This is a genomic window from Candidatus Binatota bacterium, from assembly GCA_012960245.1.
Taxonomy (GTDB): Bacteria; Desulfobacterota; Binatia; order UBA1149; family UBA1149; genus UBA1149.
Window position 1 is genome coordinate 114,624 of the sequence record DUBO01000056.1, and the last position, 57,671, is coordinate 172,294.

The 57,671-nt window shown below is 64.4% G+C and carries 51 protein-coding genes (2 of these 51 cut by a window edge); 19 read left to right on the forward strand and 32 right to left on the reverse strand.

Annotation, left to right across the window (positions count from 1 at the left end):
- Positions 1-2: a 2-nt sliver of a 3-hydroxyacyl-CoA dehydrogenase family protein gene (locus tag EYQ35_11385; GenBank protein HIF64737.1), read on the reverse strand. 877 nt of this gene lie to the left of the window's left edge; a 2-nt sliver of its 879-nt coding sequence is all that appears in the window; the start codon is cut by the window's left edge — 2 of its three bases fall inside, at positions 1-2; the stop codon falls past the left edge of the window.
- A 46-nt stretch (positions 3-48) separates the two neighbouring features.
- Entirely contained in the window at positions 49-1,203 is a 1,155-nt protein-coding gene (locus EYQ35_11390) for a zinc-binding alcohol dehydrogenase family protein (protein ID HIF64738.1), read from the reverse strand.
- A 225-nt stretch (positions 1,204-1,428) separates the two neighbouring features.
- Between EYQ35_11390 and EYQ35_11395 the strand changes: the two genes are divergently transcribed.
- Positions 1,429-5,064 carry a pyridine nucleotide-disulfide oxidoreductase gene (locus EYQ35_11395; GenBank protein HIF64739.1) on the forward strand — a complete coding sequence of 1,212 codons (3,636 nt, stop codon included), beginning with the start codon at positions 1,429-1,431 and terminating at the stop codon, positions 5,062-5,064.
- 122 nt (positions 5,065-5,186) lie between these two features.
- Here EYQ35_11395 and EYQ35_11400 read toward each other — a convergent pair whose 3' ends face one another.
- The 5 genes from EYQ35_11400 to EYQ35_11420 all read right to left on the reverse strand — a co-directional run bounded on the left by EYQ35_11400 (position 5,187) and on the right by EYQ35_11420 (position 12,350).
- Positions 5,187-7,274 carry a hypothetical protein gene (locus tag EYQ35_11400; GenBank protein HIF64740.1) on the reverse strand — a complete coding sequence of 696 codons (2,088 nt, stop codon included), beginning with the start codon at positions 7,272-7,274 and terminating at the stop codon, positions 5,187-5,189.
- Positions 7,275-7,586: 312 nt separating this feature from the next.
- Complete coding sequence (locus EYQ35_11405) at positions 7,587-9,677, reverse strand: CsbD family protein (GenBank protein HIF64741.1); 2,091 nt, start codon at positions 9,675-9,677, stop codon at positions 7,587-7,589.
- 247 nt (positions 9,678-9,924) lie between these two features.
- Positions 9,925-10,611 carry an MBL fold metallo-hydrolase gene (locus EYQ35_11410; GenBank protein HIF64742.1) on the reverse strand — a complete coding sequence of 229 codons (687 nt, stop codon included), beginning with the start codon at positions 10,609-10,611 and terminating at the stop codon, positions 9,925-9,927.
- A 6-nt stretch (positions 10,612-10,617) separates the two neighbouring features.
- Complete coding sequence (locus EYQ35_11415) at positions 10,618-11,241, reverse strand: cob(I)yrinic acid a,c-diamide adenosyltransferase (protein HIF64743.1); 624 nt, start codon at positions 11,239-11,241, stop codon at positions 10,618-10,620.
- A 29-nt stretch (positions 11,242-11,270) separates the two neighbouring features.
- Positions 11,271-12,350 carry a response regulator gene (locus EYQ35_11420; GenBank protein ID HIF64744.1) on the reverse strand — a complete coding sequence of 360 codons (1,080 nt, stop codon included), beginning with the start codon at positions 12,348-12,350 and terminating at the stop codon, positions 11,271-11,273.
- Positions 12,351-12,489: 139 nt separating this feature from the next.
- On the opposite strand from EYQ35_11420, the gene EYQ35_11425 reads away from it, so the two are divergent.
- Positions 12,490-12,933 (forward strand): hypothetical protein, encoded by a 444-nt coding sequence (locus EYQ35_11425; protein ID HIF64745.1) that lies wholly within the window; start codon positions 12,490-12,492, stop codon positions 12,931-12,933.
- A gap of 16 nt (positions 12,934-12,949) precedes the next feature.
- Here EYQ35_11425 and fsa read toward each other — a convergent pair whose 3' ends face one another.
- From fsa to EYQ35_11505, 16 genes are all read right to left on the reverse strand, one after another.
- Complete coding sequence (gene fsa / locus EYQ35_11430; GenBank protein HIF64746.1) at positions 12,950-13,594, reverse strand: fructose-6-phosphate aldolase; 645 nt, start codon at positions 13,592-13,594, stop codon at positions 12,950-12,952.
- 10 nt (positions 13,595-13,604) lie between these two features.
- On the reverse strand, positions 13,605-14,132 hold the full coding sequence (folK, locus tag EYQ35_11435) for a 2-amino-4-hydroxy-6-hydroxymethyldihydropteridine diphosphokinase (GenBank protein HIF64747.1): 528 nt from the start codon (positions 14,130-14,132) through the stop codon (positions 13,605-13,607).
- A 207-nt stretch (positions 14,133-14,339) separates the two neighbouring features.
- Positions 14,340-15,146 carry a 4-hydroxy-tetrahydrodipicolinate reductase gene (locus EYQ35_11440; GenBank protein ID HIF64748.1) on the reverse strand — a complete coding sequence of 269 codons (807 nt, stop codon included), beginning with the start codon at positions 15,144-15,146 and terminating at the stop codon, positions 14,340-14,342.
- 21 nt (positions 15,147-15,167) lie between these two features.
- Positions 15,168-16,046 carry a 4-hydroxy-tetrahydrodipicolinate synthase gene (locus tag EYQ35_11445; protein HIF64749.1) on the reverse strand — a complete coding sequence of 293 codons (879 nt, stop codon included), beginning with the start codon at positions 16,044-16,046 and terminating at the stop codon, positions 15,168-15,170.
- A 24-nt stretch (positions 16,047-16,070) separates the two neighbouring features.
- Positions 16,071-16,913, reverse strand: coding sequence for a diaminopimelate epimerase (locus tag EYQ35_11450; protein HIF64750.1), 843 nt, complete (start codon positions 16,911-16,913; stop codon positions 16,071-16,073).
- Positions 16,914-16,926: 13 nt separating this feature from the next.
- A complete protein-coding gene (gene lysA, locus EYQ35_11455; GenBank protein ID HIF64751.1) occupies positions 16,927-18,186 on the reverse strand; it encodes a diaminopimelate decarboxylase in 1,260 nt (419 codons plus the stop codon).
- Between the two features lie 77 nt (positions 18,187-18,263).
- Positions 18,264-19,220 (reverse strand): ACP S-malonyltransferase, encoded by a 957-nt coding sequence (locus tag EYQ35_11460; GenBank protein ID HIF64752.1) that lies wholly within the window; start codon positions 19,218-19,220, stop codon positions 18,264-18,266.
- Positions 19,205-19,648, reverse strand: coding sequence for a hypothetical protein (locus tag EYQ35_11465; GenBank protein HIF64753.1), 444 nt, complete (start codon positions 19,646-19,648; stop codon positions 19,205-19,207). The genes EYQ35_11460 and EYQ35_11465 overlap by 16 nt, the downstream gene beginning before the upstream one ends.
- A complete protein-coding gene (gene argH, locus EYQ35_11470; protein HIF64754.1) occupies positions 19,645-21,108 on the reverse strand; it encodes an argininosuccinate lyase in 1,464 nt (487 codons plus the stop codon). The genes EYQ35_11465 and argH overlap by 4 nt, the downstream gene beginning before the upstream one ends.
- 36 nt (positions 21,109-21,144) lie before the next feature.
- Positions 21,145-22,359 (reverse strand): argininosuccinate synthase, encoded by a 1,215-nt coding sequence (locus tag EYQ35_11475; GenBank protein HIF64755.1) that lies wholly within the window; start codon positions 22,357-22,359, stop codon positions 21,145-21,147.
- A complete protein-coding gene (gene argF, locus EYQ35_11480) occupies positions 22,356-23,285 on the reverse strand; it encodes an ornithine carbamoyltransferase (GenBank protein ID HIF64756.1) in 930 nt (309 codons plus the stop codon). The genes EYQ35_11475 and argF overlap by 4 nt, the downstream gene beginning before the upstream one ends.
- 9 nt (positions 23,286-23,294) lie before the next feature.
- Positions 23,295-24,503, reverse strand: a complete 1,209-nt coding sequence (locus EYQ35_11485; GenBank protein HIF64757.1) for an acetylornithine transaminase — start codon at positions 24,501-24,503, stop codon at positions 23,295-23,297.
- Complete coding sequence (argB, locus tag EYQ35_11490; GenBank protein HIF64758.1) at positions 24,490-25,380, reverse strand: acetylglutamate kinase; 891 nt, start codon at positions 25,378-25,380, stop codon at positions 24,490-24,492. Before argB ends, EYQ35_11485 begins: the two co-directional genes overlap by 14 nt.
- A gap of 59 nt (positions 25,381-25,439) precedes the next feature.
- Positions 25,440-26,777 (reverse strand): ATP-dependent protease ATPase subunit HslU, encoded by a 1,338-nt coding sequence (gene hslU / locus EYQ35_11495; GenBank protein ID HIF64759.1) that lies wholly within the window; start codon positions 26,775-26,777, stop codon positions 25,440-25,442.
- Positions 26,778-26,788: 11 nt separating this feature from the next.
- Complete coding sequence (hslV, locus tag EYQ35_11500) at positions 26,789-27,316, reverse strand: ATP-dependent protease subunit HslV (GenBank protein HIF64760.1); 528 nt, start codon at positions 27,314-27,316, stop codon at positions 26,789-26,791.
- Between the two features lie 94 nt (positions 27,317-27,410).
- Positions 27,411-28,541, reverse strand: coding sequence for a tyrosine recombinase XerC (locus EYQ35_11505; GenBank protein ID HIF64761.1), 1,131 nt, complete (start codon positions 28,539-28,541; stop codon positions 27,411-27,413).
- Between EYQ35_11505 and EYQ35_11510 the strand changes: the two genes are divergently transcribed.
- From EYQ35_11510 to EYQ35_11520, 3 genes are all read left to right on the forward strand, one after another.
- Positions 28,527-29,243, forward strand: a complete 717-nt coding sequence (locus EYQ35_11510) for an alpha/beta hydrolase (GenBank protein ID HIF64762.1) — start codon at positions 28,527-28,529, stop codon at positions 29,241-29,243. The two genes, EYQ35_11505 and EYQ35_11510, sit on opposite strands and share 15 nt — an antisense overlap.
- Positions 29,236-29,535 (forward strand): hypothetical protein, encoded by a 300-nt coding sequence (locus EYQ35_11515; GenBank protein ID HIF64763.1) that lies wholly within the window; start codon positions 29,236-29,238, stop codon positions 29,533-29,535. Before EYQ35_11510 ends, EYQ35_11515 begins: the two co-directional genes overlap by 8 nt.
- A gap of 61 nt (positions 29,536-29,596) precedes the next feature.
- Positions 29,597-30,049, forward strand: a complete 453-nt coding sequence (locus EYQ35_11520) for a hypothetical protein (GenBank protein HIF64764.1) — start codon at positions 29,597-29,599, stop codon at positions 30,047-30,049.
- 15 nt (positions 30,050-30,064) lie between these two features.
- Here the strand turns inward: EYQ35_11520 and EYQ35_11525 are convergent, their stop codons facing one another.
- Positions 30,065-30,919 carry an enoyl-CoA hydratase/isomerase family protein gene (locus EYQ35_11525; protein HIF64765.1) on the reverse strand — a complete coding sequence of 285 codons (855 nt, stop codon included), beginning with the start codon at positions 30,917-30,919 and terminating at the stop codon, positions 30,065-30,067.
- 2 nt (positions 30,920-30,921) lie between these two features.
- On the opposite strand from EYQ35_11525, the gene EYQ35_11530 reads away from it, so the two are divergent.
- From EYQ35_11530 to EYQ35_11540, 3 genes are read left to right on the forward strand one after another with little or no spacing between them, the layout of a single operon-like run.
- Positions 30,922-33,039 (forward strand): hypothetical protein, encoded by a 2,118-nt coding sequence (locus EYQ35_11530; GenBank protein HIF64766.1) that lies wholly within the window; start codon positions 30,922-30,924, stop codon positions 33,037-33,039.
- A 3-nt stretch (positions 33,040-33,042) separates the two neighbouring features.
- A complete protein-coding gene (locus EYQ35_11535) occupies positions 33,043-33,360 on the forward strand; it encodes a hypothetical protein (protein HIF64767.1) in 318 nt (105 codons plus the stop codon).
- Complete coding sequence (locus EYQ35_11540) at positions 33,360-33,704, forward strand: hypothetical protein (protein HIF64768.1); 345 nt, start codon at positions 33,360-33,362, stop codon at positions 33,702-33,704. Before EYQ35_11535 ends, EYQ35_11540 begins: the two co-directional genes overlap by 1 nt.
- Positions 33,705-33,724: 20 nt before the next feature.
- On the opposite strand, the gene tatC is transcribed toward EYQ35_11540, so the two are convergent.
- On the reverse strand, positions 33,725-34,492 hold the full coding sequence (tatC, locus tag EYQ35_11545; protein ID HIF64769.1) for a twin-arginine translocase subunit TatC: 768 nt from the start codon (positions 34,490-34,492) through the stop codon (positions 33,725-33,727).
- Positions 34,492-34,836, reverse strand: a complete 345-nt coding sequence (gene tatA / locus EYQ35_11550) for a twin-arginine translocase TatA/TatE family subunit (protein ID HIF64770.1) — start codon at positions 34,834-34,836, stop codon at positions 34,492-34,494. Before tatA ends, tatC begins: the two co-directional genes overlap by 1 nt.
- 112 nt (positions 34,837-34,948) lie before the next feature.
- On the opposite strand from tatA, the gene EYQ35_11555 reads away from it, so the two are divergent.
- Positions 34,949-35,968 (forward strand): histone deacetylase, encoded by a 1,020-nt coding sequence (locus EYQ35_11555; protein HIF64771.1) that lies wholly within the window; start codon positions 34,949-34,951, stop codon positions 35,966-35,968.
- A 12-nt stretch (positions 35,969-35,980) separates the two neighbouring features.
- Here EYQ35_11555 and EYQ35_11560 read toward each other — a convergent pair whose 3' ends face one another.
- A complete protein-coding gene (locus EYQ35_11560) occupies positions 35,981-38,407 on the reverse strand; it encodes a PBP1A family penicillin-binding protein (GenBank protein HIF64772.1) in 2,427 nt (808 codons plus the stop codon).
- On the opposite strand from EYQ35_11560, the gene EYQ35_11565 reads away from it, so the two are divergent.
- From EYQ35_11565 to EYQ35_11575, 3 genes are all read left to right on the forward strand, one after another.
- Positions 38,330-39,226, forward strand: a complete 897-nt coding sequence (locus EYQ35_11565; protein ID HIF64773.1) for a bifunctional hydroxymethylpyrimidine kinase/phosphomethylpyrimidine kinase — start codon at positions 38,330-38,332, stop codon at positions 39,224-39,226. The two genes, EYQ35_11560 and EYQ35_11565, sit on opposite strands and share 78 nt — an antisense overlap.
- On the forward strand, positions 39,223-41,688 hold the full coding sequence (ptsP, locus tag EYQ35_11570) for a phosphoenolpyruvate--protein phosphotransferase (protein HIF64774.1): 2,466 nt from the start codon (positions 39,223-39,225) through the stop codon (positions 41,686-41,688). The genes EYQ35_11565 and ptsP overlap by 4 nt, the downstream gene beginning before the upstream one ends.
- 152 nt (positions 41,689-41,840) lie before the next feature.
- Complete coding sequence (locus EYQ35_11575) at positions 41,841-42,119, forward strand: HU family DNA-binding protein (GenBank protein HIF64775.1); 279 nt, start codon at positions 41,841-41,843, stop codon at positions 42,117-42,119.
- Between the two features lie 43 nt (positions 42,120-42,162).
- On the opposite strand, the gene EYQ35_11580 is transcribed toward EYQ35_11575, so the two are convergent.
- From EYQ35_11580 to EYQ35_11600, 5 genes are all read right to left on the reverse strand, one after another.
- On the reverse strand, positions 42,163-45,255 hold the full coding sequence (locus EYQ35_11580) for an efflux RND transporter permease subunit (GenBank protein ID HIF64776.1): 3,093 nt from the start codon (positions 45,253-45,255) through the stop codon (positions 42,163-42,165).
- Positions 45,256-45,259: 4 nt separating this feature from the next.
- The gene (locus EYQ35_11585; GenBank protein ID HIF64777.1) at positions 45,260-46,378 is read right to left on the reverse strand and encodes an efflux RND transporter periplasmic adaptor subunit; all 1,119 of its coding nucleotides are present in this window, start codon (positions 46,376-46,378) and stop codon (positions 45,260-45,262) included.
- Positions 46,379-46,509: 131 nt separating this feature from the next.
- Positions 46,510-47,328, reverse strand: coding sequence for an alpha/beta fold hydrolase (locus EYQ35_11590; protein HIF64778.1), 819 nt, complete (start codon positions 47,326-47,328; stop codon positions 46,510-46,512).
- The gene (locus EYQ35_11595) at positions 47,301-47,960 is read right to left on the reverse strand and encodes a peroxiredoxin (GenBank protein ID HIF64779.1); all 660 of its coding nucleotides are present in this window, start codon (positions 47,958-47,960) and stop codon (positions 47,301-47,303) included. Before EYQ35_11595 ends, EYQ35_11590 begins: the two co-directional genes overlap by 28 nt.
- 138 nt (positions 47,961-48,098) lie before the next feature.
- Positions 48,099-49,577 (reverse strand): ATP-binding protein, encoded by a 1,479-nt coding sequence (locus EYQ35_11600; protein ID HIF64780.1) that lies wholly within the window; start codon positions 49,575-49,577, stop codon positions 48,099-48,101.
- Positions 49,578-49,685: 108 nt separating this feature from the next.
- Between EYQ35_11600 and EYQ35_11605 the strand changes: the two genes are divergently transcribed.
- The 7 genes from EYQ35_11605 to glnE all read left to right on the forward strand — a co-directional run.
- Positions 49,686-50,273, forward strand: coding sequence for an aminodeoxychorismate/anthranilate synthase component II (locus EYQ35_11605; protein ID HIF64781.1), 588 nt, complete (start codon positions 49,686-49,688; stop codon positions 50,271-50,273).
- Positions 50,270-50,827, forward strand: a complete 558-nt coding sequence (locus tag EYQ35_11610) for a hypothetical protein (protein ID HIF64782.1) — start codon at positions 50,270-50,272, stop codon at positions 50,825-50,827. Before EYQ35_11605 ends, EYQ35_11610 begins: the two co-directional genes overlap by 4 nt.
- Positions 50,828-50,867: 40 nt before the next feature.
- The gene (gene dprA / locus EYQ35_11615; protein HIF64783.1) at positions 50,868-51,974 is read left to right on the forward strand and encodes a DNA-protecting protein DprA; all 1,107 of its coding nucleotides are present in this window, start codon (positions 50,868-50,870) and stop codon (positions 51,972-51,974) included.
- A 61-nt stretch (positions 51,975-52,035) separates the two neighbouring features.
- Complete coding sequence (gene topA / locus EYQ35_11620) at positions 52,036-54,768, forward strand: type I DNA topoisomerase (GenBank protein HIF64784.1); 2,733 nt, start codon at positions 52,036-52,038, stop codon at positions 54,766-54,768.
- 5 nt (positions 54,769-54,773) lie between these two features.
- Positions 54,774-56,132 (forward strand): methylenetetrahydrofolate--tRNA-(uracil(54)-C(5))-methyltransferase (FADH(2)-oxidizing) TrmFO, encoded by a 1,359-nt coding sequence (locus EYQ35_11625; GenBank protein ID HIF64785.1) that lies wholly within the window; start codon positions 54,774-54,776, stop codon positions 56,130-56,132.
- Entirely contained in the window at positions 56,129-56,398 is a 270-nt protein-coding gene (locus tag EYQ35_11630; GenBank protein ID HIF64786.1) for an HU family DNA-binding protein, read from the forward strand. Before EYQ35_11625 ends, EYQ35_11630 begins: the two co-directional genes overlap by 4 nt.
- Before the next feature lie 70 nt (positions 56,399-56,468).
- Positions 56,469-57,671, forward strand: the start of a protein-coding gene (glnE, locus tag EYQ35_11635; GenBank protein HIF64787.1) for a bifunctional [glutamate--ammonia ligase]-adenylyl-L-tyrosine phosphorylase/[glutamate--ammonia-ligase] adenylyltransferase. Its footprint extends 1,746 nt past the window's final position; only the first 1,203 of its 2,949 coding nucleotides appear in the window; its start codon is at positions 56,469-56,471; its stop codon lies beyond the right edge, outside the window.

Genomic DNA, 57,671 nt, shown 5'->3' on the forward strand with positions numbered 1-57,671 from the left:
ATCGCCATTTTTTCCTCGCTTGCTCCGTGGGTTTCAGCCCGGGGCGCTTCAGTCGTTGATGCGGTAGACCGGGAACCATCCCGTGTTGCCCGCGTTGTAGTCCTTGAAGAGGTCGGGCACTTCGTCCCAGCCGTAAACGTGCTCGTCGGCAGGCGGCAGCCAGCCGTGCTCTTCGGCAAAGGCCACGGCCGCCACGCCCTGGCTGTAACGCGCGTAGTGCGTGTGCACGTGCTGGTGGCGGGCGATACACTCGCTGGCTCGCACCAGCTCAATCATCATGCCCTCTTTCCAGCCCGCCGTGGTCACCACGCCCTCACGCGCCAGTGCCTTGAGCGTGGCCCTGAACACCGGCGCGCCGACGAAGTCGATGAAGATGTTCACCATGTCGCCGTCGGTAATGTCGCGCACCTTGGCGAGAAAGGTCTTCTCGGCCGCGGTGTAAGCCTTGGTGTAGTCCTCGTCCTTGCGAAAACGTGACTTGTCAAAATACAGGTCCTTGAACTCGCGGCGGTCAACCGGGCGAATGCCCTGGGCCTCTATCATGGCCAGGCGGTCGTCGGTGGAAGCCACCTGGGTGACATCACAGCCGGCGTGTTTTGCCAGCCCGAGCTCGCCCATGGTGACGCCGCCACCCCAGCCCCACACCCGCGGCCTGGGCAGGTCGGTTTCGTTGAGGAGCAAGCGCAGGGTGCCGTAGGCCAGCTCCCAGTTGGACCACGCCGTTATGTAGCGCAGCGAGAACGCGGCCCACTGCTCCAACGAGTACTTCGTGTTGCTGGGCAGGGGGATGAGCTGCGACTGGCCAAAGCGGCTTTGCTTCGCGAGCATGCCCACGCTGCCCTCGGCGTCGTAGGCAAAGATTCTCTCGGGGTAGCCGTGGGCATCGGCCTTTCCGTTGCAGAAGAGAATGGCGGTGTCGCCTTCCTTGACGGTGCTGACCTCGTCCCCAACCTTGCCCACGCGCACCACGCCGGCGTTGCCTATGACCACGCGGTCTTCGCCGCGGGCCAGGCAGATATCTATCGGCCGCCGCTCGATGGCGTGGCCCATGTTGCCTTCCATGCAGCCAATAAGCGGCTCCACCAGGGCTTCCTGCGGGCCGGGCTCGTCGAATTCAAAAGTTTCGCGTACCAGCTCGGTGCTCACCGGGCTGCCGCCTTTTTCGCCTGCGTGTAGTACCCAGGCCTCGGTTTTTACTGCCATGCTTTGCCTGCTCCGCTGAGTCTTGTCGCGCCGCCCCGGGGCCGGTCACCGACGAATCGAGAAAACTAACGGTCTCTAACGGCCGGGGCAAACCGCGCGCCGGGATGCGGTTGGGGCCGCTGTTTGCTGTTGCCCTTAGAAAGAGCGGGTGGTACCGTCCCGCTGCCGCTGGCGTCGCCCGTATAGCCTGAAAGGCATACCCCTTACGGATCGACTTACACTTATATGCTGCAACTCAAGATCGATGGATTCTCTTACCAGGACCTCTTCGACCCGGCCCGCCTGGCCGAACTGAGCGAGCGCTTCTACTCCTGGTTGGCGGCGGCCGACGCCGGGCTAGCGGCCCGTTTTGAGCAGTACCGCTCTGGTGCCGAGATCTCGGCCGTAGACGAGAGCAACCTGTTGGTCGAGATGGCCAGCAGCCAGTCGACCTTCGTTGCGCAGCTTTTCGGCATAGAAGCGGCCGTTGGCGAGCTGGCCGAAGGCGTCAAAGAGCTGGGCCCGCTGTGGCAGTTCAAGAAGCAGTTTCTCGGCAAGCGTGTAAAGAAAATCACCGACGATGATCTGCAGGGCTTCGACGCCGACGCTTTTGACCAGGTCGTGCTCGACCTCGCATCAGGGGCGGGGGCCACCACGGCCCACGCTGAGCTCGTTTTTTCTGCCCTCGTCTGTGACCTGCTGGCCGATCCGGATGACTCGCCGGCCCACGGCACCATCGACGCGCTGGACTCCTGGTCATCCGGGGGCGCCGAGGGTGAAGCGCTGGCCGATAAGTTTCTCGGCGATGCGGCCCTATGGTGTCGCGTTCGCTCCAGCCAGGGCGATCAGCAATCGCTGACCTCGGGCTGGGCCAGCTTCAAGACCCCCGAGAAAATCGACTTCGACCAGCTCGTGGAGCTCGAGCATCCGGACCCCGAGCGGCCGTGGCTCATGGAAGGCCCCGCCGACAGCATGCGTCGTCGCGACGGCTTTGAACTCACCGACCGTCGCTACGATCGCAAGCAGGTCATGTCCGAAGTCGACTACTGCATACTTTGCCACGCCCGCGACAAGGACTCCTGCAGCAAGGGCGTGTTCGGCAAGGACGGCCACTTGGCCAGTAACCCGCTTGGCATAGAGCTCGGCGGTTGCCCGCTGGACGAAAAAATCTCGGAAATGCACGCCTGCCAGGCCGAGGGTGACAGTATCGCGGCCCTGGCGTTGATCATGATCGACAACCCCATGGTGCCGGGCACCGGTCACCGTATATGCAACGATTGCATGAAGGGCTGCATCTACCAGAAGTTTGAGCCGGTCAACATCCCCCAGATCGAAACCCGCGTGCTCACCGACGTGCTCGACCTTCCCTGGGGCTTCGAGGTATACAGCCTCCTGAGCAGGTGGAATCCCATCAACCGTCGCTGCCCGCAGACCAAGCCTTACAACGGGCGCAACGTGCTCGTGGTGGGGCTCGGGCCCGCCGGTTACACTCTTGCCCACTACCTGCTGACAGAGGGTTTCGGCGTGGTCGGTGTCGACGGCCTCAAGCTCGAACCCCTGCCCAAGGGTCTGGGTGGGCCGGCGCCGGAACCGGTAGCCGATTTTTCGGAACTCTACGAGGAGCTCGACGAGCGTCCGCTCATGGGTTTCGGCGGCGTGGCCGAGTATGGCATCACCGTGCGCTGGGACAAGAACTTTCTCCAGGTCATGCGTGCGTGCCTGTCGCGGCAACCGAGGTTCAGGGCTTACGGTGGGGTGCGTTTTGGCGGCACCCTGATGATTGAAGACGCCTGGGAGCTCGGCTTCGACCACGTCGCCATAGCCACCGGCGCGGGCAAGCCGACGGTGCTCAAGATGAAGAACAATCTCATCAGGGGCGTGCGTAAGGCGTCTGACTTCCTGATGGGGTTGCAGCTGACCGGTGCCCAGAAGAAATCATCGATGACCAACCTGCAGGTGCGCCTGCCAGCGGTGGTGGTGGGTGGAGGCCTGACAGCAATAGACACCAGCACCGAGGTCATGGCCTACTACCCGGTGCAGGTAGAGAAGACGCTGGACCGCTACGAGACCCTTGTTGAAGAAAACGGTGAGGAAGCCGTACGCGCGTTATATTTTGGTGATGAAGAGCCGGCCATACTCGATGAGTTTCTCGAGCACGGCCGCGCGATCCGAGCCGAGAGAGGCCGCGCCGAGGCTGCCGGTGAGCTGCCCAATTTCGTACCACTGCTGAGGTCCTGGGGTGGCGTGACGATGGCCTACCGCAAGGGCCTGGTCGATTCGCCGGCCTACAGGCTCAACCACGAAGAGGTGAGCAAGGCGCTGGAAGAAGGCATCTGGTACGCCGAGACGCTCAGCCCCACCGAGGCGCTGCAGGACGAGTACGGCGCGCTTGACGGGCTGTTGTTCGAGCAGCAGGAAGGGGTTGACGGTCGCTGGGCCGGCACGGGAGAGACCGTGAAACTACCCGCCCGCGCCCTGTTTGTCGCCGCCGGCACTTCGCCCAACGTGGTTTACGAGCGCGAGCATCCGGGCAGTTTCGAGATGGATGAACGCGGCAGGTTCTTCAAGCGCTTTCGGATAGAGAAGGATAGCGCCAGCCAGAACGGTTCAGGCCAGGACGGGCCGTCTCCCTACCCCGTGGTCGACGAGCCGTTCGAGGGCAAGCCCGGGGTGTTCACCTCGCATACGTCCGGCGCCGAAGGTGGCCCGCAGCGGCTGGTTTCTTACTTCGGCGACAACCATCCCGACTATGCCGGCAACGTGGTCAAGGCCATGGCCTCGGCCCGCGACGGTTACCCGCAGATAGTCAATCTTTTTGCCGACGAGATAGCCGGACTCGATGCCGCCGACCAACCCGTCCGCGAGAGCGAGTGGGACACTATGGCCGCTCGGCTCGAAGAAGGTCTGATGCCGCGCGTGCACGAAGTCATAAGGCTCACCTCCAATATCATCGAGGTAGTGGTCAAGGCGCCTTTTGCCACCCGGCACTTTGAGCCCGGGCAGTTCTACCGCCTGCAGAACTACGAGACGCTTGCCCCCGAGGTCAACGGCACCACGCTTGCCGCCGAGGGCATGGCACTCACCGGGGCCTGGGTCGATCGAGAGCAGGGACTGCTCTCGACCATAGTGCTCGAGATGGGGGGCAGCTCGCGACTGTGTGCCACCTGGGAGCCGGGCACCCCGCTGGTGCTCATGGGACCCACCGGCGCGCCTACCGAGATACCCACGGGCGAAACCATAATCCTTTTCGGCGGTGGCCTTGGCAACGCTGTGCAGTTTTCAATCGGCCGTGCCATGCGCGAGCGCGGCAACAAGGTCATCTATTTTGCGGCCTACAAGAGCCCCGACGATGTTTACCACGTGGACGACATCGAGGCTGCCGCCGACGTGGTGGTGTGGTCGGTCGACCAGGGCGAGCCTATAAAGCCCCGCCGTGACCAGGATCGCAGCACGGTGGGCAACGTGTTGCAGGCTCTCGAAGCTTACGCCAAGGGCGAGATGGGTGAGCCGCTCATCGATGTTGCCGAGGCCTCCAGGCTTATAGCCATCGGCTCGGATCGCATGATGTCGGCCGTGGCGCAGGCGGTGCGTGGCAGCCACGCGAAGTTCCTGTCGCCCGACCTGCTGGCCCTGGGGTCTATCAACTCCACCATGCAGTGCATGATGAAAGAGATCTGCGCCCAGTGCCTGCAGAAGCACATCGATCCCGAAACCGGTGAAGAGCTGCCGCCGGTGTTCTCCTGCTTCAACCAGGACCAGCGACTTGACCGGGTTGATTTTGCCAACCTCAACGATCGCCTGCGTGCCAACGGCGTGCTCGAGAAGCTCACCAACGCCTGGCTGACCCACCTGTTCATCGCCGGCGACATCGCCCGCGCCTGAGCCCTAAGGGTAGCGGTCCGGAAAACACGAGCAAAGAAAAACCCCCGCAGCGGGTTGGTCCACTGCGGGGGCGTCGTTCGTTCAGCCCCTTTCGGGGGGCTGACGCTCAATAGAGCCGGGCGTTACGGGCAGTTCGATCCCCCCGGCGCTTCGAAGGCGGTCACGCCGTCGTCGCAAATTCCGTGGTAGTCGAAGTTGATCGTTACCCTGCCTGCCCCCGGTAACCCGCCGGCGTTGTTCACGGCCGGGCTGGCGGTAGGCGGCACACAGAATATGGCTCCCATGTCGCCGCCGTAGGGGCTGGGGTCACCCGCTGCCTCGATAGGATCGAGGTAGCAGTCACGACCCTGCACCAACGTGCAGTCGCCGCAGTCGCCTCCGTCACACTCCGAATCGAGCACGTCGCAGTCAGCATCGCTGGAGCAGGGAATAAGACCCTTGCCGCTGGCACGCAGTTGAGCGTCGCAGAAAGTAACCACGTTAGCAGCATTGGTGCAGATCCCTTCCTGGCCACTGGGGTCGTCCGGGTCAACTCCGCACACCCCGTCTGCGGCGCAGCCGTTGGGGAGGCGCCCAGCGCCGCCACCGTTGCTGTCGCAGGTGCCGGCACCCAGGGCCGTGCACTCGGCGTCGGAGTTACAACCAACCGTGCTGTCGCCGCTGCATACTGCACAGGCGCAGCTGCTGGCTGCCAGCGGTGCGTCGCACTGCGTGCCAAACGGCAAGCTGGCCACTCCGTGGTTCAGGTTGAGCGCGATCGACAGGTCGCTGATCTTAGAGCCCGCGTCGGGGGGGCACTCTATGGCACCGGGTCCGAAGTCGGGGTGAGTGGCGTCCACGGTGCAGGCCAGGCCGTCACGGGGCCCGCCGCTGCAGGTACCGCCCTCACAGGTCGGGCATGGCTTTGTCTGGCCTATGCCCTGGTGCAGGCGCGAAGTCAGCCCGATCTTGCAGTCGCCAGTGCACTCGCCGGTGATCCCGTCGCAGTTGCAGTCCAGCGGCCCGGTGATCTCGTTGATCACGCAGACCGGGGTGCCCGAGCTCGACAGCGCCAGCGGTGGGCCGAAGAAGCAGTTGCAGGTGTCGCCGCCGCAATCATCGGCGTCGGCCACGAAGGGCTCGTCGCAGGTGGTGGTCAAGTCGTTATCGCAACGGCAGTAGCCCGGTGACGGGTCCTCGGTGACCACGCAGTTGGCGCAGTCGCCGTCGCAGGCGGTCAGCACCGCGCTCTGGAAGGCGTCAACGATGTCCACGTCGTGGGCGCCACCGTTGAATCCCGAATCCAGCTCGGAGTTGGTGAGCTGGGCGCCGTAGCCGGCGTTGAACAGCACGGGGAAGCTGGCCGGACAGTTGCCGGGCAGTTCGAAGGCCATGGCCACCGTGCCGCCACCGTTCGTTATAGCCACGTCGGCGGTCACGCAGGCCTGCAACTGGGCAACAGTGTCACCGCAGGAATCGATCGCGTCCAATTCGGCCTTGGACAGGGCGCAGGCCTTGGCGATACCGTCGTTGGTCTTGCCCGCCGTACTGGCGATTTTTCCCTTGGGATCGGCGCTGCCGCAGACCCAGGAAATGGGCCCCAGCGACTTGTCGGTGCCCGCCTGGCACTTGCTGCGCTCCTTGCCCACTGTCGCGACCAGCTTGCCCGCGTTCTTGGCAATGGCGCCACGGCACTTGAGCTGGTCCTTTGACAATCCGGTAGGATTGTCAGGCAGGCCGTTGATCTCTTTAGATGCCATCTCAACCGTGGCGTCGGCCAGGCCGATGAGGCAATCCGAGAGTTCGGCGAAGTCGTCGATGCCGTCGCCAGCACCGCCGTCGTCGGTGGCCTGGGCCGGTGAGGGACAACGTCCGTACTGGTCCAATACGTTGGTGAACGGGTTACCAGTGGTCTTGTCAGCGCACTTGTCTTTTGCGCCGCCTATCGAAGAGCGGAGCTTGGCGGCCGCCTTGGTGAGTTTACCCTTGATATCGGCCTGGCCCAGGTCGTTGCAGTCGGTGCCCGCACCCACTTTGCCCTTGTCGCGGCTTTTGTGGCAGCCGCCGACGGCCTTCCACGCGGTAGCCACGTACTTGGTCACATTCTTGCCAATCGTGCCTCGGCACTTGGCCTCGTCCTTGGTAATCTGGGCATCCGCTGTCGGTACCCCCAACGCCAGTACCAGTGCCGCGATTGCCGCTGCAGCTACTCCTGTCCATTTGCTTGACATGGATTTTCTCTCCTCTCTGTTAATTCCCCATTACCGGGAAGGGTTGTTGTAGTGTGAGCGCGGGATTCCTGTTTCCGCCGTGTGAGCAGTCTTCTCGGAGACATGGGCACTGCGCGAAACTAGTCTATTAGGGGGGGGGGTGTCAATGGCGAAACCCCCCCAACAGGGTGGGGAAAGTTGTGGTGAAGGCCTTTTTTTTTGAATTGGCCGCGAGGCGGATCCGATGATCCCTGTTACGCAAAGAAAAACCCCCGCGGTGGAGTAACCACCGCGGGGGCCATGTGTCGAGTCGGGGCGCTGTCGATCCGCCAGTCAGGGGCAGTTAGATCCGCCCGGTGTCTCAAACTCTGTGACTCCATCAGGACAGTACCCGGTGAAGTCGAAACGCACGTCCAGGCGACCCGGACCGGGTGAGCCGCCGGCGTTGTTGACCGCCGAGTTGCTGGTGGGGGGCGTGCACCAGGTTGCAACCAGGCTCGAACTGTTGAGCCCGGGGTCGCCCGAGACAGTGATGGGATCGAGGAAGCAGGATCGCAGGGCAGCACCGCCGCAGTTTCCACAGTCCCCGCCGTCGCACTCCGGGTCAAGGGCGTCGCAATCAGCGTCGCTGGAGCAGGGTATGTAACCGTCGCCGTTGGCGCGCAGCTGGCCGTCGCAGAACTGGCTGGTCGGGCTCGTGTCGCAGACACCGTGCACGCCGTCGCCCGAGTCACTGCACACGCCATCGAGGCAGGCATTGGGAAAGCGCGCCGAGCCGCCGCCGTTGCTGTCGCAGAGCCCTGCGCCTACGGCCGCGCACTCGGCGTCTGAATTACACGCCACCGTGCTGTCCCCGCTGCACACCGCGCAGGCACAGGCAGTGGCCGCGAGCGGTGGGTCGCAGGTGAGGTCGAAGCCCAGGGAAGAATTCTCCGTGGTGGTGTTGAGTACCGTCTTTACGGTGCCCGGGATGCGCGTGCCCGGGTCCGGCTGGCAGTCAAAACTGCTGTTGCCGAAGGTCGGGTGTACGGCGTCTACCGCGCAGGCCAGGCCATCCCGCGGTCCTCCGTTGCAGGTGCCCCCGTCACAGGTGGGACACGGCTGGGTCACGGTGATGCCCGTGTACACGCTGCTCTCGCCCTGTATCGTCGTGTTGGCCAGGGCCGTGCCGGCGTCGGCGCTGCCGGTGAGCTCCTCGGCAATCTGGGTCAGTACGCACACCGGTACTCCGGCACTGGACAGGGCAAGGGGTGGTCCGAAACGACAGATGCACTCGTTGCCCGCGCCACAGTCGTCTGCGTCCTCGGCACTGAAAGGCTCGTCGCAGCTTATGGTGGGGTCGTTGTCGCAGCGGCAGTTACCCATGGACTTGTCTACCGGCAGTATTGACACTGCGCAGTTGTCGCAGTCCGTGTCACAGGCCAGGTTGGCTTCGCCTACCCAGCCGTCGAGGATGTCGACGCCGTGGGCAAGTCCGGTCCAGCCCAGGCTGAGCTCGGTGGAGGTGCGCTGCTGGCCAAAGCCGGCCAAGGTGGTCACCTGTACTCCGCTGGGGCAGACGCCGGGAAGCTCGAAGAGCATGGCTGTCATGCCGTTGCCCACCTTGGCGGCTATGGTGTCCACGAGGCAAGCCTGCAGCTGGGCGGGGGTGTCGCCGCAGGAATCGAGCGCGTCGAGGGTATCCTCGTCGCCCAGGCAAGCCTTGGTTATGCCGTCCTTGAACTTCTGACCGGTGCTGGCGATCTTGCCCTTGCCGTCAAAAGAGCCGCAGGTCCAGTCTATGTTGCCGCCGGCCTTGTCGGCCCCGGCCTGGCACTTGCCTCGTTCCTTGCTGATGGTTGCCATCAACTTGGCCGTGCTTTTTCCGATCGTGCCCTGGCACTTCGCCAAGTCCTTGCTGAGCGAGGCGTGATTCGGGTCACCCATGACCTCGCTGGCCGTGAGGCCGATGAGACTGTCCGAGACCGCGATCAGGCAGTCGGCCAGTTCAGAAAAATCGTCTATGCCGTCCGTGGCGCCGCCGTCGTCGGTGATTTCACCGGGCGAGGGGCAGCGGCCATAGACTGCCAGTACGTTGGATAGCGCGTCTCCAGTTGTCTTGTCAGCGCACTTGTCCTTGGCTCCACCCAGCGAATCGCGAATCTTGGAAGCAGCCTTGCCCAGCTTGCCCTTGATGTCGGCTTGTATGGGGTCGTTGCAGTCAACGCCGGCACCGACCTTGCCCTTGAGCTTGCCCTTGTGACATCCCGCCACGGCTTTCCACGCACCGGCCTGGTACTTGGACGTTGTCTTGAAGATCGTGCTGCGGCATTTGGCCTCGTCTTTGGTCATGGCCGCGTGGGCCTCTGACGCGAGCAGGCCCGAGCCGAACAGGCCCGTCAACGCGAATAGTGTGGCAAGTGAGAGTGCTTTTATGGTTCTCATAACAGTTGATTTCTCCTTAGCTTTTTCGTTGTTGTAAGCCTTGCTTTCGCCGCTTACAGAAGACGTGATTATGTTCTCGACCCAGCGATGTCAAGGGTTAAGGCGGGCCTTTGAACAGGTTTTCTTACCACGATTTAGACCGGGCAGTGGATCTATCGGGGCGGGGTCAAGTGGGAAGAAGACGGCTGGCCCAGCTGTCGCTAACAGCCCCCGGGCCGGGCCCTGAATACCTGGCAGAACCGGCCTCTCAGCCGGCTACGCCCATCATCGAGAGGAACTGCTGCAGGTTTTCAAAGCGCATGAAAACATTGGACTTCTTCTCGGCGCCTATGGTCGAGCTGCTGTCCGTCGCGTAGTTGTGGCCGGGGTAAACGACGGTGTCGTCGGGCAGGGCCGACAGCTTCTGCTTGAGGCTGTAGTAGAGGTCTTCGGGGTTGCTTCCGGGCAGGTCCACCCGCCCGCAGGCACCGATGAAAAGCGTGTCCCCCGATACGACGTTGCCGTCCACGAGGAAGCACTGCGAGCCCGGCGTGTGGCCGGGAGTGTGCAGAAAACGAACAGGAATCTTTCCCACGTCGAGGGTGGTCTCGCCATCAACCGCCACGTAGTCGCTGCTCTCAAGCCCGGTGGTCTGGGCCACGTAAGGCGCCTCGGCTTTGTGGATATAAATCTTCACTGGCCGTTTTTCCAGCAGCGTGTCGAGGCCCTCGATGCTGAGGCCCATCATGTCGCCGCCGATGTGGTCGGGGTGGTAGTGGGTCGCCAGGGCGCCGACCAGTTCCATGTCGTCCTTGTCGAGCTGTTCGAGTATGGCGTCTATGTCCCACGCGGGATCAACCACCACCGCTTTGCGCTCCGCCTGGTCGCCGATCAGGTAGACGTAGTTGGCCATGTCGCCGATCGCGAGTTGCTTGAAGTAGAGGCCCTCTTTCATGCTGCGTTAGTCTTCCTTGCGGCTGTCTTCGAGGCCGTGTTGCCACAGCGTTTCCTCGATGCCGGATTTCCTGGCCGCCCAACGCGACATGACGAAGAGCAGGTCGCTCAGCCGGTTGAGGTAGCGCACCGGGCCAGCGGGCAGGGTGTCGTTGTGGGCCATGCCGATTACTTTGCGCTCGGCCCGTCGGCAGACGGTACGCGCCAGGTGCAGTCGCGCCCCGGTTTCGCCTCCCCCGGGCAGCACGAAGGATTTCAGTTCCTCGAGGTCTTCCTGCAGCTCGTCCATCTGCTGCTCGAGCCAGGCAATGTGCTCGTCGCCGATGCTTTTGGAGCCGGGTCGCGAACTCGAGGGCGGCGTCGCCAGTTCGGAGCCGAGGTCGAACAGCTCCTGCTGCAGCCGCCCGAGCAGCGACTGCAAGCGGGCGTTGTCTGCTTCGGGCATGCCCGAGCCGTTCTTTCCGGTGCTGCCCAGCGACGCGCGAACCAGGCCGAGTACGCTGTTGAGCTCATCTACTTCGCCGTAGGCGTCCACCCGCGGGTGGTTCTTTGAAACCCGGTCGCCACCTACCAGCGAGGTCAGTCCATCATCCCCTGTACGGGTATAAACGCGGTTTATGCGTATCGCCATCGCGGCGACAGGTTTACCCCCGGCGGCGTTTAAGCGCGAACACGGGCGTCGATGAGCTCGACGAGACGGTCGGGGTCTATCGGTTTCTTGAAGATCACGTCCTTCAGACCGACCGCCCGGGACCGCTTGAGGACGTGATCCTTGTCGTAGTAATAGGCGGTCATGAGCACCACCGGCAGGTCGCTGTGGCGGGCGTTGAGCTCCTGCAGCAAGTCGTAGCCGTCCATGTCGGGCATTACCACGTCGCTGAGCACGAGGTCGATTTTTTCTTTGCCGACCTGCTTGAGCGCATCGAGCCCGGAGCTGGCAGTGAGCACGTGGCAGCCCTCGGCTTCGAGCAGGTGGGCCATCGAAACAACCAGCTCTTCGTCGTCGTCCACCACGAGTATATGCCGGCCCGTCAGCCTGCTCTTGCCCGTGTTACCGTTGATGGAGGGAGCCTCCTGCCGCATGCCGAGGTCGGTCATGGTTCGACCGGGCAGGTACTCGGTGGTGCCGTACTGCCCGCTGGCGGCCATCTCGCCCACGCGCTCTACTATCGACTGGATTCTCCTCAGCGCGCGGTTGATGGAGGTAACCCGTTCATGCTCGGCCTTGTAGTCGTCCTCCTGCGCCTTATCGTGCAGGTAGCGGTCGAGCATGGCCGACTGGTTTACGACTATTTCCAGCGGCGTGTTTATTTCGTGGGCGAGGCTCACCGCCAGTTCGGCCAGGGTGTGCAGCTGCTCGTTGTGAATGAGGGCCGAGATGTCCTTGGCAAAACCTATGCTGCCGCGTTCGCGCTGACGTCCGTCGTAAATGATCGAACCCGATATCGCCACGGGTACCTTATGGCCGCTGCTGTCGACAAACTCCGTCTCGAAGTTTCTCACCAGTCCGGCACCACCGTGGTCGTCCGAACGCAAGGCGTCCATGACCGCGTGCGAGTGCTCGGAGTCGGGGTAGAGCATGGCCACGTGCTCGCCCATGACTTCGCTGGCCTCGTAGCCCAGCGTCTGGGCGGCGCCGTCGTTGTAGAAGATTATCGTGCCCTGCTTGTCCACCGCTATGACGATGTCGGGGGCGTTTTCGAGTAGTTGTTCGAAGTAGACTTTTGGCAGCTCTTTCAAGGTTGTCCACCCCCGCTCACGAGCGATGCTATCGCGGGCTTGATCACCTAGAGGTTAAGCCCGCTCCCGGACGGGGTCAAGGACTTTTCATGGAGAAATCCAACGACTATGGCTAGTATCTGGTACGGTGTCGGGGGCAGTGAAAGGGCGAACGGGGGCTTACGTAGTCCTGCTGCTGTTGCTGGCGACGGTGGCGTCCTGCTACTGGACCCGCTACCCGGAACTGGTGGAGACCCACCTGGGCTTGCTCGAAGGGCTGGCGGCCGACGGCCGCGACATGGTGCAGGCCGGCTATGGCAGCAGGTTGCATACCGGCGAGATAGAGCGTTTTGATTACCCGCTCGAACGAGCGCAGCAATTCGCAGAAATAAGTCGCCGCAGGTGGCCCGATCGGGGGTCACTGAAGCTTTTTGACGAGGTACTGGCCGAGTACGCGGTAGTTCTCAAACTGCTCAGGGAGGCTTCGGCCGACCCGTCCGAGAGCGTGAAGCTCTCCATTGCCGTGGCCGTAGGGCGGCTGGAGATGGGGGCGGCGGGGACCCGGATGGAATTGCTTCGCGAAAGCAGCGAAAGCCAGCGTTAGACGGAGGGTTTTTCGCTCAGCCGGTGAGCTTGCGGTGGTCAGCCAGGAAGCGCTCCAGGCCGAGATCGGTCAGCGGGTGTTTCATCATCTGTCGTATGACCGACCCGGGGCAGGTCGCCACGTCGGCGCCCATGCGCGCGGCTTCCACCGCGTGAAAGGTTCCCCTCACGGACGCGACCAGGACCTCGGTGGCGAAATCAAAGTTGGAGAAGATCTCGACGATCGAGGCGACCATACCCATGCCGTCTTCGCCTATGTCGTCCAGTCGCCCCACGAAAGGACTCACGTAGGCCGCGCCGGCCTTCGCTGCCAGCAGGGCCTGGGCGGGCTGAAAGATGAGGGTGACGTTTACCCGCGTGCCTTCTTCGGACAGGCAGCGCGTGGCCATCAGCCCATCAGCGGTCATGGGGCACTTGACGACCACGTGCTCGTGCATGGCTGCCAACTTGCGGCCCTCGGCGATCATGCCGTCGGCGTCGGTCGCGATGACCTCGGCGCTTACCGGTCCGTTGACGAGTTCGCAGATTTCTACCAGCGATTCTTCTACCGGGCGGCCGGTCTTGGCCGCAAGGCTCGGGTTGGTGGTGGCGCCGTCAACTATTCCCCAGGACATGGCCTCGCGAATCTCGCCCATGTCGGCACTGTCGATAAAAATTTTCATGTTCGCTCCGCTAGCGCCGGGCCGTGTTCGGCGGCCGGTAAAGAACTACTTTCTTGTCATCTTCTGCAGCGACCAGAAGCGAAGAGATCGTCTCCTCGGTTACTGGGTGCCTCAGTCCGGGGGCCAGTTCGGCCAGGGGGAGCAGCACAAAACGCCGGGCGGTGAGCTCCCGGTGGGGGATCGTCAGCTTCCGCGTTTTCATCACCACGGCATCGAAGAGGAGTATATCGAGGTCGATCTCGCGCGACACGCTCTGGTTCTTAGTGGCCTTGGTTTTTGCTCCGCGCCTGCGGCCCACGGCGGTTTCGACGGCCAGCAGCTCCTTGAGCAGGTCCTTGGCTTCGAAGCCGGTTATGATCTCGACCACCGCGTTAAGAAACCAGTTGCGGGCACGGCCGTGGGGTTCGGTTTCGTACAGGGAGCTGCGGCCGGTGATCCTGGTGTCGGGCAGCTCGGCGATGGCAGACAGTGCCGCCGAAATGTGGTTTTCTCGGTCGCCGAGGTTGCTGCCGATGGCGATGTAGACGCGATGTTCCATTAACGCACGCGGCTGTAGAGGGGTGAAACTCGCTGCGGTTCTACGGTGGCCTGTGACGGGCGGCCCATGATAACTCCGTGTTTACCAGCAGTTACAGCCAAGGGCAGGGTTTATCTTGAATCGGTACAGCCTGCAAATCGGCTGTTCGGGTGCCGGGCTGGTTATTCAGGGCTTTCCGGGGGGGCCGACCAACGTCCGCTCCTGTTCTCAAGCCGGCTCAAGGCCGCAGACCTGCCGCATTCCGTACAGGCCTGGCTGCCGTCCGGCTACCCATAGCGCTGCCCTGAGCGCGCCGCCAGCCAGGCAGTCACGCGACGCGGCCCTGTGCGTAAGTTCGAGTCTTTCGCCCGTTCCCACAAGCATGACGGTATGATCGCCGACCGCGTCGCCGCCGCGAAGTGCGACCACGCCTATTTCGTTGTCCGGCCTTTCGCCGATCATGCCCTCCCTGGCCGTTGCCAGGGAGACCGGCAGCTCCAGCCCTCGGGCGGCGGCAGCGGTAGCGGCCAGCGACAGCGCAGTTCCGCTGGGGGCGTCCTTCTTGAGGCGGTGGTGCAGCTCCAGGACTTCGCAATCAAAACCGGCCCCGAGCGCTTTGACCGCTTGTTCGACAAGGCTGTCGAGCACCGTGATGCCCACGCTCATGTTCGATGCCATTACGGTGGCCGTGCGTGCGGCGAGCTCTTCAGCGCGCGCGCGCTGTTCCGAGTCGAGCCCGGTCGTGCCCACTACTACCGGCGCGCCGTTGCCGGCCGCGAACTCGAGCTGGGCCAGCGTAGCGGCGGGTGAACTGAAATCGACTATCACTGCGCCCTTGGTCCACGAGGCCTTCAGGTCATCGCCGATGGTGACGCCGCTGGCCGCGACCCCGGCCGCGAGGCCAGCGTCCTGGCCCAGGGCCGGGTGGCCCGGTGCCTCCAGCGCGCCCGTAACCCGCAGTCCGTTCTCTTCGGCCAGCGCTATTATCCGTCGGCCCATACGTCCGCCGGCTCCGCACACCGTTATGTTTACCAGCTTGCCCATTATCCTTTCACCTTATCCCTGCAGCAGGTCGTAGCCGCGCATGACGGCTTCGAGCGCCGAGCTGTTCTCGGCCGTCATGGGGGTAAGTGGCAGTCGCATCTCGGCCGAGCAACGGCCGGCAAGTTGCATGGCTGTCTTGACCGGTATGGGGTTGGTCTCCAGCGACATTGCCTGCATGAGCGGGAGAAGCTCGCGGTGTATGTTGCGCGCGTTCTCCATCTGTCCCGCGGCAGCCGCGTCCACCAGCGCCTTCATGCGCGCGGGCAGCAGGTTGGAAACCACGGCTATGACCCCGCCGGCACCCAGGGCCATCAGCGGCAGGGTGAGCGAGTCGTCACCCGAGAGCACCGTCAGGTCGTCGCCGGCCAGCTGCATTGTTCGCATGGCCTGGTCCATGGACCCGGCGGCGTCCTTGAGCGCCACGATGCCAGGTATCGCGGCCAGCTCGGCCAAGGTCTCGGGCAGCAGGTTGACGCCCGTTCTGCCAGGGATGTTGTAGACCACCAGCGGCAGGTCGGCGGCCTCGGCCACCTCGCGGTAGTGAACCACGTGGCCGGCCTGGGTGGGCTTGTTGTAGTAAGGGGATATCAGCAGCGCGCCGTCGGCACCGGCGCTGCGAGCAAAACGCGTCAGCTTCACCGACTCGGCGGTGGAGTTGGAGCCGGTGCCGGCCAGCACTTTGAGCCGGCCGTCGGCGGCTTCGATGACGGCGCTGATCACGCGCTCGTGTTCGTCGTGGCTCATGGTGGCCGACTCGCCGGTGCTCCCGCAGGGGACGACGCCATCGACGCCCGCCTCGGCCTGCAGGTCGACCAGCCGGGCGAGGGCCTCGGCGTTGATCTCGCCGTCGCTAAAGGGGGTTACCAGTGCTGTCCAGGTTCCTTCAAACACGCTCGTTGTTCCTATTGCTCTGATTCATCCAGGCACGCTCACCGTGCCACGAAAACTCTCTTCGACGGGGCCTGTCATGAACACCCGGCCATCCCCGCGCAGTTCTATGTACAGTTGTCCGCCATTAAGCACCACCGTGGCGGTACTGTCGCATCGACCGGTGCGGTGGGCGGCCACCACCACGGCGCAGGCCCCGGTGCCGCAGGCCTCGGTTTCGCCCGAGCCGCGCTCCCACACCCGCATGGTGAGCTGCCCGCGGTTGTCTACGCGCACAAACTCGGTGTTGACGCCCGAGGGAAAGAACTCGTGCTTGTCGAAGGCCGGGCCTATGCGTTCGAGGTCAAGGCCTTCGGGATCTTCGTCGAAGGTCACGCAGTGGGGGTTGCCCATCGACACGCAGCTGACCGTCCAGCTTCGCCCGTCTACCAGCAGCGGCACATCGAACTGCTCGCCATCAGCGTTGACCGGCACCTGCCTTCCCTCGAGAACGGGCGGCCCCATGTCCACGGTCACCGATTCGACCTTGCCGTCGGTCACGTGCAACTCGAGAGCCTTGTTGCCGCAGTCGGTCTCGACCAGCAGGCTGTTGGACGTTCCCGCCAGCCCGCGTTCGTAGACGAACTTGGCCAGCCCCCTGATGCCGTTGCCGCACATGGCACCGCGACTGCCGTCGGCGTTGTACATTTCCATGCGGAAGTCAGCCTTCTCCGACGGGCAGACCAGGATCAGCCCGTCGGCACCGAGTCCTCCCCTGCGCTGTGACAGGCGGCGGCTGAGCTCGTCGGGGTTTTCGAGCGGAGCCCGGGTGCAGTCGACGAACAGGTAGTCGTTGTGACAACCGTGGATCTTGGCGAGCTCGAGTTGCATGGGCCTCAGTGAGCTATTCTCCCGACAGGTGGCCCGGGATGGCCTCGCCCGCGAACAGCGACTCCACGGTTTCTCTTTCGCGCACCAGGTCCCACTTGTCGCCGTTGACCAGTACCTCGGCCGGCCGAGGCCGGGTGTTGTAGTTTGAAGCCATCACGAAACCGTATGCACCGGCGCTCATGATGGCCAGCAGTCCGCCTGCTTGGACGTTGGCCACCAGCCTTTCCTTCGCAAAAAAGTCGCCGCTCTCGCATATGGGACCGACCACGTCGGCGGTGATCGTGCCGTCGCAGTCCTCGACCGCCTCCACGTCGTGGTGCGCCGAGTACAGCGAGGGCCGGGCAAGGTCGTTCATGCCCGCATCTACTACGACGAAGTTCTTCTCCTGGTTGCCCTTGTGAAACAGCACGGTGGTGAGCAATACACCGGCGTTGGCAGCTATGGAGCGACCCGGTTCCACCACGATGGTGAGCCCGCGGCCCTTGAAGACGCGCAGCAGGGTGGCCGCCCACTCGTCGGGGCTCGGCGGTGACTCGTCCTGGTAGGTCACGCCCAGGCCGCCGCCCATGTCGACGTAGCCTATCGGTATTCCCGCACTGTCCAGGCGGTCGAGCAGGGAGGCTATGCGCGTGGCGGCTTCTTCTATCGGCGAGCTGCTCACCAGTTGCGAGCCCACGTGGCAGTCGACGCCCAGCACCTCTATTCCCTCCAGTTCGGCAGCCCGGTGGTAGTGCTCCACGCATTGGTCTGCGGCTACGCCAAACTTGCTGTCGGCCAAGCCGGTGGCGATGTAGGGATGGGTCTGGGGGTCGACGTCGGGGTTGACGCGCAGGGACACCGGGGCCGTGGTTCTCATTTCAAGGGCGAGCTGGCTTATCAGCTCGAGCTCGGCCAGCGACTCGACGTTGAACATCAGGATGCCGGCATCCAGGGCGGCGCGGATCTCCCAGGCCTGCTTGCCTACTCCGGAGAACACCACGCGGGATGCCTCGCCGCCGGCGGCCAGCACGCGGGCCAGCTCGCCACCCGAAACGACGTCAAAACCGGCACCCTCGTTGGCCAGCGATCGCAGTACCGCGAGGTTGGAGTTGGCCTTTACCGAGTAGCAGACGAGGTGGGGGTGGTCGCCGAAGCCTTTGCGCCAGGCGCCCAGCTGGGTTCGGAGCGCGGCCAGGCTGTACACGTAACAGGGCGTGCCTACCGCCCGGGCCAGCTCGGACAGGGCTACGTCTTCGGCGTAGAGGCTGCCGTTCCTGCGGTTGAAAAAATCCATCTCAAGGCACTGGCCGGGGGGGGCGACCGCGCGAACTATAGTCGCGGCTATTCGGGAAGGCCAGTCAGTCGCTGCTTTCAGTCGGAGAGCAGCTCGCGTGCGATTTTCAGCGTGCTCACCGACAGCACCTTTACGCCTATGCTGCGAAAGAAGCCGCGCAACGGGCGGCCAGGGCCGATTTCTATCACGCGCTCGGCGCCAGCGGCGAGTAGCGGCATGTTTTCGTTCCAGAGTACGGTCGAGCAGACCTGCATGGCCAGGCCGTCTACGATCCTGGCCGCGACCGCCTCGTAGAAGCCCCCGCTGTGATTGCTCGTCACGCTGCTCGCGTGTGCGGGTTGCCAGCGGTCAGCCGAATCTTCGAGCAGTGGGCGCAGGCTGTCGGCCACCGGGGCCATCAGCCGGGAATGAAACGGCGCCGATACCCTCAGTTCAACCAGCCTGGCGCCCGACAGGGCAGGGTGCGCGGCTATCCTTTCGCCAGCCTCGGCCACCGCGCTGGTCTCTCCGGCGATGACCGCCTGCTGCGTTGAGTTTACGTTGGCGATGTCAACGCCGAGCTCGGTCACGAGCTCGAGCAGTGCCTGTTGGTCGAGCCCGCGCGCGGTGACGGCCAGCATGGCGCCGGTAACAGTTGTCCCGCCGTCCGCGGCAAGGCAGTCCTGCATCAGCCGGCCTCGTTGCCGGCACAGGCGCAGGGCCTCGGCGGTGGGCAGTACACCGGCGGCCACGAGCGCCGCGTACTCGCCCAGGCTGTGGCCTCCCCAGCAGCTGTCGGCCAGGTCGAAGTGCGCGCGCAGTGACTCCAGCATCGCCAACTCGACGGTGAGTATGGCTGGCTGCTGAAACTCGGTCTGCTGCAGCCGCGGGTCTTCTTCAAAACAAAGAGCCCGCATGTCGAGGTCGAGCGTGTCAGACGCGAGTTCGAAGACCCGTCGGGCCTGCTCAAACTCGTCGTGGAAGTCTCGGCCCATGCCGGTTTTCTGGCAACCCTGGCCCGGGAAAACCACGCTCGTGGTCATCTGTTGAGACACTTGAGCGGCGATCCCCTCTGCCCGTCTTCGAGAAACGGCGTCACTCTGAAATCGGGGATACCCGGCGGGGCGGTCGTGTCGGTGTGCGACCAGCTGCTACGCGGGCGGATCCGCTTGGCGTCGGTGACCGCCAGCGTGGCTATGACTTCCCATTCGCCGTTGGCCGACAGCCGCTCGATCTCAAAACCGGCGAGGTCGTCGAGCCTCTTTCCGTCCACGCTTGTTCCTGGTCGTTTCCAGCTCAGGGTAACGCTGCCGTCGCCGTTGCGGGTGGCCAGGGCCTGGCCGGTCATCAGCGGGGCTGTGTTTTCCGGGGGCCGCGGCGGGGTGCGCACCCCGCAGGCGCCAAGCAGCAGCACGGCCGACAAAAGCAGGGCCGACAAAAGTTCAGCCCGGCTCAGCATCGCTGGCAGCGAGTTGTTTTTCAACGGTCCAGCGCGCGCAGCCGCTTGGCCACGTTGCTGCCGGCGGTACCCGGCCCGGCCTTACGGCGCGCCACGGACTTGTCCGGGTCGAACACGTCGGTGATGTCGTCGGCTATGACACTGGAGTAGGCCTTGAGCTCATCGCTGGACAGCGAGGCCAGGTCTACGCCGCGCTCGAGACAGTCGGCCACTACTCGTCCGGTGACCTCGTGGGCCTCGCGGAAGGGGAGCCCGCGGGCCACCAGGTACTCCGCAAGGTCGGTGGCCAGCAGCATGCCGTCGGAGGCCGCCTCCCGCATGGCGTTGGTGTCAAAGGCGAGTGACCGCAGCAGCGCGGTCATGATGCGCAGCGACCGCTCGGCGGTATCGGCGCTGTCGAACAGCGCTTCCTTGTCTTCCTGCAAGTCGCTGTTGTAGGCCAGCGGTAATCCCTTGACCACGGTCAACAAGGCCACGAGGTTGCCGTAGATACGTCCCGATTTGCCCCTGACCAGTTCGGCTATGTCGGGGTTCTTTTTCTGCGGCATCATTGAGCTGCCGGTCGAAAAAGAATCGTGCAGGCCCACGAAGCCGAACTCGCTCGAAGCCCAAAGCGTGATCTCGGTGGCCAGGCGCCCCAGGTGGCTGAACATTATGGCGGTGGCCGAGAGAAACTCGATGATGAAATCCCTGTCCGATACCGCGTCGATGCTGTTGGTCGCAACCCGTCCGAATCCCAGCTCGGCGGCGACCAGTTTCGGGTTGAGCGGCAGCGTGCTGCCCGCGAGCGCGCCGGCTCCAAGCGGCAGCACGTCGACCCGCGCCAGGCAGTCGGCCAGTCGTGCAGAGTCGCGCTCAAGCATGTCGTGGTAAGCCAGCAGGTGGTGTCCGAGCAGCACCGGTTGCGCCCTTTGCAGGTGGGTGTAGCCGGGCATGATGGCGCCCTCGTTGTCCTTGGCCACCTGCCGCAGGCCAGCCTGCAGTCCGGCGATGGCGTCGCTGAGCCCGGCGATGGCGTCCTTGACGAACAGCCTGACGTCGGTAATGACCTGGTCGTTGCGGCTGCGCCCGGCGTGCAGGCGCGCGCCCACGGAGCCGATCTTTTCGACCAGCCGCCGCTCTATGGCCATGTGGATGTCTTCGTCGGCCACCGAGGGGACGAAGCTGCCCTCGTCGAGTTCGCCGCCGATCTGCTTGAGCGCTCGAACGATCCGTGTCGAATCGGCGATGCTGATTATTTTCTGCGCGGCCAGCATGCGCGCGTGGGCCGTGCTGACGCGTATGTCGTAGGGGTACAGCCGGATGTCGAAACCAATAGAGGCGGTAAACGCCTGCGCGTCCGGGTCGGTGGACTCACCGAAGCGGCCACCCCAGCTCTTGCTGCCCGCCGGAGCGGTTTTTTGCCGGGCTGGTTTCTTAGCGGCAGCTTTCTTCCGAGCTGGTTTCTTCTGCGCTTTGGGTGTTGTTGTTTTTCGAGTCGTCATGCTTGTTACGTTGTCATGTATTGAGCGCTGCTCTCTTCAGCCTGGCTTCGATTGTGCCAGCTTCTGCCTGATCTTCAGCCTCAGTGCGTTCAGTCGGATGAAGCCGCCCGCGTCGGCCTGCGAGTAGACGTCGTCCTCTTCAAAGGTAGCCAGTGAGGGGTCATAAAGAGAATAGTCCGAGCGCCGTCCCACGACCTGGGCCGATCCCTTGTACAGCTTCATTCTCACCGTGCCGTTCATCTGGGCCTGGGACTGGTCGATGGCGGCCTGCAGCATCTCGCGCTCGGGCGCGAACCAGTAGCCGTAGTACACCATCTCGGCGTAGCGCGGGATGAGCGAATCTCTCAGGTGCATGACCTCGCGGTCCATCACCAGGGATTCCAGCGCCCGGTGCGCCGTCGTGAGCAGGGTTCCACCCGGGGTCTCGTACACCCCTCGTGATTTCATGCCCACGTAACGGTTCTCGACGATGTCGGCCCGGCCCACCCCGTTGCGTCCCGCCACCGTGTTGGCTTCGCTCAGCAGTTCAAAGGGGGACAGGCGCTTGCCGTCGATGGCCACCGGGTTTCCCTGCTCGTAGTCGATCTCCACGTACTCGGCCTTGTCGGGGGCCTGCTCGGGAGACACCGTGGTCAGGAACATGGCGTCGTCGGGCTCCGACCACGGATCCTCGAGGTCGTGGCCCTCGTAGCTCACGTGCAGGACGTTGCGATCCATGCTGTAGCTTTTTTCTTTTGTACCCGGCACCTCGATGCCGTGCTTGTCGGCAAAGGCAAAAAGCTTTGTTCTCGAGTTGAGGTCCCAGGTTCGCCAGGGCGCCACCACCGCGAGCTGGGGCGCGAGCGCGGCGAAGGTGAGCTCAAACCTGACCTGGTCGTTGCCCTTGCCCGTGGCACCGTGCGACACGGCGTCAGAGCCGGTCTCTTCGGCTATCTCGACCTGTCGCCTGGCTATGATCGGCCGCGCTATGGAGGTGCCCAGCAGGTAGGTCCCCTCGTAAACCGCACCGGCCCTGAGCATGGGGAATACAAAATCGCCCACGAACTCCTCGCGCAGGTCTTCCACGTAGACCTCGCAGGCACCGGTGGCCATGGCTTTCTCGCGCAGGCCGGTGAGCTCCTTGCCCTGGCCCACGTCGGCGGCGTAGGCTACCACCTCGCAGTCGTAGGTCTCCACGAGCCACTTGAGGATGACCGATGTGTCGAGCCCGCCGCTGTAGGCCAGTACGATTTTTTTGATGGACTCGTTCAGGACCCTGCCTCCGTTGCTTCGAGCAGCCACACGAGCAGAGCCTTCTGCGCGTGCATGCGGTTCTCGGCCTGCCTCATAACCACCGACGCGGGGCCGTCGATCACCTCGTCGGTGATTTCTTCGCCCCTGTGAGCCGGCAGGTCGTGCATAACAATAACCCCGTCGGCCGCTTTGTCGACCACCGACTGGTTGAGCTGGTAGGGCGCGAAGGCCTGCAGCCGCATCGCGGTTTCTTCTTCCTGTCCCATGCTCGTCCAGACGTCGGTGTAAAGAACGTCGGCCCCATCGGCTGCCTGGTCTATGTCGTGGGTGATGGTGATGCTGCCCGTAGCAGCCGCACACGCGCGCTCGAGCACGCCGGCGTTGGGCTCGTATCCCGCTGGACAGGCCAGCGTGAAATCAAAACCCAGCTTCGACGCGGCCACCAACCAGGAGTTGACCACGTTGTTGCCGTCGCCGAGAAAGGTCACCCGCATCTCGTCCAGGCTGCCCCTGCTCTCCTGTATGGTGAGCAGGTCAGCGATTACCTGGCAGGGGTGGGCGAGGTCGCTCAGCGCGTTGATGACCGGCACCGAGGCTTCGGCGGCCAGTTCTTCTACCGTCTGCTGCGCGAAGGTGCGTGCGGCGATGACGTCTACCCACTGCGACAGCGCGCGGGCGACGTCGGTCACGCTCTCGCGCTTGCCGAGGCCTATGTCGTCGGGTGCCAGGTAAACAGTGTGGCCACCCAGCTGGAACATGCCGGTTTCAAAAGTCACCCGCGTACGGAGGCTGGGTTTCTCGAACACCAGCACCAGCGTTCGCCCGGCCAGCAGCGGGTGGGCCTGCCCCTGGGCGAGTTGCTGCTTGAGCCGCGCGGCCAGCGCAAGCAGGCTCCGCAGTTCTTCGGCCGAAAGGCCGTCAAGTGTGACAAGGTCTCGTTTCATTTCTTCAGTTTACCTTTCCAGTCCCGAGTTCTTTAACGCCGTGGCCAGCAGGTCAAGGCCCTCGTCTGCTTCCTCGCGCGTCAGGGTAAGTGGCGGCAGCAGTCGAAGCACAGTGCCGGCCGCCGCATTCACGAGCAGGCCCTGTTCCAGCGCCGCCAGCACCAGGGGCCCGGTCGGCTTTGAAAACTCCACGCCCAGCATCAGGCCGCGTCCGCGGATCTCGACGACGTCGGGGTGGCCCTCAAATAAGCGACGTAGCCCGGCGGCCAGGTATTCGCCTGTTTCCCGACAGTTTTTCAGTATGCCTTCCTTGTCAAAGCTGTCGAGTACGGCCAGGGCTGCCGCGCTGGCTACCGGGTTGCCGCCGAAGGTAGAGCCGTGGCTGCCGGGCACCAGGGCGGCTGCCACCTGCTCTGTGGCCAGCACCGCGCCCACCGGCAGACCGCCGGCCAGCCCCTTGGCGGTGGCCAGGATGTCGGGTTTTACGTCTTCCCCCTCGCAGGCAAACAGGGTTCCCGTTCGGCCGATGCCGGTCTGAACCTCGTCGAGCAGCAGCAGTACGCCCTCGCGGTCGCAGATACTGCGCAGCTCGGCCAGGTAGCCGGGCGGGGGAAGCACCACGCCGCTTTCGCCGAGTATGGGTTCCACGAGCACGGCAGCGGTGTCGGGCTTCACGGCGGCGGCCACGGCCGCGGGGTCACCGTACTTCACGTGCACAAAGCCTGGCGGCATGGGTCCGAAGCCTTCGTGCAGGGCGGGTTGTCCGGTTGCCGCCAGCGCCCCCATCGTCCTGCCGTGAAAAGAACCGAATGCGGTCACGATTTCGTGTCGGTCGGGCTTGGCCCTGCGCGCCATTTTTATGGCTGCTTCGATGGCCTCGGTACCGCTGTTGCACAGGAAAACCCGGTCGGCGAAACTGAGTTCGCAAAGTCGCCGTGCGAGTTCGGCTCCAGGTGCGTGGCTGTACAGGTTCGAAGTGTGCAGCAGCTTGCCGGCCTGCTCGGTGATGGCCTCAAGCAGGGCGGGGTGGCCGTGCCCGAGGCAGCTGACGCCCAGGCCGCTGAAGAAATCCAGGTAGCGCCGCCCGCCTTCGTCCCACAGGTAGCGGCCTTCGCCGTGCGTAAAGGCAACGGGAAACCTCGCGTAGTTGCCCACCGTGAAGTTCTCGGTGAGCTCGACACTGGGCTGGGTTTTCTCGGCCACTTCAGGACGCTCCATCTTCTGTGTCGAGCACCAGCTCGGTGCCGACGCCGGTGTTGGTGAAGATCTCGAGCAGCACCGCGTGGCTGACCCTGCCGTCGATGATGTGGACCTGGCTCACGCCACCAGCCAGGGCGTCGAGCCCGCACTCTACCTTGGGGATCATGCCGCCTTCTATTGTGCCGCCGTCTATCCAGGTCCGCGCCTGGGGGGTCGAGACCCTGGGGGACAGCTCACCGTCGCTACCGCGTATGCCCTCTACGTCGGTGAGCAGCATGAGCTTGGCCGCGCCCAGCGCACGGGCGATGTGCGAGGCCGCGAGGTCGGCGTTGATGTTGTAACTGAGTCCGTCGCTGCCCGCGCCGATGGGGGCGATGACCGGGATGTAGTCGGTGGAGATAAATTTCTCGAGTACCCCGGGGTTCACCCGCGTCACATCGCCCACCTGTCCCAGGTCTACTGCTTCGTCGGAGCCCTCCACGACGACCTTCATCGGCACGGCTTCAAGCAGGCCACCGTCTTTGCCGCTCAGCCCTATGGCCTGACCGCCGTGGCCTTGTATCATCGACACGATCCCCATGTTGACGGTGCCGCCCAGCACCATCTCGACCACGTCCATGACCGCCTTGTCGGTCACCCGCATGCCCCTGACGAAGCGCGTCTCGACGCCGCTGCGCTTGAGTGCTTCGCCTATCTGCGGGCCGCCGCCGTGCACTACCACCGGGTTCAGGCCCAGCGATTTAAGCAGCACCACGTCCTCGGCAAAGCCGTCCCTGAGCTCATCGGAGAGCATGGCGGCGCCACCATACTTGATGACGATCGTGCGTCCTGCGAAGCGCTTTATGTAGGGCAGCGCTTCGAGCAGTACTTCTGCCTTGGCTATGAGCTCGTTCATCGGTGTTTTATGCAGCTTTCATCCGTACAGCCGGGCTGCGTTCGCCCGGCCGGCCGGAGTCAGAGAATATAGCGCGAAAGGTCCTGGTCTTCTACGATGGCCGACAGCTTTTCATTCACATAATCGGCGTCTATGAGCAGCCGGCTGCCCGAGCGCTCGGGGGCCTCGAAGGATATTTCGTCCAGCAGCCGCTCGAGCAGGGTGTGCAGCCGCCGTGCGCCCACGTTTTCAGAGCGCTCGTTGACCTCGGCCGCCATGCCGGCCAACGCGTCTATGGCCGACGCTTCAAATACCAGCTCCACGTTCTCGGTTTCGAGCAGGGCGGAGTATTGGCGTGTCAGCGCATTGCGCGGCTCGGTGAGTATGCGTACGAAATCGCCGCGGTCCAGCGCCTTGAGTTCCACCCTGACGGGAAACCGTCCCTGGAACTCGGGTATGAGGTCGGCTGGCTTGGCGACGTTGAAGGCGCCCGAGGCGATGAACAACACGTGGTCGGACTTGACCATGCCGTGGCGGGTCTTGATCGTGGAGCCTTCGACTATGGGCAGCAGGTCCCGCTGCACGCCTTCCCTCGACACGTCGGCCCCCATTGAGCCGTCACGACCGCAGATCTTGTCGATCTCGTCGATGAAGACTATGCCGCTTTCTTCAACCCGCCTGATGGCCTCGGTGGCGACCTCGCCCCGGTCAAGCATGGCCTCGGCCTCCTGGGCGGTGAGCTGTTCGAGCGCCTCGGGCACCTTGACCTTGTGCTGCCGCGGCTCGCGCATCCCCTGCAGAAAACTTCCGAGGCTGTCCTTGAGGCTCGACGTCGCGTCGTCCATTCCCTGCGGGCCGAGTATCTCGAGCATGGGCATCTGCTGGGTCGGCTCCACGTCGACTTCCCTGTCATCGAGTGCGCCCTCACGCAGCATGCGGCGCAGCTTTTCACGGGTGTCGGCGTTCTCGGGCAGGCTCTCCGGCCCGCCGGCGGCCACCATCGCAGGGTCCTTGCCCGGCAGCAGGGCGTCGAGCACCCGCTCCTCGGCCCGCTCGGCGGCCCTGGACTGGACCTTTTCCTTCTCTTCTTCCTCGACCATGCTTATGGCCAGCTCGGTGAGGTCGCGGATGATCGATTCCACGTCACGGCCTACGTAGCCCACCTCGGTAAAGCGCGTGGCCTCCACCTTGACGAAGGGCGCGTCGGCCAACTTGGCCAGCCTGCGCGAGATCTCGGTCTTTCCCACGCCGGTGGGGCCGATCATGATGATGTTCTTGGGCACGATTTCTTCGCGCAGCTCGCTGTCGACCTGCAGCCGCCGCCAGCGGTTGCGCAGGGCGATGGCCACCGCCCGCTTGGCATCCGACTGGCCAACTATGTAACGGTCGAGCTCCGACACGATTTCCCGCGGCGTCATCGGGTAGTCGTTCACGGGAGTTCCTCGATGGCTATGTTATCGTTGGTGTACACGCAGATACGGCCGGCGATTTTCATGGCCTCGCGCGCCGTGTCGGCCGCCGACAGCTCGGAGTGGGCCAGCAGCGCTCTTGCGGCGGCCAGCGCGTAGCTGCCACCCGAGCCGATGGCGATTACCCCGTCGTCGGGTTCTATGACGTCGCCAGCTCCCGAAATCAGTAACGAGGCCTCGCTGTCGGCGACGATGAGCATGGCCTCCAGCCTCCGCAATACGCGGTCGCTGCGCCAGTCCTTGGCCAGCTCCACGGCCGCGCGAACGATCTGGCCGTTGTGCTGATCGAGCTTGGCCTCGAACTTTTCAAACAGGGTAAATGCGTCTGCCGTGGCCCCGGCGAAGCCGCCCAGCACCTTGCCGCCATACAGCCGGCGGACCTTGCGGGCCGAGTGTTTCATGATCGTGTCGCCGGTGGACACCTGCCCGTCTCCGGCCATGGCTACCCGGTCGTCGCGGCGGACGGCGATAATGGTCGTTGCGTGCATCGCCGCAGAGGTTGCCCTGTTCGCGGCTAAGAATCCAAGCAGGCCCCCGTTTTCAGGGGCAGGGGCAGGGGCCAGGCGGGTGGGCAGGCTGCGTTCAGGCCCGCGGGTGGGCGCGGTCGTAGACCTCCGAGAGGTGCTTCATGTCCAAGTGGGTGTACTTCTGTGTGGTCGAGAGTGAAGCGTGCCCGAGCATCTCCTGTATGGACCTGAGGTCGGCCCCGCTTTCGAGCAGGTGGGTGGCAAAGGAGTGGCGCAGCGAGTGGGGTCCCACGCGCGCGCTCAGCCCCGACTCGAGCAGGCGCCGGTCGAGCACGCGCCCGGCGCTGCGCGAGCTCAGTCGCGACCCCGACCAGTTGACGAACACCGCGTCGACGTCGCTCCGCTTTCGCGTCCAGCCGTGGCGGTAGTGGGCCAGCGCGTCGAGCGCGCGGCTGCCCACCGGCACGATGCGTTCCTTGTTGCCCTTGCCCATCACCCTGACCACCCCGAGTTCCTGGTTGACGTCGGTCCAGTCCATGCCCACGCATTCGGAGGCACGCAGGCCACAGGAGTAAATGACTTCGAGCAGGGCGCGGTCCCTGAGCGAGCCGTCGTCGCTGCCCGCGGTCGACTCCAACAGGGTGTCGACGTCCTCTACCGACAGGCAGGGTGGCAACACGGCGGGCACGCGTGGGGACTTCATGCCCTCGCCCGGGTCGGCGAGCAGGCCGTCCCTCGAAAGAAAACGGAACAGGGTTCTGAGCGACGACAGGTTGCGGGCCAGGGTGCTGCGACGGCAGTCGGGCAGGCGCGAGGCGAGCCAGGACTTCACGGCCCCCGAGCCGGTGGCCACCAGCTCGTTGCAATCCGGCGACCGGCCCTGCATGAAGCCGCGCTCGTAGAGAAATATCACGTAGCGGCCTATGTCGCCCATGTAGGCGCGCACGGTGTTGGCCGAATGCCCGCGCTCGACGTGAAGGTAGCGGGCAAAGCCGAGCAACTCGCCCAACAAGGGCGCGTCGCTGGCTAGACCGGCCGCTTCGCGCGCCTGCTCCAGCCTGCGATGGGCGGTGGTTTCCCAGCCTGTGCCCGATCGAGATGAGTCTGCCTGTTCCACGACCACTGCTGACATGGTAACAATACTGCGGTGAGCCGACAAAGCATTAGTAACAGGCAGCGGTTTCTCCGCGGGGAAAGGGTCGAATTTGCCGGTCGCCGGGGCAACATCCTGGTGGGCGACGTTCATCGTCCCTCGAGTGAACGCTGCCCGTGGCTGCTGCTGTGCCACGGCATGGAATCCACCCGCGGCGGTACCAAGCAGCTGGCCATGGTCGAAAGATTCCTGCCCCTGGGCGTTGGCATACTGCGTTTTGACTTCAGCTACGTGGGCGATTCGGAGGGCAACTTTGAAGACCTGACGCTGAGTGGTGAGGTGGAAGACGCCCTGGGTGCGATGGATTTTCTGCTCGGCTTCGAGCCTGGTCTCTGCGTCATGGTGGGCTCGAGCCTGGGCGGAATGGTGGCGCTCAAGGCGGCCACGATCCTGGGCGGACAGTTGTCGGGTGTCGCAACGCTGGCCGCCGTGGCCGAGTCGTCGCTGTTTCTGCGTGGCGTGTCGGAGGCCGACCGCGAGCAGTGGCGCAGCAGTGGCAGTCGGCCCTGGGGTGACGCGAGTTTGCGGTCGAGTTTTCTCGACGACGCCGAGGGTTTTGAACTGCTCACCCGCCTGCCTTCGTTGCAACTGCCCACCCTCATCATGCACGGGGACGCCGATACCGTGGTGCCGGTGGAGCAGGCCCACAGCCTGGCGGCAGCCGCGGCCGGGCCAGTGCGCGAAGTAATATTTCCCGGCGTGGGGCATCGTTTTGAAGAGCCCGGTGCCCTCGAAGAACTGCTCGACACGCTGCAGGACTGGCTGACCGGGAGCGTGGGGTTCGAGCTTGCCTGAGACGCGCCGGGTAAGTTGCCCGGCCTGCTCGGCCGTGTACGAGTGGGAGGGGACCATGGGACGGCAGACCTGTTGCCCGGCCTGTTCGGCCTGGTTGCACTGCTGCATGGCCTGTCGCTTTTACGATACCAGTCGCTTCAATGACTGCGGCGAACCGACCGCCGACAGGGTGGTGGACAAGGATGTGGCAAACTTCTGTGACTACTGGGAGGCCAGCGCGGCGATTTCGCCGGGCGACGATACGGGGGGAGCAACGAGTGAACTCGAAAAACTGTTCAAGGGCGGCAGCTGAGCCTGCCGTAAATGGCCCGGCTACCGGGCGCCCGGTTGCCCGGGGAGTGATGGGTCTGTGCTTGCCACTGCTATTGGCCGCGGCCTTTGCGGCCTGCGGGCCGGCAGCGGGAACACCTGAGGCCGCGGCGAGAGACTTTCTCGATGCGCATTACCTGCTGGCCGACCTGCAGTCCTCCAGCCTGCTGACCACCGGCCTGGCGGCCAGCAAGGTGGGCGAAGAAATACGCCTGACCGAGGGGTTTGAGCGTGGTACTGACACCCGCATGCCGCGTATCAACTACCGGCTGGACCGGCAGTTCGCGGGTAGCGCTGGAGCCGTGGCTGGAGACGCGCCCGGAGTCGGCGCCGGCGACTCAGCCAGCGACGCTCAAGCGGTGATGATGGTGTACCGCCTCACCGTGTCGCCGGTGGGAGCCGAGCCCTTCGACAAGCAGGTGCTGCTGCGGCTTGAAAAGAGCGAGGGCAAGTGGCTGGTCAGCAACTACTCGGAGTCGGACGTCAGCGACCAGTAAATATCCAGGCGAAGATCAGTGGCCCTCGAAGCGCGGCGGTCGTTTTTCCATTATCGCTTTCATCCCCTCACGGGCATCGTCGGTATTGAAGGTCATGGCCTGGGTGGTCGACTCGAGCTCCATGGCTTCGTCGATGCTCCTCTCCCAGGTTCCGGCCAGGGTTTCCTTGACCGCCCGCACAGCCACCGGGCCGCTGCCGGCCACGCCCGCGGCCAACGAGGCTACCACCTCGTCGAAGTCTTCGCCCGCAGTGCGGTTGACTAGTCCCATCGCCAGCGCTTCGTCGGCAGTAACCAGGCGGCCGGTGTAGAGCAGCTCGGCGGCAACGGCAGGGCCCACCAGTCGCGGCAGCGTCCACGTGGCCGCCATTCCCGGGTGGATGCCCAGCTTTACGAAGGTCATGCCCACCTTGGCTTTCTCGTGTATCACGCGCAGGTCGGCACCCAGGGCAAAGCACAGCCCGGCACCTATGGCGTGACCGTTGATCGCGGCTATCGAGGGTACGCGCAGCGCGGTTATTGACAGAAAAAGCCGGTAGAAGCTCGATCCACCTCCCAGGCCGCTGCCGTCGCCGGCCAGGCCGGCCTCGTGGGCCAGGCTCTTGAGGTCGCCACCGGCGCTGAAGGCCCGTCCGCTGCCCCTTATGATCACCACGCGGCAGTGGGGGTCGGCGTTGATGCTCTCGACCGCCTGCTGTATCTCCCTCCCCATGGCGACGTTCATTGCGTTACGCTCATCGGGCCTGTCCAGGAGTATGGTTGTTACTCCCTGGTCGGTGCTGCTGAGTTCTATGGTTTCATACGACAAGCTTTCGTCCGACATCGTTGCTCCTCCGGGCGCCACCACGGGCATGGTTGTGGTTAGCGGCACGGGTGAACACTGTCAACGCGGCGCTGGTTGCTGCGGTACGGGTTGCTGGGCCGATGCGTAAGCTGCTGATAGCCGCCTGCGTCGCGCTTGCGGCGTTGCTGGGTTTTTCTCTTTCGTCGCTGCGCACCCGCATCGTGACCGACTTCGGGGTCTTCGCTGCCCGCGCACAGGAACTGCCCGGGGTGACTGCCAACTACGGCGCCGCGGGCCTGGTTTTCTTTCCTAGTCCGGCCGCCGAGATCAGCGACGTGGTCGTCAGCGTACAACGGGGCAAGCAGCCGGCCGTTGAAGTGGTCACGGCGGAGTCGGTGCGGATACGTCCGCGCCTGCTGCCCTTGCTCATGGGCAGGGTGGAAGCCGTCGGCGTAGAAGTTGTAGCGCCCACGCTTCGCCTGGAGATCGACAGGAATGGCGGGCATCTTTTTTCGGCCGGGAAACCCGGGCAGCATTCCGGCGAGCTCGTGTTGGCGCTGCTCGGACAAGTGCGATCGGTGATCGACGGTAGCGTTCAGCTGCTGGACAACAGCTATGATCCCCCGCTGACCCTGGAGCTCGGGGAGCTGGACGGCGAATTCTGGCGGGCCGCGAACGGTGGACTGGCGTTCACTGTAAAGGCTTCGCCCGCAGCTGGTGGCAGTGTGGTTTCTTCGGGCAGCCTGTTGCCGGGGGCCGGCCCGACAGGTGGGCACGGCCTGGATTTTGAGGTCGCCGTGAGCGGTGCCTCGCCGCAGTTACTGCGGGGTGCCATCGGAGACTGGTTGCCGCCGTGGCTGGTTGGCGAGCTTGATCTCGATATCAAGGGTGGCGGCTTCATTGGCGAGCGTGGCAACGATGATATGCCTGCCGAGCCGCTGCTGTTCGGCGTCACGGGTTCGGTGGGGCTGGACATGTACGATCGCCGCGATCGCCTCGAGCTGCAGTCGACCATGTCGTTGGACGATTCCCGGCTGCGCGTAAAGAGAGCCTCGCTCAGCGCTTACGGACAGGACTTTACCGCCCTGGGCTGGCTGAGCCGACGTAGGTCGGCGGAGGCTTCGATGAGGGTGCAGGCCGAGGATGTGGAGCTGGCCGCCCTCCTGGCTGACTTCGGACTGGAGGGGGAGCTGGTGCCGCAGACCACCCTGACGGGAACCCTCAAGCTCACCGGCACGCCCGAGGCCGCGGCGCTGCGCTACGAGGTGACCGCCGACTCGGTGGATCTCTCGCCTCTGCCCTGGTTGCAGATGCAGGCCACCGACACGAGCTTTGCGGGTGCTGTCTACAGCGTTAACGCCGACCTTTCGGTTTCTTTCAAGGCCCGCGAGTTCACGGCCGGCCCGGTGACGCTCAGCGACGCGCGCTCGGGGCTGGTGTGGTGGAAGGATGTATTCCGCCTCAACGCCATGAACATGGCCATCTGGGACGGCACGCTGTCGGTGGGTGGCGCAATACCGTTGGACAGCGGGGTATCGTTAGACAAGGGGGGCGAGAACCCCGAGGGCAGCGATATCCGGCTGAGCGTTGTCATCAACGACGCTGATGTTGAGGCGTTGCTCGTCGACGTCAGCGGCCTGGAGGGTTTGCAGGTAAGCGGCTCACTTGACGCCATGGCCGACCACGGTGGCCCTACCCGCAGCGAGCTCAAGTCTGCGGGCCGCCTGGCCCTGCACGACGGCGTGCTGGCTGGTGTGGACCTGATGGCTGTCGCCAGGGCAGCGCTGGAGGGTAGGCCGGTCGACGTTGCTTCCGGTGCCGCTGCAGCCACGGCATTTGACCGCCTGGCGATGGACTTCGTCAGCGACGGTGACGGCGTTCGCATAGCTAACCTGGACGTTCGTCTTGAGGGTGGCCGCCTTAGTGGTGGTCGCCTGTCAGGCTCCGGTCACCTGGCCGTTAGCAACAGGGATACAGCCAGTAAGAAACCGGCCAGCCTCGAGCTCGACTGCTTGCTGGAGCTGGGTGTAGACCGGAACCTGCGTGTGCCGTTGCGCATCAGTGGCCCCCTGTCTGCCCTGCGCGTGGAGGTGGACCAGGATTTTATCAGCCGTTACCGGGTAGGTGTCACCCCGCCCGTGGCGGACCTGCCGAGCGAGGAGATCCCCATGGAACTGCCGTCGCTCTACACACACTTCGGGCGCTGAGTCGTGTTTTCTGCGCTCGGGTTGGCGCTCATCGTGGCGCTCTCGTTCGCCGGCTGGAGGCTGGCCAGGCGTCGGCTGCTCGCCCGCAAGCTCAGGATGTTGCCCGGGGGCAGCTCTGACACCGCGAAGAAGGTCGGCGGGTTCAAAGAGATCGACGCCGAAATCGAGCGCCGGCGTTGCCACTGCGGCGGCCGTATGAAGAGCCTGGGCGAAGGCACCGCCGGTGGCGAAGACAGGCGCGTGCGCGTGGTGCGCGTGGAATGCGACGGCTGCGAAGAGCAGGGGTACCTCTACTTCGACGTGACCGCGGCCTACCACTGATGGCGGATCTGGTGAAAGACGGCCCGCCGCCCTCGTGGCCTGCCGATGCTTATAACGAGCGCCTGGGCCTGTACCTGCTGTTTGTCGAGCTGCCGCGCTGGGAGTGCGTGCATCTCAAGGTCCTGCTCGAGTCCTACGAGGGCGCCGGCGTTATCAGGACCGCGCTGCCGCACTATCGCGAAGGCCGGGCCCTCGTGGCCTTGCTGGCGGTGCCGGGTTCCTGTCAGCAGGTAGTCGCGGTGCTGGCCGACATAGACGACGTGTTGTTGGTGTCCGCGTCCGAGCTGCCGCCCGCGCTGGTCGAGTTGCAGTCCAGCGATCTGCTCGACGAACTGCGCGACTGATCGGTCGGCAGCGACGGAGGTCAGTCGTCGTTGCCTATATCTGAATTGTCAGTGTCGGCCTTGCGGTCGTGGCCGAAAGCCCAGGCGACGCCTATAGAGAGCAGGTACAGCAGCAGCAGCGGCAGCACCATCAGCATCTGCGACACGGCGTCGGGTGGCGTCAGTATGGCGGCCACCACGAACATGACCAGCACCGCGTAGCGTCCTTTCTGCAGCAAGGTTACATGGGTGACCAGCCCCGTTCTGGCCAGGAAGAAAGTCACGATGGGCATCTCGAAGGTGAGGCCGAAGGCCAGCAGCATGCGAGAGGTGAACGACAGGTACTCGCTGATGCGCAGGGTTGGCTCTATGCCTATGCGGCTGTACTCGGCCAGGAAGAAGGGCAAGCCGACGGGGAATACCACTCGGTAGCAGAACACGCCGCCGGCGACGAAAAAAATCGATCCGAAGAACACGAAGGAGCGCAGGTAGCGGATCTCTCCCAGGCGCAGCGCCGGCAGGATGAACAGCCACAGCTGGTAGAGGATGACGGGCAGGGCGACGAACAGCGCTGCTACCAACGCCACCTTCAAGCGCGTGAAAAAAGCCTCGGCCACGCCCGTGCCGATGAGTTTTACCCCCGGTGTTCCCTCGGCAGCGCTGAACAGCGGCGCCGTGAGCAGGTCGAAGAAGAACTCTGAACCGGGGTAGCACAGGGCGAAGGCCGCCAGCGTAGCGACCGCGGCGATGCCCAGCCTGCGCCTTAGTTCTTCGAGGTGGCCGCTGAGCGGGAGCTCGAGCTCGGCCATCAGTCGTCGTTCCGCTTGTCGCCGTCGCCGTCTTTGTCGTCGTCGGTATCGGGCTCAGCCTTGCCAGTCTCGGAACTCTCAGCTTCGGAACTATCAGCCTCGGAACTGGCGGGCGTGCGTTTCTTGTCTATGTTTTTCTCGTGGGCGCTGGCGGCCTGTTCCACCTGGTCCTGCACAACGATGCGCGCGTTGTCGAGCTCGGTGGTGATGTCGGAGGTGGCCCGTCGGAACTCGGCCAGTCCCTTGCCCAGCGACTTTGCCAGGTCGGGTAGCTTCTTCGGGCCTATCACCAGCAGGGCGATGACCAGTATTACAATAAGTTCCGTGGGTCCTATGCCGAACATCGTGCAGGGCTCACGCTAGGTGCGGTGCCTGTGGCTGTCAAGGTAGAGGTCGAGCCGGTTGACAGCGAGCTGCCTGCTGGCCCGGGTCAGCTATCCGGGCTAGACCGAGGTCGTGGCTATCACTGGTTTGCTTCGCGACGACAGGTTCCGTCTCCACGACCCCGGGGCGGGGCATCCCGAGCGCGCCGAACGCCTGGCGGCCCTGGACCTGTTGTTCGACGAGCCGAGGCACTCGTCGCTCGTGCGCGTCGAGGCCCGCGAGGCCAACGACGCGGAGCTGCTGGCGGTGCACGACCAGCAGCACGTTTCGCTGGTGGCCGGTAGCGCCGGCTCCGCGCTCACCCGCTTCGACGCCGACACGGTTGCCTGCAAGGATTCCTTCGAGGCCGCCCGCCTGGCCGCGGGCGGGGCCATGGCCCTGGCCGATGCCATAGTAGAGGGCCGCGTAGACAACGGTTTTGCTGCTCTCAGGCCGCCGGGGCACCACGCCGAGCGCGATCACCCGATGGGGTTCTGCCTGTTCAACAACGTGGCCGTCGTAGCCCAGCACCTGAGACGGGTGCACGGCGTGGAGCGCGTGCTGATCGTGGACTGGGACGTCCACCACGGCAACGGCACCCAGCACCGCTTCTACGACGACCCCGGCGTTATGTACGTTTCGTTGCACCAGTACCCCTGGTATCCGGGCAGCGGCGCTTGTGGAGAAACCGGCCAGGGCCCGGGCGAGGGATTTACCGTCAATCTGCCGATGGCGGCCGGCGCCGACTGGGCCGGCTATGAGTCGGCCTTCAGGGAGGTGCTGCTGCCGGTGGCCTCTGCGTTTGATCCTGACTTCGTACTCGTGTCCGCCGGCTTTGACGCCCACCGAGACGACCCCCTGGCACAGGTTGGCCTGGACGAGCACGACTTTGCCTGCATGGCCTCGGACCTGCTTGAGCTGGCAGACAGCTCGGCCGACGGGCGTGCGATGTTGCTGCTCGAAGGCGGCTACGAGCTGGGCGCGCTGAGCCGTTCGGTGGACTCGGTGCTGGGCGTGCTCGGCGGCCAACGCGTCCGCTGGCCGGGACAGGCCGAGGCCGGCCCCGACACAGAAAAAACCAGGCAGCTTCTCGCAGCGACCTGGGGCCTGTAGGCGTTTCCCGTTTCAGGGCAGCAGCGGAAAAATTTCAAGCGAGGCCGGCGCCAGCTGCTCGAGGTCGAGTTCCTCGGAATCGGCTTCGTCGATGTCCAGCCACGTCTGGTCTTCGTGCTCGGGCTCGCTGCCGCTGCGAAAACACTCGAGCCGTGGGTCTGTGTCTTGCAGGGACGCGCGCTCGCCGGTCTCGTGGTTGATCTGCACGCAGGTTATCCCCGGCGGCATTTCGAACTCCCTTACCGGCAGGCCCTCGTGCGCGCTGGTCATGTAGTCGAGCCACACCGGCGCCGCCACCCGTCCGCCGGTGCCGCGGGTACCGATCTCGCGGCTGTCGTCGTAGCCCACCCATACGCCCGTGAGCAGGTCGGGCGTGAAGCCAACGAACCACGCGTCGCGTTGCTCGTTGGTGGTGCCGGTCTTGCCGCCCGTCGGCCGTCCCAGCGCGCGCACGCCGCGCCCGGTTCCGTTTTCGACCACGCCCCTGAGCAGTCGCGACATCAGGTAGGCCGTCTGCTCGGTGAGCACGCGCACGGGCTCGGGCAGGTTTTCTTCGAGCACGTAGCCGCGTGAGTCTTCAACCCTGGTTATGAAAACCGGCTCGTGCAGGATGCCGCCGTCGGCAAAGGGCGTGTAGGCTCGCAGCAGGTCCTTGAGCGAAACCTCCGAGGTGCCCAGGCCTATGGACAGGTTGCGGCCTATCTTGTTGGTGAAACCGAAGCGCTTTACGTAGTCGACCACGGTGTCCACGCCCAGGTCCTGTACCACTCGCACGGTGACCACGTTGCGCGATTTCTCCAGCGCGCGCCTGAGCGTGGTGGGCCCGTAAAAGCGGCGGCTGTAGTTCTGCGGCCGCCATACGCTCAGGTGGTCTACGTACTGTATGGGTGCGTCGAGAATGACGCTGGCCGGCGTGTAGCCGTTGTCCAACGCGGCAGCGTAAACAAAGGGCTTGAAGGCCGAGCCCGGCTGTCGCCTGGCCTGGGTGGCGCGGTTGAACTCGCTCAGCGCGAAGTCAAAACCGCCGACCATGGCTTTTACCTGTCCCGTTGATGGCTCGACCGACAACAGCGCGAGCTGCACCTGCGGTTCCTGCCGCAGCAGCAGGGTGGGCTTGTCGTCGTGCACCTCGGCTACCAGTTCAACGAGGTCGCCCACGCGGAATCCGCGCGGCGAAACGCCGGGTTTCCACTCCAGCCCGGCCACGTCGATGGCCGACTGCTGGGGACCCACGGCCACCCTGATGATGTCGCCGTTGACGGCCACGACCACGCCCTCGTAGTCTCCGTTTTCGTTGAGCGTCTCCAGGGATTCGTCGGCGCGGTCGGCGGCCAGGCGCTTATCGAGTTCGTCGGCCTCCAGGTGTCCCACCGGCCCGTGGTAGCCCAGCAGCACGTCGATGTTGTAGGCGCCGTCGCGCACGGCCCGTTCGGCCGCCGCCTGCATGTCCAGGTCCATGCTCGTGTAGACCTCGAAACCCTTGTGGTAGGTAGCTTCGCGCCCGTAGGCTTCGGCCAGGTAGCGGCGCACGTACTCGGTGTAGTAGCTGCCCACCTTGCCGGCCCGCTTGCCCCTGGGCTGGACCTCGGCGTGGTGGCTGCTGGCCGAAGCGTAGGTGCGCGTGTCGATAAAACCTTCTTCGTGCATGCGCCTGAGCACGTAGAGTTGTCGCTTGCGCGCGCCCTCGGGGTTGCGCGTGGGTGAGTAGCGGCTGGGAGCCTGCGGCAGCCCGGCCAGCAGGGCCGCTTCGCCGGCGTTGAGCTCGGCTACTTCCTTGCCGAAGTAAGAACGCGCCGCTGCGCCCACACCGTAGTTGCCGTCGCCGAGGTAGATCTCGTTGAGGTAGAGGTAGAGGATCTCGTCCTTGCTCAGCTCTTTCTCGAGCCTGAGCGAGAGCATGATCTCGCGCAGCTTGCGGCGGTAGCTGCGCTCGGGAGACAATACCAGCGATTTGACCACCTGCTGGGTTATGGTGCTGCCGCCCTGTACGACGGTGCCCGCCTTGAGGTTGGCAAGGAAGGCCCGCGCGATACCACGCGGGTCGATGCCACGGTGGCGTCGGAAGTCGGAGTCCTCGGCTGCAATGAAGGCGTTCTGTACCAGCGGCGTGATGTCGTTGACGGCCACCAGGTAGCGTTTCTGAAAATAAAACTCGTCGACCAGGCGCTTGTCGTGGGTGTAAACGCGGGTCGCTACCGGCGGGCGGTAGTCGAGCAGGCCGTCCATGGGTGGCAGCTGCGTCCAGTACTGCTGGTATAGTATCGACCCCAGCACGCCGGCAGCTCCGCCCAGGGTTATGGCGAGCAAGGCAAGAATCCATCGTAAACGTTTCACGGGGGCAACGTGTAAAGGGTATCCACGGTGGGCCCTTTGGTCAACGAAGGGCTTGCGGTCTCGGTCGTCCGGGGACAGGTTCAGCCCGTGGGCAATCGAAATCATTTCGTGCTGGCACTGGGTGGATTCGACCCCAGCTGCGGTGCCGGGGTGCAGGCCGACCTGCGGACTTTTGAGGCCATGGGGGTGGCCGGGGTCACCGTGGTGACGGCCGTGACCGTGCAATCGGGCGGGCCGGTGCTGCGGGTTGAACCCGTGGCCGCTGATCTAGTTGCCGAACAGTTCGATGAGCTGGCCCGCTGCCTTGAGCTGACGGTGGTCAAGTGCGGGCAATTGCCCCTGCCCGAAACCGCCGAGCTGCTGGCCTGTCGCATAGAAAGGCTGGGCCTGCCGCTTGTGCTCGACCCGGTATTTGAAGCGGGGCAGGGCGGGGCGCTGGCCACCGGGCCGGCTCGCGAGGCGGTGGTCGAGAGGCTGTTTTCGCTCAGCACCGTGCTTACCGTGAACGCGCCCGAGGCGGCGGCCTTTACGGGCGCAAAAGTCGATGACCTCGACCAGGCCGAGCGCGCCGCCGAGGCCCTGCTGGCGCGAGGGCCCCAGGCGGTGGTGGTCAAGGGGGGGCACCTGGCCGGCGACCCCGTAGACATACTCGCCACCGCGACAGGCGTATTGCGATTGCCTAACGGCCCACGACGCGGGGCGGCGTTGCACGGAACGGGTTGCGCCTTTGCCAGCGCCCTGGCGGCGGCGCTGGCGCTCGGGTTGGCAATAGAAGACGCGCCCCTCGAAGACGCAGTCCTCGAAGACGCAGTGCGGCAGGCGCAGGCCCACGTTCGCAGCTTGTTTGACGGGGCTGTCGAGCTCGCCGGCGGGGGTTCGATACGGCGGCCTCCGTCTACTACCCCCGGTTCGCAGATGGGGTGATTGTAAGCTGCCCTGCGGCTGTTGTATATTCCGCGCGGCGGGGCGTGGGCGGTTCCAGTAAAAAAAGTGGTCAAGGAAAACGTCGGCATGGTGCCGGCGAGAGTGCCCAGCTGCGCCTTCTCGAACGCATCACCGTGTTGGTCGGGCGCACCGAGGACACCCACGAGGCGCTCGAAGGCGTGGTCAAGCTGGTGGCGTCGCACATGGACGCAGAAGTCTGCTCGCTTTACAGCCACGACGTAGAAAGCGGCAACCTGACCCTGGCCGCTACCCAGGGCCTGCCGGCCCGCAGCATAGGTAGGGTGAGCATGGCGCGCGGCGAGGGGCTGGTCGGCCTGGTGGTCAAATCCAGCGAGCCGCTGCGAGTTGAAGACGCACTGGCCCACGAAGCCTTCAAGTTTTTTCCCGAACTCGGCGAGGAGAAGTACCACTCCTTTCTTGGCGTGCCCGTGGGGGACGGCAGTGGCATGCTGGGCGTGCTGGTCGTGCAGTCACGGCGCCGCCGCAGGTTTACTGATGACGAGGAGCGCCTGGTTCGCGCCGTGGCCGGACACGTACATGCGGTCATGGTCAACGCCCACCTGGCCGATCAACTGCAGCGCGAAGAGGCCGAGCGCGAGCGTTATCGCAGAGGCATGGCGCGGGCCATCAAGAGGCTCGAAAGCTTCGAGAAGCAGGCCGTTGCCACGGCCGAGGAAGATGACGGGGAGAGCCCCAGGCATCTCAACGGGCAAGGTGCTTCGCCCGGTTTCGGCATGGGCCGGGCCTTCTGTGTACGCGAGCCGGCCGACCTCGAGCTGGTCGAAGACAAGCCCGGCGGCGGCGAGTCGGTGGAGCTCAAGCGCTTCAGCGAGGCCTTGGACCGCAGCGCCGGCGAGGTGGAGCAGTCGCGCGTGCGCATGCGCATGCTGGTGCCCGAAGTGGGCGGAGCCCTTTACGAGGCCCTGAAAATGGTGCTCGAAGACCCATCTTTCTCGCGCAAGGTGGGTGAGCAGATATCCGAGGGCATGGCCGCCGAATCGGCGCTCAAGCGGGTTATTAACGAGTATAGCGAGAGTTTCAGGAACATGGCCGACGAGTACCTCAGGGAGCGGGTGGCCGAGGTGCGCGACGTGGGCCAGAGGGTGCTGCGCAACCTGATGGGAGTACGCAGCGTGCTCGACGCCGTGAGCGACGACGCGATACTGGTGGCCCACGAACTATCACTTTCGGATCTCGCCATGGTCGATTACACGAGGCTGCGCGGTATCGTTACCGCCAGCGGTGGCACGACCTCGCACGCGGCCATACTGGCCAAGTCGCTGGAGATACCCACGGTGGTGGGCGTAGAGGGAGTGCTCGAGGCTTGCGGCGATGGCGATCCGATCATCGTTGATGGCAACTCGGGTGCGATCTACATACGCCCCACTGACGAGGTTGACGCTGAGTACCAACGCCTGGATGGCAACTACCGGGCCTTCCAGGAGGAGCTGTCCGACCTGCGCGACGAGCCCGCCGAGACACTGGATGGCTACAGGATATCGCTGATGGCCAACGTGGGTCTGCAGGCCGACCTGGATTTTGCCCGCGAGCATGGAGCCGAGGGCGTGGGCCTGTACCGTACTGAGCTTCCGTTTCTCTCCTACCGTGATTTTCCGGGCGAAGATGAGCAGGTAGCGCTGTACCGCAGCGTGTTCGAAAAGATAGACCCCCAGCCGGTGACCATACGCACACTTGATCTCGGAGCCGACAAGTATCCATTCAGCGGCGAAAGGTCGCCCGAGGCTAACCCCTTCCTCGGCTGGCGGTCGATACGGATATCGCTCGAGGTTGAGAGCCTGTTCCAGGAACAGTTACGGGCCTTACTGCGCGCGGGCAGGGGCTACTCGCTGCGCGTGTTGTTTCCCATGATAACCAGCGTCGAAGAACTGCGCCGGGCCAGGGAGATCTACTCTGAGTGCGTGGCCGATCTTGAATCCGAAGGCGTGGGCCTGCCCGACGACGTTGAACTGGGTGCAATGATCGAGGTGCCGTCGGCCGTGCTGAGGGCCGACACCATCGTCAGGGAAGTCGATTTCGTGTCTATAGGCACCAACGATCTCATCCAGTACACCCTCGCCGTCGACCGCGACAACCGCCGCGTCGCATCAATGTACCAGTCCCTGCACCCCGCCGTGCTCGAATCGGTGGCCAAGGTGGTGCAGGCGGCCCATTCTGCGGGGCGTCGGGTGGCGATGTGCGGGGAGATGGCGGGTGATCCCCTGTGTACGCTTTTTCTTCTCGGTACGGGCATCGACGAACTCAGTATGGGGCCGATTTATATCCCCGTAGTGAAGAAGCTCATACGGGCCGTCAAGCGCGAAGACGCGGAAGTAGTGGCCAAAGAGGTGCTTCGCTACGACACGGTAGAAGAAATAAAGGGATATTTGTTCTCTTCGCTGCGAGATCTCGGCCTTATAGAACTTGTCGAGACTTTTTCGTAAGTTACAGCGTTCGCCGGGGCCGCGGGAAGGCGAAGTTCAGGGCTGAAGAGCACACTTTAGCCCGCATAATCACAGGCAGAACTTGACAGTCGGCCGACTCTCACTAAGCATGGAGCTACTAAAAAAACACGCCCTAGGTGAAGGGGAAAATCATGACAAAGACACAATTGGTAGAAAAACTCGCAGACGCCACCGACTTATCGAAAGCACAGTCGGCCCAGGTGTTGGAAGAACTGTCCCAGATAATCGTTTCGGCGGTTAAAGCTGGGGACCCGGTCAAGCTGCCGGGCCTGGGAACCTTCAAGAAGAGGGAGACCAAGGCCAGGCAGGGTCGTAATCCGCAGACCGGTGAGCCGATTCAGATCCCGGCTCGCACGAAGGCCGCTTTCAGTGTGGCCAAGGCCTTTAAAGAGGCCGTTCTCGGAGCCTGATCGATTGTCCCCCGGGCTCATGCCCGGGGGACATATCGTGTGGTCAGCCTCCAGGCTGGCGTTTCTGCTTGCGGGAACGAAATCGCTCGACGATTCTATCTGTGGCCCGGTAGAATACCGGGACCACCATCAGCGTCAGCACCGTTGACAGGATCATTCCTGTCACCACGGCCACGCCCAACGGTCGCCTGCTCTCGGCGCCTGGACCACTGCCCAACGCTATGGGCAGTATCCCGAATATCGTAGAAAACGCTGTCATCAGTATCGGCCGCAGGCGCACTGCTCCGGCTTCGAGTATGGCTTCGCGTATTTCTACGCCGCGCGCACGCAGGATGTTTATGTAGTCGACCAGCAGTATCGAGTTCTTGGTCACCAGTCCCATGAGCATGATGATGCCGATGAAACTGTACATGTTCAGGGTCATGCCGGTGACCAGCAGTCCCGCGAGGGCACCGAGCACCGCCAGCGGTAGCGCCAGCATGATGGTGATGGGCTGGATAAAACTTTCGAACTGGGCGGCCAGTACAAGGTAGATGGCCATCACCGCGAACAGGAAGGTCAGCGATAGTCCGCGCGAGCCACGGGTATACTCGCGTGACTCCCCGGCAAGATCGGTGGTGAAGCCCTGCGGCAACAGGTCAGCGGCGAGTTGGGAAGTGCGTTCTATGGCCTGCCCCAGTTCCAGGTCCTCCAGGTTGGCCTCCACCACCACGGCCCTCTTGCGGTTGTAGTGTATGACTTCGCTCGGTCCCACGTCTTCGGTCACCGTGACCACGTTTTCAAGCGTCACCAGCTCGCCGCTGCTGGTCCTGACGTAGATGCCCGACAGGTCGCCGGGCGACAGGCGGTGCGCGGCTTCGAGCTGAAGGATCACGTCGTAACGCTCGTTGCCCTGCCTGAATCGCGAAACGTCGGCGCCACCGAGCAGTATGCGCAGCGAGTCGGCTATCTCCAGCGGCGATATGCCCAGGGCTGCTGCCTTTTCGCGGTCTATCTCCACGTTGAGCTGGGGCTTGTTCATCTCGAGGTCGGTGTCGACGTCGATGAAGCCGGGCTCGTCTTCGAGCGCGGTCTTCATCACCAAGGCCTGCCTGGCCAGCTCGTCAAAGTCGTTGTGCTGGATGACGAACTGCAGCGGTTTACTGCGGCGGCTGCGCTGCAGTGCGTTCGAAGTAAGAAAATACGCGTCGGCTCCGGCTATCGAGGCGGCTCTTCCCCTGAGCTCGCCCAGCACTTCGGCCATGCTGCGTTCGCGTTGGTCATGGGGCTGAAGTCCGACGAACATTATGCCGCTGTTCACCTTTCCCGGTCCGCCGCGGGTTATGGCGAGAATGGAAAAGTAGGTTGCCACTTCGGGAGTAGTGTCGAGCAGTTTTTCAACCTGTCGCTGGTAACGATCCTGGTAGTCGAGGGTCGATCCTTCAGGGGTGCTGATAACGGCAACAAAATACCCACGGTCGTCCTGGGGCAGGAACTCTTTGCCCACTAACTTGAACAGCAGCCCGCTCACCACTATCGCTAGCAGCAGCAGCGCCGCCAGCCAGCGTCCGTGGTTGAGCGCCCACTCGAGCGCGCGTCGGTAGCCTCTTGAAAGGGCCTCGACGTCGGAGTCGAAACGCCGCGCCATGCTGCCCAGCACGCCCTCCCTTCGCGTCGTGCTGCCCACCGAAAGGAACCTCGAGCAGAGCATGGGCGTGAGCGTGAGCGCCACGAAACTCGACGCGCTGACGGCCACCGCAACTGCGATGCCGAACTCGTAGAAGAACCTGCCCACCACGCCCGACATGAAGGCAATGGGCACGAATACTGCGAGCAGGGTGAGGGTGGTAGAGATGACCGCGAAGGCTATCTCACCGCTGGCAGTGATGGCCGCCTGTATGCGCGTGGCCCCGTTTTCCATGTGGCGGTATATGTTTTCCACGACGATGATCGCGTCGTCTACCACCACGCCTATCACCAGTGTCAGGGCCAGCAGGGTGAGGTTGTTTATTGAGAAATCGAGGAAGTAGAGCATCCCGAACGCGAACATGATGGCCACCGGCATCGTTATGCTCGGGATCAGCGTGGTGCGCATGCTTTGCAGGAACACAAATATGACCAGCAGCACCAGCACACCGGCCACGACCAGCGACTGCTTTACCTCGCGCACCGAGTCCTCGATGAAGCCCGACTGGTCGTAGGCGATGTCGAGTTTGTAGCCTTCGGGCAGTTGGCCGTCGAGCCGTCGGTGCAGGTCTTTTACACCCCCGGTTACCGTGAGCGTGTTCGACCCCGACTGCTTTACTATGCCCAGTCCCGAGGTGGGCGTGCCGTTGAACCTGGCCCGGGTGCGCTCGTTGTTAAATCCGTAGCGGGCCTTGCCCACGTCACCTACTCGAACCGGGCGCCCGTTTCTCGTCGCGACCACCAGCTCCTCGAACTCTTCGGGCGAAGAAACCTCGCCGTGCGTCCGCACTACGAACTCGCGCCATTGGCCTTCCACGCGGCCCGAGGGAAGCTCGACGTTACGGGTCACCAACGCGCGCTCCACGTCGCCCACCGTGATGCCATGCGCGGCGAGCCTCGAGCGGTTCAGTTCTATGCGTATGGCCTTGCGGTTGGACCCACCCACGAGCACGCTGCCCACGCCGGGCACACCCTGGGCCAGCGGCTTGATGACCTTGTCGACCATGTGCATGCGTTCAAAGGGGTTGCGGGTACTCGAGTGCAGGGCGAGCCACATGATGGCCTGTGCGTCGATGTCGACCTTGGATACGCGGGGCTGCTGGGCGTCTTCGGGCAGCCGCCTGCGCACGCGCGAAACCTTGTCGCGCACGTCCTGGGCGGCGGAGTCTATGTCGCGGTGGAGCTCAAACTGCAGGGTGATGCTACTGACCTGCTCGGTCGATACCGAGCGGATGAACTGCACGCCTTCTATGCCGTTGAGTTCTTCTTCGAGCACCTCGGTGATCTCGGTTTCTACTACCTGCGCACTGGCGCCGGGCAGCACCGTGGAAACCGAGATGACCGGAAAGTCGACGGCGGGTAGTTCGCGGACCGGCAGGCGCGAGTAGCCAACGAGTCCTACCGCGAGCAGCGACAGCGACAACACGGTGGCCAGGACGGGGCGCTTGATACAGATCTCGGGCAGGAACATGGCTTCAGTCGTCGAGGCCGGTGGCCACGGGGTCTCCGTCGGCCAGGCGATGCTGGCCCGCAATTACCACCTGCTCGCCGGCCTCCATGCCCGCGCGCAGCTCGACTCCCCCGGGAAGACGCTCGCCCAGGGTCACGGACCTGCGCAGGGCCTTGCCGTCGGTGACCACGAACACCCAGTGCTCTCCACCTACGCCCAGGATGGCCTGTTCGGGGACAACCACGCTGTCGGGGCGTGACTCGAGCACCAGGCTCAGCTCCACGAACTGTCCGTCTCGAAGCAGGCCGTCCTGGTTGCTGACTTCGGCCTTGAGTCTCAGCTGCCGGGTTTCGCTGTCCACGGCGGGGTCTATGAAATTGACCATGCCCTGCACGACTTCGGATCGTCCGGGTACCGTGACACGAACGGGTGTGGACTCCTTGACCAGGGCCGCGTGCTTGTCGGGAACGCCAAAGCTTATTTCCACCGGCGTGGAGTCGGTGACAACGACCAGGGTCGCGCCTGAGCGAACAAAGTTGCCGATGTCGTAGTGCCTGTATCCTGACTCGCCATCGAAGGGGGCCAGCAGCCGGTACTCTTCGAGCCCGCGGGTGGCGAGGTCGAGTGAGGCTTCGTTCTCGCGCACGGATGCCTGCGCCCCGAGGTGGTCGGCCCGGGCGGCCTCGAGTTCTTCGACCGATACCAGCTCGTCGCCGAAAAGCCGCTCGATTCTGGACTGCCGTTGCCTGCTGACCACGGCGCGGGCAACGGCGTTGTCCAGCGCCGCGCGGGCCACGTTGACCGACGCGCGGGCCTTGCTGTCGTCGAGTTGCACGAGCATCTGGCCCCGGGAGACGGTAGCGCCTTCTTCGAATCCCAGCCCGGTGATGACGCCGTCGACCTGCGGGCTTATTTCGGCCCTGAGGCTGGCCTTGACGTTGCCCACCGCGTCAAAGCGCACTTCGACCATGCGGCTTTCGGCTTCCGCGAGGGTGACGGCAGCGCGCCGTTCGGGCCGCGAAGAATCGTCGTCCGAGCAGCCGCAGGCCAACAGCACGAGCGTGCAGCAGGAGGTCAGTACGATGAGCCGACGTGCGGATAAATTAAGGTCGAACATGGCAACGATAGAAGATTGAGGGGGCACCGCGCCAGCCGTGCAGCAGCCCAGTGTCCGAGATTAGCAGGCACAGGGCAAACAGGTAGGGGTAAAACAGCCGCCACGGGGGTCGTTCGCCCCCTCACACGGGGGGGTAGGCCCGGTTGTGCGCGTTGGTGTCAGCCTAGGTGATTTGAGAGCCAGTCGATCAGGGCCTTGGTGGCGTCGGGGCGCAGTCCGAGACCCGGCGAGCCCTTGTCCGATACTTCCTGCATCAGCGAAGAGTCGCTTCCCTCGATGCTGACGAGCGTGGTTTCAAGCTTCGAGCCCTCATTGTGTTCGCGGGCGTCGAGCACGAAACGCCCGCGCTGGTACAGGTCATCGGGGTACTTGTCACCCACGACCAGCAGCAGCGGCGAAGTGAGCGACAACGCGAGTCGCTCGCCCACCTGGTTGCCCAGCAGGGCGACTCCATTCAGGGGGTTAATATTCTCAAAACGCTCAAATATGGCGCCTATGGTTGCGGTGCCACTGCCGTGTCCGACCAGGAACACTCGCCCGGTGTCCACGCGGGCGTGGTCGATGGCCCGCGTGTAGGCCTCCAGCGCGTTGGACCTGTCTGTGGCCCAGTGTCCGGGGCTGCTTCGGCCCGCGCCCGGCGCGTCAAAGCGGAAGACCGCGTAGCCCTTGTCTACCAGCAACTCGGCCAGGCGCTCATACACACCCTTGCCGAGTTCAAAGTCCGCTCCCGGCGGCCAGCCGTTTCGGTCCACGCGTCCACCCGGGGGAATGATGACCACCAGTGGCGCCAGCCCCGCTGACGGAAAATCCCACTGCGCGGCGAGCACGGCGTCCACGCTTTTGAACGTGGTCTGCACCGTGGACGGGCGCTTTTCGATTTCGCCGCCACCCCCTGTGACGGCCGCCGTCGCTGTGCCTGTCGCCAGCAGCAGGCCGAAAGCCAGTGTTGCTAGAGCTTTCGTTTTGCGAAGTACCAATCGGTGACCTCCAGGCCGGTGTCCTTCGTCCGTTGCTCGGCATCGCTCACGGTCAGCGGTGGCGGTTGGATGACGTCATCGCCTTCCTTCCATCCCTCGGGTGTAGCCACCGCGTGCTCGGTCGTGGTCTGCAGCGACACAAGCAACCTGAAAATCTCGTCGACGCTACGACCGTTGGTGAGCGGGTAGTAGACCATGGCGCGCAGCAGGCCCTCGGGGTCGATGACAAACACGCAACGAACGGTGGCCGTGTTGCTCGCGCCCGGGTGCAGCATGCCGTAGGCCGTGGCCACAGTGGTGTCGAGGTCGGCGATCAGGGGAAAGGGTATCTCGACGTCGAAGTTCGACTTGATGTTCTGCACCCAGGCGATGTGCGAGTAGATGCTGTCGATGGAAAGTCCGATGAGCTGCACGCCCCTGGCGGCAAACTCGTCGTTGCGGCGGGCGAACTCCATCAGCTCGGTGGTGCAGACCGGGGTGAAGTCGGCGGGATGTGAGAACAGCACCACCCACTTGCCCTTGAAGTCCTCGAGCTTGATAGGTCCGTGTGTTGATACGGCCTCAAACGCGGGCGCGGGCTCAAGCAGCCTGGGCAGGGACGTTACTGCCTGTTCGGTAGTGTTTTCGCTCATGTCGTGTGTCTCCGGTCCAGCGGCGGCCTGCCGCGGGCTCGGGCCTAATGTGCTGCCCGGGTGGCTGTCTTGTCAAGGCGCGGCAGCCCGGGCGGGCAGCGCCGGCCCTTGCTTATCGGTCGTATGCGCTCGGCGGGCTCAGAACTGTTCGTCGTCAAGCGGGCGGTACTGAAGTGCTTCGGACAGGTGCGCGCAGCTCACTTCGCTCTCGCCGCCGAGGTCGGCGATGGTCGACGACACGGCCTGCAGGCTGCGAGTTGACCGAGCCGACAGGTCCATGGCCTCGCTGGCCTTGCCCAGGAGTTCTTCTGCTGCCGAGGAAAACGGCAGGCGAGTTCGGCCGCGCAGGTGGCGGCGCCCTGCCGCGCTTTGTACACGTTTGCGGACGGTAGCCGAGTTTTCAGGGCTCGTGCCCGGATCCATTTCGGCAAAGCTGATCCTGGGCACGTGTATGTGCAGGTCTATGCGGTCGAGCAGCGGGCCGCTAATGCGATTCCTGTAACGCCGCAGTTGATGGTCGCTGCAGCGACACTCGCGCCCCGTGCAGCCCCTGAAACCGCAGGGGCAGGGGTTCATGGCGGCAACGAGGAGAAAGTCGGCAGGGAAGGTCACGCTGCCCGCTGCGCGACATATGGTGAGCTCCGCTTCTTCCAGCGGCTGCCGCAGCTGGTTGAGCACGGCCGGCGAGAACTCGGGCAGCTCGTCGAGGAAGAGCACGCCCCGGTGCGCCAGGCTGATCTCTCCAGGTCGTATGCCTGGCCCGCCTCCGCCCACCAGGCCGGGGCCGCTCACCGCGTGGTGGGGTGCGCGAAAGGGCCGCTCGGTCACCAGGGCGCCACCGGCCACGCCCGCCACGCTGTGCACGGTGGTGACCTCCATGGCTTCGGCCACCGAGAGTGCCGGTAGCAAGCCGGGTAGCCTGCGTGCGAGCATGGTTTTGCCTGCGCCCGGTGGACCGCTCATGAGCATGTGGTGGCGGCCGGCGGCGGCGATCTCCAGTGCCCGGCGCGCCGATTGCTGACCGTGTACGTCGATGAGGTCGGAATCGGTGTCGGCTCGCTGGGCCAGCAGCGCCTCGGCGTTGACCACTACCGCCGCCGCCTTGAAGCCCGAGCGCAGCAGCGAGAGGGTTTCCCCGAGGCTGTCGACACCGTACACGGCGAGGCCGCCGGCAAGCGCGGCCTCTTCGGCGTTGGCGCGCGGCAGCACCAGTCGCTCGAGCCCGCGGCGCGAGGCGCACAGGGCGGCCGGCAGGGCGCCGTTTACTGCGCGCACCTGCCCGTCCAGGCCGAGCTCTCCGAGGAAGGCCGTGCCACGCACCTGCTCGGTGTCGCTCAGCCCGGCGGCCGTAAGCAGGGCGATGGCGATCGACAGGTCGAAGGCCGAGCCCGCCTTGCGCCGGGACGCCGGCGACAGGTTCACAAGGCCACGCCCGCGAGGAAAGTCAGGGGTGGTGGCCCTTATGGCCGACCGCACGCGCTCGCGGCCCTCCCTGACGGCGGTATCGGGCAGTCCTACGAAGGTGAGCTGGGGCAGGCCGGTGGAAACGCTGGCCTCCACGCGGACCAGGTAGCCTTCGACGCCTTCGTGCGCACAGGTATTGGTACTAGCCAGCACCCCGCTAATCTGTCAGGTCGGCGCGTGGTTACTCAACGCATTGGATGTAATATAACGGTGACTGGGCCGTGAGACAGTGATATTGAAGAGCCGGATAAAGAGAAGCCTATGCTTGTGATGGTAGACAACTACGACTCGTTCACCTGGAACCTCGTCCAGTACCTTGGTGAACTCGGTGCCGATGTGGTTGTTCATCGCAACGACGAGGTAACTCCGGAAGAAATAGAGCAGGCCGGGCCCCGCGGGGTGGTGGTGTCGCCTGGCCCGTGCACGCCGCGTGAGGCGGGTATCTCGGTGGAAGTCGTTCGTCGCTTCGCCGGCAAGCTGCCCGTGCTGGGGGTCTGCCTGGGCCACCAGTGTATCGCCAGCGCCTTCGGTGGCAAGGTGGTGAGGGCCGACAGGCTGATGCACGGCAAGACCTCGCCCGTGGAGCACGACGGCCAGGGTGTCTTCAAGGACCTGCCGCAGGGTTTTATCGCCACGCGCTATCACTCGCTGGTGGTCGAGAGAGAAAGCCTGCCCGCCGAGCTCGAGGTCAGCGCTTGGACGGCCGAGGGCGAGATCATGGGCATACGCCACAAGCAGTTGCAGGTTGAAGGCGTGCAGTTTCATCCCGAGTCGATACTCACCAGCGAGGGCAAGGCGTTGCTCGGCAACTTTCTCGGCATGGTCACCGGCGGCGAGTCGGGTCCATGAAGAGTCGGCCCGCGCGCGCTCTCGGGCTGGCGTTGATGGCGCTGCTGGTTGTTGTCGGCGGCTGTGGCCCGCGCCGTGCCCCCGGACCATCCGGCGGCGGCTCTTCGGGGCCGGCTTCGATCAGCCGAACGCCAGGCGGGGTGGCCGTACCCTCGGGCTACCAGGCCGCCGTCAGCCTTGGCTCGGCGGCCGATGGGTGGGTCGTACTGCTGGCCGACCGGCTGCGCGACGGTGATTTTCGCTTGGCCCGGATGGGCAACAGGGTAAAGGCCAACCGCAGGGTCACGCTCGAAGACGGCAACAGCGTAACCCTGCTCGGACACAGCTACCCGGTAGAAAGCGCCGACGGTGCCGGTCCTTTCGTGTTGCGGCTGGAAGCCGAAGTTTTCAATCGTGACGGCGGTGCCCTGCTGGCCCTTTCCTGGAGCAGCCCGGGGCTCGAGTTTTCGCTCGACACGCTCGAACGTTTTCTGCGCGATGTCGCAGTCGACACCAACGCTTCCGACACCAACGCTTCCGACAGCGCTGCGGCCGGCCCACCCGACATCCATTAACTCCAAGGCATTGCAGACCGGGGTCGCTCGGTAGTAGGCAATGGGGGTGAGTATTCCCCCCGACGACGAACTGTTGTGCCTGGTCGCTCTTTCCGACATGCGCGGAGCATGGGGTGTACCCTGGCGACGCCTGGTGGCCGATTTCGGCTCGGCACGGGCGTTGTGGGCGGCTTCTGATGCCGAGCTCGAGCGGGCGGGCTTCAACGAGCGTGGACGGCGTCGCCTGCGCAACTTCAAGGCCTGGGAAATTCTGCGCCGCCGGCTCGACGGCTGGCGCCGTCAGCGGGTCGAGGTCTGCGGCCTGGGCGACACCGCTTACCCCGCCGCCCTGCTCACGGTGGAAGACGGCCCACTGGTCCTCTACTACCGGGGTGCCACTCCCTCTGTCCACCGCCTGGCCGTAAGCGTGGTGGGCGCGCGCAAGGCGAGCGACTACGGTCTGCGCACGGCCCGCCGCCTGGGTCGCGAAGCGTCGGCTTGCGGGCTGGTGGTGGTGAGCGGCATGGCGCGGGGGATTGACGCCGAGGCGCAGCGCGGTGCACTCGAAAACGGAGCGAGCGTGGCCGTGCTCGGTTGCAGCCCCGAGCGGCCTTACCCGGAGTCGAGCAGTCGGCTGTACCGGCAACTGCTTGAGCGGGGGACGGTGCTGAGCGAGTTTCCCCCGGGAACCGAGCTGGCCGCGTGGCAGTTTCCCCGGCGCAACCGGATTGTGACGGGCATGTCGGCGGCGACCGTGGTCATCGAGGCCGGCGAGGGCAGCGGCTCACTGATAAGCGCAAAACTGGCCCTGGCCCAGGGGCGGGAGTTGCTGGCAGTGCCCGGTCCGGTCGACTCGCAGGTGTCGCGCGGCAGCAACGCGCTTATACGCGATGGCTGCACACCTTTACTCGAAATTACCGACCTTCTGGCCGCGCTGGGCATGCATCCAAGCGGGTCCCAGGGGCTGGAAGTCAGCGCGAGGACAACCAAATGCAGCCCAGCCGAACAAGGATTGTTAGACCTGCTTGCGACCGAATCTCTGCACATTGATGACGTGGTGAGAAGGACCGGGCTTGACCGTGCGGCGATATTGGCGTTGATAACGTCGCTTGAACTTATCGGTCTGATCAAGCGTCAGTCCAGTGGCAGCTACGCCCGCGTGGCGTGACGGTGATGATTGCATGTTGCCCACGGACGCAAGCCCAGGCCGTTTGGTATAAGAGAGAATTATGGCTCGTACCCTCGTTATCGTTGAGTCGCCTACCAAGGCGAAGACCCTGGGGAAGTTCCTCGGCGAGGACTACATCGTAGAGTCGAGCGTCGGCCACGTGCGCGATCTGCCCGCCAGCGCGTCCGACATTCCCGACGCGGTAAAGAAAGAAAAGAAGTGGGCCACGCTGGGCGTGGATGTCGAAAACGATTTCGAGCCGCTGTACCTGGTGTCGCCCGAAAAGAAGAAGGTCGTCGCGGCGCTCAAGCGTCAGCTCAAGGGCTGCGACCGTCTGCTGCTCGCAACTGATGAAGACCGCGAAGGCGAGGCCATCAGCTGGCACCTGCTCGAGGTGCTCAAGCCCACTGTCCCCGTTAGCCGCATGGTCTTTCACGAGATCACCCGCGACGCGATTCTCGCGGCCCTCGACCAGACCCGCGAGCTCGACAATAACCTGGTACGTGCCCAGGAGGCCCGGCGTATAATAGACCGCCTGGTGGGCTACGAGCTGTCGCCGGTGTTGTGGCGCAAGATACTGCCCCGGCTGTCGGCCGGTCGCGTGCAGAGCGTCGCCATACGCTTGATAGTGGAACGCGAGCGCGCGCGCATGCGTTTCAAGGAGGCCAGCTGGTGGGATCTCGTCGCCTCCTTGAAGGCTGACGAGGGCGGCGAGTTCTCGGCGCGCCTGGTATCGATCGACGGTACCCGGCTTGCGGGCGGCAAGGACTTTGATCCCGACACCGGCAGGATTTCGCGCGACAAGGTCTACCTGCTGGGCGGCGAGGAGGCCGCAAAACTTCGTGCGGCTGCGGCCACGGCTTCCTACTCGGTCCTGAGCACCGAGGAGAAACCTTTCAAGCGTTCGCCGGCTCCACCATTTACGACTTCTACCCTGCAGCAGGAGGGCGGGCGTAAGCTCGGTTTTGACGCGCGGCGGACCATGCGCGCGGCGCAGCGGCTCTACGAACTGGGTTTTATTACTTACATGCGAACCGACTCGGTGGCGCTGGCCCCCGACGCGGTAAAGGCCGCGCGGGCGACCATAGGCAAGCTCTACGGCAAGGACTTCGTGCCAGACAAGCCGAGGACCTTTGCCAACAAGGTCAAGAACGCCCAGGAGGCCCATGAAGCGATACGCCCGTCGGGAGACACCTTTGCCCCGGTGGACGAGCTGCGCTCGAGACTGGGCGACGACGAGGCGCGCCTGTACGAGATGATCTGGAAGCGCACCATGGCCTGCCAGATGACCGAGTCCCGCGGCCGCCGAATGGTGGTCAAGGTGTCCGCGCCCGTGAACGACCAGGAGCTGTTGTTCCAGGCCAACGGCAACGTTGTCGATTTTCCAGGCTTCCTGCGCGTGTACGTAGAGGGCAGCGACGACCCGGAGGCCGCCCTTTCGGACCGCGAGGTTGTGTTGCCGTCGGTAAAAGAGGGAGACAGTCTTGCGCTGGCCGGCCTCGACGGCGACGAGCACAGCACCCAGCCACCAGCCCGCCTGACCGAGGCCTCGCTGGTCAAGCTCATGGAAGAGTCGGGCATTGGCAGGCCCAGTACCTACGCCAGCGTGATAGCCAACATCGAGCGGCGCGAGTACACATTTAAGAAAGGTACGGCGTTGGTGCCCACCTTCACGGCCTTCGCGGTGGTGCAGCTGCTGCAGGAGCATTTTTCGCACCTCATCGACACGTCGTTCACCGCCGGCATGGAAGACCGTCTCGATTCCATAGCCAGGGGCGAGGGCGAGGCCATTCCCTACCTGCACGAGTTTTATTATGGCAACGGCGACCCGGGTCTGCGCCCACTGCTCGACGAGAAGATCGAGGACATCGACCCCCGCAAGGTGTGCTCGATTCCTATGGGGAGCGATGAGCAGGGCAGGGAATACGTAATCCGCGCCGGTCGTTACGGCCCCTACGTGCAGCGGGGCGAAGAAACGGCTTCGCTGCCCGACGACGTCTGCCCCGACGAAGTTACCCTGCCGTGGCTCGACGAGTTGCTGGAGAAATCCGCTGCCGGCCCCGTGCAACTGGGCGAGGACCCGGAGACCGGCAAAGCGATATACATGATGGAGGGCCGCTTTGGCCCCTACGTGCAACTGGGCGACCAGGAAGAAAAGGGCGACAAGCCACCGAGGGCGTCCCCGCTGCCGGGCATGGACCCCGCCACGCTCAGCCTGGAGCAGGCGCTGCAGTTGCTGGCCCTGCCCCGGACTGTGGGTGCCGACAACGACGGCGTCGAGATACTCGGCTTCAACGGCCGTTACGGCCCCTACATCAAGAGGGGCAGTGACACCCGCAGCCTCGAAGACGGAGACGACCTTCTCAAGCTGAGCCTCGAGCGGGCACTGCTCCTGCTCAGCCAGCCAAAGCGTCGCGGGCGGCGTAAGGCTGCCGAGCCGCTGAAGGTGTTTGAAAACGTGGAGGCGCTCGAAGGGGTGACCATCAAGTTGCTCGACGGCCGCTTCGGCCCCTACGTGACCGACGGTGAGACCAACGCCTCGCTGCCACGTGACAGCGGCGACGCCAAGCAGATTACCGAGGCGAGAGCGGTACAGCTCATTCTCGACCGGCGCGCGAGCGGGCCCGCACGAAAAAAGAAGAAGAAAGCGGCGAAGAAGAAGGCCAAGAAGAAAACCACGAAGAAGAAGGCCACTAAAAAGAAGGCCGTCGGCAAGAAGGCGACCGCTAAGAAGACGCTCAAGGCGACCACTGCTGAAGAGCCAGCAGCCGATTCCGGCGACGTGGAGTCCTGAGCCGGGTGTCGGGCACGACGGGCAAGGTCACCGTCATCGGCGGTGGGTTGGCCGGCTGCGAGGCTGCCTGGCAGTTGGCCAGGCAGGGCGTGGCGGTGGACCTGTTCGAAATGCGGCCGCTGCGCAGCACCGAGGCACATACCACCGACGGTCTCGCCGAGCTCGTCTGCTCCAACTCGCTCAGGGACAACAGCCTTTCGAGTGCCGTGGGCGTTCTCAAGGAAGAAATGCGGCGCATGGGCTCGCTTATCATCGCCGCTGCCGAGGCTCACCAGGTGCCGGCCGGTTCGGCGCTGGCGGTCGACCGCAGCGGTTTTTCGCGCTACGTGCACGAGGCTGTTGAGCAGGAGCCCGGCATAACGCTGAAGCGCGACGAACTGACCACCATTCCCGACGAGGCGGTAGTCATCGTAGCTACCGGACCGTTGACCTCGCCGTCGCTGGCCTCGGCCCTCGGCCAGCTGATGGGCAGCAAGCACCTCTATTTCTACGACGCCATATCGCCCATAGTCACCGCCGAGTCGGTTAATATGGACGTTGCCTTTCGCGCCGCGCGCTACGGCCGCGGTGGCGACGACTACGTGAACTGCCCGCTCACCGAAGACGACTACAACACGCTGGTCGACGAGATTCTCTCGGCGGAGTTCGTGGAGGCCCGCGATTTTGAGCGCTGCGTATGGTTTGAAGGCTGCATGCCGGTGGAAGAGATCGCGCGGCGTGGACGCGAATCGCTGAGGTTCGGGCCGATGAAACCCGTAGGCCTGGAGCTGCCCGACGGCGGCGGCATGGCCCACGCGGTGCTGCAGCTCAGGCAGGACGACCGCGAGGGACGGCTACTGGGCATGGTGGGTTTTCAGACCCGCATGACCTGGACCGAACAACGCCGGGTGTTCCGCGGCATCCCTGGATTGGAGAACGCCGAGTTCGTGCGCATGGGCAGCCTGCACCGCAACACCTTTCTCGACTCCCCGCGGGTACTCACGACCGACCTGCAGGCAAAGAAAAGGCCTGGACTGTTCATAGCCGGGCAGCTGACCGGGGTGGAGGGCTACGTGGAGTCGGCGGCCACCGGCCTGCTCTGCGGCGTCAACGCGGCCCGCGCGCTCCAGGGCCAGGCCTCGCTGCTGCCACCACCCCGCACGGCGCTGGGCTCGCTGCTGGCCTACGTCACCGACGAGGGACGGCGGGATTTTCAACCCATGAATGCCAACTACGGGCTCATGCCCCCGCTCGAGGGGCGCAAGCTGCGCAAGCGCGAGCGTCGCCAGGCCATGGGCCGCAGGGCTCTCGAAGAACACGGGCGGTGGATGCAGACCTGGCCCGGCGGCAGTGACGGGCACAACGCGCGAGCGCAACAGGCATGACAAAGGCGGAGCTGGTAGAATCGGTGGCAAGGAGTACGGGCTTGTCGGGGCGGGCGGCTGCCGATGCAGTGGAAGCCACCATACGGCAGATCGCTCGTGCCCTGAAAAAAGAAAAACGAGTGTCCGTGGCCGGGCTCGGCACCTTCTCGGTCCGGGTTCGCAAGGCACGCAACGGACGCAACCCGCGTACCGGTGAAGAGTTGACCATCAAGGCAGGAAAGACCGTTGCTTTTCGCGCCGCTCCCGGGCTGAAAAAAGGACTCTAGGAGCATCGTGTTACCCTCCGCACTGTCGGGGCTGGGTAGGGCGGGGTGGAGGGCTGCGCTCGAATCGGCGTTGGAAAGGGCGCCGTCACCCGCCCACGCGCTGGCGGCGACCGAGAGGCTGCTCGAGTCGGGCGGCCGCAAGGCGCTCAGCAGCTGGCCCGCTGCGGGGCTCGACGACCTGCTTGCCATCCTCGGTGCCAGCCCTGCCATGACCCGCACCCTGGCGGGCATGGGCGAGAGCTGGCCCGACTGCGCCCGTCGCTACCAGGATCCAAATCCCGGACCGCGCGGGCTGGCCTCGCTCAGCGGTGCCCGCCGGGCCCGCAACGAAGAGCAGCTCGCCCAACGCCTGCACGAACTCGCAGCGCTTGAGATGCTGCGTATCGGGGCCCGCGACCTGCTCGGCCTTGCCACGCTCGAGGATACCACGCAGGGGTTGACCGAGCTCGCCGAGTTTTCGATCAAGACAACGGTGGACAGGTTGCGCCGTATCCTCGTGCACGAGCAGGGCGACGTGCTCACCACGGACGGCCGGCCGCTGGGCTTTGTCGTGCTCGGCATGGGCAAGCTGGGCGCGAGCGAGCTCAATTACAGCTCAGATGTTGACCTGGTCTGTCTATACGAGAGCGCGCCGATGGCCGAGGGGTGCCCCGACGCCGGTAGTTTTTTTTCCTCGCTGGTGTCTGGCCTGTCGCGTGTAATAGGCGGCGGCGATTCGGGGGGCTTCGTGTTTCGGGTTGATCTCGACCTCAGGCCAGAGGGGCTGCAGGGCCCAGTAGTTAATCCCGTGGCAGCGGCGTTGTCCTACTACGAGGGCTGGGGCGACACCTGGGAACGCGGGGTAATGCTCAAGGCCCGCCCGGTGGGTGGCCAACTCGAACTGGGCCAGGAGTTTATCCGCGAGATACAGCCCTTCGTTTTTCGTCGCCACCTCGACTACCAGACCATCGAAGATTTCAGGCGCATGAAGGAGCGCATAGACGCCGAGCTGGCCGAGCTACCGCGCGAGACCAGGAACGTCAAGATAGGCCGGGGGGGCATACGCGAGCTGGAGTTCGTGGTTCAGCTCATGCAGATCGTTCACGGCGGCCACGTACACTCGGTGCGCTGCCGGGGCACGTTGCCGGCGCTCGTAGAACTCGAGAAGCACGGCTTCATGACCAGCGAGGATACCGGCAGGCTGCGCGAGGCGTACGTTTTCCTGCGCGACGTTGAGCACGCGCTGCAGGTGGTCGAGCGCCGGCAGACCCAGGCTTTGCCCAGCGGTCGCGAG

Coding starts and splice junctions, on each gene's coding strand:
- lysA (HIF64751.1), bottom strand. CDS start 18,186: ATGGATTTTTTCAACCGCAGGAACGGCAGCCTCTACGCCGAAGACGTA.
- EYQ35_11595 (HIF64779.1), bottom strand. CDS start 47,960: ATGAGCGAAAACACTACCGAACAGGCAGTAACGTCCCTGCCCAGGCTG.
- EYQ35_11630 (HIF64786.1), top strand. CDS start 56,129: ATGACAAAGGCGGAGCTGGTAGAATCGGTGGCAAGGAGTACGGGCTTG.
- EYQ35_11605 (HIF64781.1), top strand. CDS start 49,686: ATGCTTGTGATGGTAGACAACTACGACTCGTTCACCTGGAACCTCGTC.
- EYQ35_11560 (HIF64772.1), bottom strand. CDS start 38,407: ATGATTTCGATTGCCCACGGGCTGAACCTGTCCCCGGACGACCGAGAC.
- hslV (HIF64760.1), bottom strand. CDS start 27,316: ATGCACGCAACGACCATTATCGCCGTCCGCCGCGACGACCGGGTAGCC.
- argF (HIF64756.1), bottom strand. CDS start 23,285: ATGAAACGAGACCTTGTCACACTTGACGGCCTTTCGGCCGAAGAACTG.
- folK (HIF64747.1), bottom strand. CDS start 14,132: ATGGAACATCGCGTCTACATCGCCATCGGCAGCAACCTCGGCGACCGA.
- EYQ35_11575 (HIF64775.1), top strand. CDS start 41,841: ATGACAAAGACACAATTGGTAGAAAAACTCGCAGACGCCACCGACTTA.
- EYQ35_11410 (HIF64742.1), bottom strand. CDS start 10,611: ATGAAAGAGGGCCTCTACTTCAAGCAACTCGCGATCGGCGACATGGCC.
- tatA (HIF64770.1), bottom strand. CDS start 34,836: ATGTTCGGCATAGGACCCACGGAACTTATTGTAATACTGGTCATCGCC.
- EYQ35_11505 (HIF64761.1), bottom strand. CDS start 28,541: ATGAACGTCGCCCACCAGGATGTTGCCCCGGCGACCGGCAAATTCGAC.
- argB (HIF64758.1), bottom strand. CDS start 25,380: ATGAACGAGCTCATAGCCAAGGCAGAAGTACTGCTCGAAGCGCTGCCC.
- EYQ35_11390 (HIF64738.1), bottom strand. CDS start 1,203: ATGGCAGTAAAAACCGAGGCCTGGGTACTACACGCAGGCGAAAAAGGC.
- fsa (HIF64746.1), bottom strand. CDS start 13,594: ATGAAAATTTTTATCGACAGTGCCGACATGGGCGAGATTCGCGAGGCC.
- EYQ35_11400 (HIF64740.1), bottom strand. CDS start 7,274: ATGTCAAGCAAATGGACAGGAGTAGCTGCAGCGGCAATCGCGGCACTG.
- tatC (HIF64769.1), bottom strand. CDS start 34,492: ATGGCCGAGCTCGAGCTCCCGCTCAGCGGCCACCTCGAAGAACTAAGG.
- EYQ35_11395 (HIF64739.1), top strand. CDS start 1,429: ATGCTGCAACTCAAGATCGATGGATTCTCTTACCAGGACCTCTTCGAC.
- EYQ35_11485 (HIF64757.1), bottom strand. CDS start 24,503: ATGGAGCGTCCTGAAGTGGCCGAGAAAACCCAGCCCAGTGTCGAGCTC.
- EYQ35_11405 (HIF64741.1), bottom strand. CDS start 9,677: ATGAGAACCATAAAAGCACTCTCACTTGCCACACTATTCGCGTTGACG.
- argH (HIF64754.1), bottom strand. CDS start 21,108: ATGACGACTCGAAAAACAACAACACCCAAAGCGCAGAAGAAACCAGCT.
- EYQ35_11610 (HIF64782.1), top strand. CDS start 50,270: ATGAAGAGTCGGCCCGCGCGCGCTCTCGGGCTGGCGTTGATGGCGCTG.
- dprA (HIF64783.1), top strand. CDS start 50,868: ATGGGGGTGAGTATTCCCCCCGACGACGAACTGTTGTGCCTGGTCGCT.
- EYQ35_11450 (HIF64750.1), bottom strand. CDS start 16,913: ATGCAACTCGAGCTCGCCAAGATCCACGGTTGTCACAACGACTACCTG.
- EYQ35_11580 (HIF64776.1), bottom strand. CDS start 45,255: ATGTTCCTGCCCGAGATCTGTATCAAGCGCCCCGTCCTGGCCACCGTG.
- hslU (HIF64759.1), bottom strand. CDS start 26,777: ATGACGCCGCGGGAAATCGTGTCGGAGCTCGACCGTTACATAGTTGGC.
- topA (HIF64784.1), top strand. CDS start 52,036: ATGGCTCGTACCCTCGTTATCGTTGAGTCGCCTACCAAGGCGAAGACC.
- EYQ35_11540 (HIF64768.1), top strand. CDS start 33,360: ATGGCGGATCTGGTGAAAGACGGCCCGCCGCCCTCGTGGCCTGCCGAT.
- EYQ35_11415 (HIF64743.1), bottom strand. CDS start 11,241: ATGGCGATACGCATAAACCGCGTTTATACCCGTACAGGGGATGATGGA.